Raw genomic sequence first — 57,671 nt, 5'->3', positions numbered from 1 at the left:
AGCCGTGGTGGAAGCCCGCGCTCGTCGCCGGCGCCTGGGGTCTCGGGTCGATGTTCCTGTTCAGCGCGATGTTCTCCGGGATGAGCGGCATCGCGAGCGCCTCGGCCTGGGAGTCCGGCTACGACGCGGGCCAGCAGGACGCGCTCGAGTCCGGCGACATGGGCGGCGACGGCGCCGGCGACTTCGACGGCGGCGGCGACGGCGGCGGCGGCGGCGACGGCGGGGGCGGGGGCGACTGGGGCGGAGACGGCGGCGGCGACTGGGGCGGCGGCGGTTTCGACGGCGGCGGCTTCGACGGTGGTGGCTTCGACGGCGGCGGCTTCGACTTCTGACCCCCCTCGTGAGTGGGAAACAGTGTTCTAACCCTGTTTCCCACTCACGAGCGGTTCAGGCGGGCTGGCAGCGGGGGCACCAGTAGAGGTTGCGGCCCACCAGTTCCGAGTGCGCCACCGGCGTCCCGCACACCAGGCACGGTTCGCCGGCGCGGCGGTAGACGTAGACCTCCCCGCCGTGGCGGTCCACCCGGGCCGCGCGGCCCATCGCCTCCGGCAGGTGCTCCGGGCGGACGGTGTCGATGCGGCCGACGCGGACGCCGTCGCGCATCAGGGTCACCAGGTCGGCCCAGATGTCGTCCCACAGCGCACGATCGAGGGACCGGCCCGGCGTCATCGGCGCGACGCCGTGGCGGAACAGCACCTCGGCGCGGTAGACGTTCCCGACGCCCGCGAGCACCGCCTGGTCCATCAGCAGCGCCGCGATCGACGTCCTGGACCGCGAAATGCGCGCCCACGCCAGCTCCGGTTTCGCGTCGCGGCGCAGCGGATCGGGGCCGAGGCGGGCCTTGATCGCGTCGGCCTGCTCCGGGGCCAGCAGCTCGCAGCGCGTGGGCCCGCGCAGGTCCGTCCAATGTGTCCGGCCGGCCAGCCGCAGCCGGACCTGGCCGACCGGCTCGGGCGCGGGCAGCGGGGCTTCGCCGAAGGTGCCGTAGAGGCCCAGGTGGATGTGCACGACGCCGTGCGGCCCGTAGTCGTGGAAGAGGTGCTTGCCGTGCGCTTCGGCGCCGACGAACACCTGACCGTCCAAACGGGACGCTTCGGCGGCGAACCGGCCCTGCGGGCTGGCCACGGCGACCGGGGCGCCGGCGTACCGGCGTTTGTGCAGCCGCGCGAGCCGGTGGAGCGTGTGCCCCTCGGGCATCAGGCCTCCGGCATCGCCGGCGGGGTCCCGGTGCGCTCGTAGTCGAGCAGCTGCTGGACGCGGCGGGCGTGCCGCTCCTCCGGCGAGACCTCGGTCGCCAGGAACGCCTCGACGATCTCGACGGCTTCCTCGGCGGTGTGCATCCGGGCGCCGACGCCGATCAGCTGGGCGTGGTTGTGCTCCCGGCACAGCTTCGCGGTCTCGACGCTCCAGGCCAGGCCGGCGCGGGCGCCGGGGACCTTGTTGGCGGCGATCTGCTCGCCGTTGCCCGAACCGCCGACGACGATGCCGCGGCTGCCCTCGTCGGCCACCACGCGAAGCGCCGTCTCGACGCAGAACGCCGGGTAGTCGTCGGCCGCGTCGTAGACGTGCGGACCGATGTCGGTGACCTCGTGGCCCTGCTTCTCCAGGTGAGCCACCAGGTGGTTCTTCAGCTCGAAACCGGCATGGTCGGATCCCAAGTAGACACGCACGGCTGCGAGTCTGCCACCAGGGCCGATATCGGGCATGCTCCGGGGGTGGGGATCTGGCAGCAGACCGGCAGCGACGTGCGCCTCGAGTGGGGCGCCGAGGGCGTCGCGGCGCTGGGCCGGGAGTGCGCGGTGCTGGTGGTGGTGGACGTGCTGTCCTTCGGCACGACCACGGACCTCGTGGTCACCCGCGGCGGCCGCATGCTGCCGGTCCGGTGGCGCGACGAGCGCGGGGTCGCCCGCGCGCGGGCGGCCGGGGCGGTCATCGCGGGCGAGGGCGGATGGACCCTGCGGCCCTCTTCTGTGACGGAAATCCCTCCGGGGACGCTGCTCGCGCTCCCCTCGCCCAACGGCGCGACCCTGTGCGACGCCGCCGCGGCGACCGGCGCGCACGTGCTCGCGGGCTGCCTGCGCAACGCTTCTGCCGTCGCCGCGAAGGCACGCGAATTCGGAGGCCCGATCGGCCTGATCGCGGCCGGGGAACGCTGGGGCGTGAACATTTTCGGCCAGAGCGAAACGTCCGGCCCGCTGCGGCCGTGCGTGGAGGACCAGATGGGCGCCGGGGCGATCGCCGCCGCCCTGGCCGGGCACGGGCTTTCGCTGTCCGCCGAAGCCGCGCTCGCGGCGCGGTCCGTCGACGTCACGGCCCTGGCAAGCTGCGTCTCGGGGCGCGAACTGATCGAAGCCGGCCACGGCGGCGACGTCGCATTGGCCGCCCAATCCGACGTGAGCGACGCCGCTCCCGTCCTGACCGGAGGAGTACTGGCATGACCGGCCGCTGGATCGAGGTCGCCGACGGTGTCCACGCCCGCCGTTACGCGGAGCTGGACCTGACCGTCGGCCTGGTCGTGGGCACCGAGCGCTGCCTGGTCGTCGACACCCGCGGCGACCTCGAGCAGGGCGCCGAGCTGGCCGCGGCGGTCCGCGAGATCACGCCGCTGCCCTGGGCCGTCGTCTACACGCACGCGCACTTCGACCACGCCTGGGGCACCGAGGCGTTCCTGCCGTGCGAGGTCTGGGCGCACGAGGGCTGCGCCGCCGAGCTCACCGCCGATCCCGACGCCCGCCGCGCCTCCTGGGAGGCCTACTACCGCAAGGAGGGCAAGCCGGACATCGCGGACGCGATCTCCCGCACGACCATCACCGCTCCGGACCACACGTTCACCGGCCGCGTCGAGGTGGACCTCGGCGGCCGGACCGCGGTCCTGCTGCACCCCGGCCCGGCGCACACCGGCCACGACGTGGTGGTGCACGTCCCGGACGCGGCGGTCGTCTTCGCCGGCGACGTCGTCGAGAACGCCGAGGCGGGGTTCAGCGCGTTCTCGTTCAGCTCCGAAACCGACCTGACCGCCTGGCCGGACGCGTTCGACGCGATCCTCGCGCTGGAGCCGCGCGTCGTCGTGCCCGGCCACGGTGACCCGGTCGACGCGGCCTTCCTGCGCCACCACCGGGACGGCCTGCACGAGCTGATCTCGCTCAAGGCGGGCGTGGGCCGCGGCGAGACGACCGAGGTGGCCGCCGTCGCCGCGTCCCGCTACCCCAGCGACGTCACCCTGGCCGCCCTGGGCACTCCCTAGTCGAAGTTCAGCTCGCCCGACCGGGTGCGCTTGAGCTCGAAGAAGTCCGGGTAGCTCGCCAGCGCCACCGCGCCGTCGAACACCTTCAGGGCGTCTTCGCCACGCGGGATCGAGGTCAGGACCGGGCCGAAGAACGCCACGCCGTCGATGTGGATCGTCGGGGTGCCGACGTCCATGCCGACCGGGTCCATGCCCTCGTGGTGGCTCTTCTTGAGGGCCTCGTCGTATTCGGTCGAGTCCGCGGCGTCGAACAGCTCGGCCGGCGCGCCGATGGCCGCCAGGGCTTCCTTGATGACGGCGTCGCGGTCCTTGTTGCCCTGGTTGTGGTAGCGGGTGCCGAACTCGGTGTAGTAGTCGCGCAGCACCTCTTCGCCCTTGAGCTGCGACAGCGCGACGGCCACGCGGACCGGGCCCCAGCCCTTCGACAGCAGCTCCTTGTACTGCTCGGGCAGCTCGTCACGGCCCTCGTTGAGCACCGACAGGCTCATGATCCGGAAGTGCAGGTCGAGGTTGCGGTGCTTCTCCACCTCCAGGATCCAGCGGGAGGTGATCCACGCGAACGGGCAGATCGGGTCGAAGTAGAAATCGACCTTCGTGGGCTGCTCGGCAGCGGTCATCTGGGCACTCCTCCAGGCACGTCGCGATGTGGGCGGACCCCCACGTAGCGGGCCAACACCTCCGGACGCGGCCTTGTTCCCTTATCGCCGGGCACCCCGTCCCCATGATTGGATGCGAGGAGTTGAAAACCGATACCAACGACCAGAGGTGCCTGTGCCCGCCCCCAACCTGACCCGTGACCAAGCCAAGCTGCGCGCGGATCTGCTCGACGTCACCGGATACGACATCGAGCTCGACCTCACCGACGGCCACGGCGGTCCCGGGGAGAAGACCTTCGCGTCGACGACGACCGTCCGGTTCTCCAGCGCCCGGGCCGGCGAATCCACGTGGGTCGACATCATCGCCGACCGCGTGCACTCGGCCACCTTGAACGGCGCGGACGTGGACGTCAGCGCCTACGTCGAGGACAAGGGCATCGCGCTCGCCGGGCTCGCCGAGTCGAACGAGCTCACCGTGACCGCCGACTGCCGGTACATGAACACCGGCGAAGGCGTGCACCGGTTCGTCGACCCGGTCGACGACGGCGTGTACCTGTACACGCAGTTCGAGACGGCCGACGCCAAGCGCATGTTCGCCTGCTTCGACCAGCCCGACCTCAAGTCGGTCTACCGGCTCACGGTGATCGCGCCGAAGGACTGGAAGGTCGTCTCCAACGCCATCGTGGAGTCCGCCGAGGAGACGCCGGAAGGCGCCGTCCGCACCGTGTTCAAGGAGTCCGAGCGGATCTCCACCTACCTGGTCGCGCTGGTCGCCGGCCCGTTCGCCGAGTGGCGCGACGAGTACACCGACGACCACAAGACCATCCCGCTCGGCGTCTACTGCCGCGCGTCGCTGGCCGAGCACATGGACGCCGACCGGCTGTTCACCGAGACCAAGCAGGGCTTCGCCTTCTACCACGAGAAGTTCGGCACGCCCTACCCGTTCTCCAAGTACGACCAGCTGTTCGTGCCGGAGTTCAACGCGGGCGCGATGGAGAACGCCGGCGCGGTGACGTTCCTGGAGGACTACGTCTTCCGCAGCCGCGTCACCCGCTACGCCTACGAGCGGCGCGCCGAGACGCTGCTGCACGAGATGGCGCACATGTGGTTCGGCGACCTGGTCACCATGCGCTGGTGGGACGACCTGTGGCTGAACGAGTCGTTCGCGACGTTCGCGAGCGTGCTGGCCCAGGCCGAGGCGACCGAGTACAAGAACGCGTGGACCAGCTTCGCGAACATCGAGAAGTCGTGGGCCTACCGCCAGGACCAGCTGCCGTCGACGCACCCGATCGCGGCCGACATCGTGGACCTGCACGCGGTCGAGGTGAACTTCGACGGCATCACCTACGCCAAGGGCGCGAGCGTCCTCAAGCAGCTCGTCGCCTACGTCGGGCTGGACCACTTCCTCGACGGCCTGAAGGTGTACTTCGGCAAGCACGCCTGGGGCAACGCGACCCTGGCGGACCTGCTGGGCGCGCTGGAGGAGGCGTCCGGCCGCGACCTGTCGTGGTGGAGCGCGCAGTGGCTGGAGACCACCGGGCTGAACTCGCTCAGCCCGCGCTACGAGGTCGGCGCGGACGGCAACTTCACGTCGTTCGCCGTCGTGCAGTCCGGCGCGAAGCCGGGCGCCGGTGAGCTGCGCACCCACCGCGTCGCGGTCGGTGTCTACGACGAGGACGGCGGCAAGATCGTCCGGAAGCACCGCGTCGAGCTCGACGTCGACGGCGAGCGCACCGAGGTCCCGGACCTGGTCGGGCAGCCCGCGGGCAAACTCGTGCTGGTCAACGACGACGACCTGACGTACTGCACGATGCGCCTCGACCCGGCGTCCCTGACCACGCTGATCGACCGCATCGCCGACATCACCGAGCCCCTCCCGCGCACGCTGTGCTGGTCGGCGGCGTGGGAGATGACCCGCGAGGCAGAGTTGAAGGCCCGCGACTTCGTGACGCTGGTGCAGCGCGGCATCCACACGGAGAGCGAGGTCGGCGTGGTCCAGCGGCTGCTGCTGCAGGCCCAGACGGCGCTCAACTCCTACGCCGAGCAGGAGTGGGCGGCGGCCACCGGCTGGCCGGCGTTCACCGCGCGCCTGCTGGAGCTGGTCCGGACGGCCGAGCCGGGCTCGGACCACCAGCTGGCGTTCGTGAACAGCCTGGCGGGGTCGGTCCTGGACGCCGACACGCTGTCGGTGCTGTCCGGCTGGCTCGACGGTTCGGCCCCGCTCCCGGGCCTGACGGTGGACACCGACCTGCGCTGGCGCCTGCTGCACGCGCTGGTGGCCCACGGCAAGGCGGCCGCCCCGGAGATCGACGCAGAGCTGGAACGCGACAACACGGCCACGGGCCGCCGCCAGGCAGAGCGCGCCCGCGCCCTGCGCCCGACGGCCGAGGCCAAGGCCGACGCCTGGGAGCGCGCGGTGTACGACGACGACCTCCCGAACGCGGTGAGCGACTCGCTGATCTCGGGCTTCTCCCACCCGGGCCAGAAGGCGCTCCTGGGCGCGTACGTGCCGAAGTACTTCGAGGTGATCGACGAGGTGTGGCAGCGCCGCTCGAGCGAGCGGGCCCAGCCGATAGCGATCGGCCTGTACCCATCATGGGCGGTGGCCCCGGAGACGGTAACGGCCTCGGACGAGTGGCTGTCGGGCGAGCACCCCCAGGCCCTGCGCCGTCTGGTGTCGGAGGGCCGCGCGGGCATCGTGCGCGCGTTGGCGGCCCGGGACTTCGACGCCCAGGCCTGACGTACGCCCGCTGGCGGGCCGTGCACCAGCACGGCCCGCCAGCGGCAAGGCCAGGCAGACGACACGGCCGGCCCGTCCCAGCCACCCACCCACCCGAACCCGAACCGGCCACACCCCCCTGCCGACCCGATACGCAGCCGCATCAGCGGCCGCCAGGCTGTGTCAAGGCACGCTTTCCCGCCTTGACACAGCCTGGCGGCCGTTGAACAATCCGGCGTTCGGGTCGGCGGGGAGACCCCGGCAGGGCCAATCCGGCAGCGCCCAATCCGGCAGAGCGCTGTTAACCTGATCCTGCGGGTGCAGCGTCGGAACGCCCGCTGGCTGAACTATCCATGGCGCACTCTCCAAAGGAGTCGCCATGATCACATTCGCCGGAATGAGCCTCCCGGTGACCAGCCTCGACCGATCCATCCCCTTCTACACCGCACTCGGCTTCACCCTCGAAATCCGCACGGACCGATTCGCGCTCCTGCGCTTGGCGACCGGCACGCTCGGACTCCTGGAGCTGGGCACCGTCGTGGAGCAAGAGGACGAGCGAGTCCGCCGCCTGCGAACGTTCGTCCAGGTCGAGCTCCTGGCCGACGACCTCGACCAGCTGTACGCGGAGTTCGTCGAACGCGGCATCCAGGTACCGAATCCCCCGCGCGACCGCGGCTTCGAGCGGCAACTCCAGCTGCGCGACCCGGACGGTTTCACGGTCGAGTTCGCCGACCACAGTCCCCGCTGACCCCGAACGAACGCGAAACGGCCCCGCACCCGAGGGTGCGGGGCCGTTCACCGAAGTCTCAGCGAGGCGCCGGACCAGCCTGGTCCGAAAGCATCCGCAGCGCGTTCACCAAACCGTTCACCAGCCCGCGAACGAGATCGCCCTCCTTGAAGGACGCGACCATACTGGCCACCGCCAGCTTGGCCCCCCGGTCCGGCAGCCGCACATACGCCGCCGTCCCCGTGACGATCTCGATCAACCGCTCACCGGGCGAAACCGCGATCAGCACCGCGTTCGCCGGATCCGCCGTCGTCGCGTGCAGCTTCTCCGCCGTCACCCGGCTGTCCGGCCCCAGCTCGCCGAGGTACAGGCTGAAGTCCAAGCCCGTCTCCCGCGAAGCGAAGGTCAGCGCCTCGTCGAGGCGGGCCAGCTGGCGCGTGTTGAACGGCCCGGACGGCGCCGCCGGCTCGTACATCTTGGCCGCGGACACCCGCCCGGTGGCCGTCAGAGCCTCGCCGTAACCCAGTTCGGACTCGTCGACGCGCTTCGTCAGCTCACCAGTTGCCACGAGCGCCTCCCGCCGCGGTCGGGGCGCCCTCGGGCGCGCTGTTCTCGGTGCCGGCGTGCCGGTGTGCCGTGCCGACCCCGTCGGGGTTGGCGCTCCACCACATGGCCGGGTACTCCCAGGCCTGGCCGGACCGGTGCCGCGGGGCACCGCCGGACCTGCGCCGGAGCGTCAGCAGCCCGGCGAGGCCGTAGATGGCCAGCGGGATCACGGCGAAGACCACGATCGTCTCGACAACGTTCACGCCGGTGAGCGTATCGGATGACCTCCGCGCCCACCGCGCGCGGCGCATTCGACCGTTCGTCGTAAGCCGACTGCCGTCCGCCGCTTGGCGCGCGGGGACTGGAACGTTGGGGCGAAGACCGTCGGGCCGAAAGGTTGCAACTCAACGTACAGGCGGCCGCACCCGCCGCTGTCGTCTTGTCCGGACCTTGAAATCCTCGTAGCTTTTTCACCTGTACGGGCCTTGCGCCCCGCTCTCCAGCCCCAGCAGGTAACGCACCGGTCCCAGGAGGCCCCGCCATGAACAGCGTTCAGACGCCCGCACAGGCGATCACCGAGACCGTCTCGTCACTGAGTGACACCGAATTCGTGCCCGGAACGCGTGTGACGGCGGGCACAAGGGTTACCCGCGGTACACGTGTCACTCGCGGTACACGGGTGACCGCGGGAACGCGCGTCACCATGGGCACCCGGGTGACGGCGGGGACGAGGGTGACCCGCGGGACCCGCGTCACCCGAGGCACCCGCGTCACGATGGGCACGCGGGTGACGGCCGGGACCCGAGTCACCTGCGGCACCCGGGTCACGCGAGGCACCCGCGTCACCCGCGGCACGCGCGTCACCATGGGGACCCGCGTCACCTGCCAGAGCGACTACGCGCTCGCTGCCTGACCCGTACTCCAGGGCCGCACGCACTACCTGAGCACTTCGCGCAAGCACCCGGCTCGCCCCGGCCGCCGCAAGGCAGCCGGGGCGCCGGCTTGTCCGGGGCTCCGCCCCCCGAAGACGCTAAGCGGCGGAGCCGAGATACGGCCGCCAGAGCGGGTCGGCCTCCTTGGAGTGCGCGAGCAGCCGCCAGTGCGGGCCGTGCGGGGCACGCGGGACCACGCGCAGCCGCCAGCCGATCTCCGAGAGCAGCCGGTCCGCCTTGCGGTGGTTGCACTTGGCGCAGCAGGCGACGCAGTTGGTCCAGGCGTGGGGGCCGCCCCGGCTGCGCGGGACGACGTGGTCGATCGTCTCGGCCCGCCCTCCGCAGTAGGCGCAGCGGTACCGGTCGCGGTGCATGAGCCCGGCGCGCGTGAGCGGCACCTGCGCCCGGTAGGGTACCCGCACGTACGTGCTGAGGCGGATCACCGAGGGCACCGGCAGCGACACCTTCGCCGAGTGCAGCTCGATCCCGCCGGGGTCACCGTGGACCACTTCGGCCTTGCCGCACATCACGAGCACGACGGCGCGCCGCAGCGGCAGCGCCGTCAGCGGCTCGAAAGTGGCGTTGAGCAGGAGCACCCGGCGCCGGCCCCAGGCCGGGGCGGCCGGATCCCGGCCTCTACTACGCTGTCCGGGCGGGCGGGTAACTCCCCCTGGGCGGGTCCCCGGCCCGGCCGGGACGGTTCCGCCGGATGCGGAACCCCCCGGATAGGCGCGCAGAACCACCTCTGGCGTCTCGTCGGCCGTGGCTTGGCCGGAGACGCCGCGGGGGCTGGGTTGTCGGTCTGGCACTCGACCACCTCCAGGGGCGTAGGCATAGTCGACCACAGAACAGGCCCCCAGCGCACGTGTGTTACAAGACGTGTCACATCCGCGCGACCCGACATCCACTCGGCGTTGGGGTGCCCGACCCGATCGGAAGGATGAACGAACCCCCGTGCTCTCCCTGCTCCCCTCCGCCGACCCGCCGTGCATCGGAGACCCGAGCACGTTCTGCGCCCAGGTGTACGAAGTCACGAACAACAAGTGGTTGGCGGGCTCGGCGAACTGGCTGATCACCAAGCCGATCAAGATCCTGATGATCCTGGTGATCGCGTTCCTGGTCCGGATGCTCGTGAGAAGGCTGATCAACCGGGTCACCACGCTGCCGAAGACCGGCGGCAAGCTGCCGTCGCTGCTGCGTCCTCTGCGCGAACGCGCCCCGGAGGTGCTCGGCTCCGCCGTCATCGAACGCCGCCGCCAGCGCGCGAAGACCATCGGCTCGGTGCTGAAGTCGATGGCGACGTTCCTGATCTACGGCCTGGCGTTCATCCTCGTGCTGGGTGAACTCGGCATCAACCTGGGGCCGATCATCGCGTCGGCGGGCATCATCGGCGTCGCGATCGGGTTCGGCGCGCAGAACCTGGTCAAGGACTTCCTGTCCGGCATCTTCATGATGGTCGAGGACCAGTACGGCGTCGGCGACGTCGTGGACGTCGGCGAGGCGTCCGGCACGGTCGAGTCCGTGGGCTTGCGGATCACGACGTTGCGTGACGTCAAGGGCACGGTCTGGTACGTCCGCAACGGCGAGGTCCTCCGCGTCGGCAACTCGAGCCAGGGCTTCGCGGTGGCGGTCGTCGACGTCCCGCTCGGCTACACGGCCGACGTCGAGCGCGCGACGACGGTGCTCGCGGACGCGGCCTCCGCGGCCACCGAGGGCGACGCGCTGAAGGACAACGTCCTCGAGCCGCCGGAGATGCTGGGTGTGGAAAGCGTCACACCGGAAGGCCTCCAGCTGCGCCTGACGGTGAAGGTCCGGCCGGGCAAGCAGTGGGCGGTGCAGCGGGCCTTGCGCGCCCAGCTCCTGGCGGCGCTGGAGGAGGCCGGCTTCGACCCGCCCCTCGGCCGGCTGTTCCCGCCCGCCGTCCCGGCGGCCCCGCCGGCCGAGAAGAAGGTCCGTCAGGCCGAGTAGGCCCGCGCAGCCCGGCGAGCCGGGCGGCCAGGTCCCGATCGAGATCCGGGTCGTGCGCCAGGTGCTCGCGCAGGTCGGCCGCCACCTCGTCCCGGCCGGGGTGGTCGCTGCGCTCGACGTGCTCGAGCGTGGCGGCCACCCCGGCGGGGAACAGCAGGAAGGACGCTCAGGCCGCTCGCGGTGTGGAAGCTCGTGTACTTGGCCTCGCTGAACTGCCAGACGTCGCCGGCTTCGCCGCACTCGTGCAGTGGCCGAGGTCGGTCGTCACGATCGGAGACCGTAGCCGGGCGCGGTTACGCTGGGAAACGGATTTGCGACCATCCGGCATCACCGGACCGGGCGTCGGGAACCCGGGAACGAAGGGCAAAATGGAAGGCGTGGCTGCAGTGAGCGAACCGGCGAACCTCTACGAAGCGATCGGCGGCGAGCCGGCGTTCCGCCGGATCGTCGGGCGGTTCTACGAGGAGGTCGCGCGCGACGAGGTCCTGCGCCCCCTCTACCCCGAGGAGGACCTCGGCCCCGCCGAGGAGCGCTTCCGGCTGTTCCTGATCCAGTACTGGGGCGGCCCGCACACCTACTCCGACCAGCGCGGGCACCCGCGGCTGCGGATGCGGCACGCGCCGTTCAAGATCGGGCCGATCGAGCGGGACGCCTGGCTGCGCTGCATCCGGATCGCCGTCGACGAGGAGAACCTGGACGAGCCGTACCGCGGGCAGCTCTGGGCCTACCTGGAGATGGCTGCGCACAGCATGATGAACAGCTTCGTATGAGAGAGCCAGCCTGGTGGCGCGATGCCGTCTTCTACCAGGTCTACGTGCGCTCGTTCGCCGACTCGGACGGTGACGGCGTCGGGGACCTGGAAGGCATCCACTCCCGGCTCGGCTACCTGGAGCTGCTGGGCGTCGACGCACTGTGGCTGACGCCGTTCTACCGCTCCCCGATGGCCGACCACGGCTACGACATCGCCGACCCGCGCGACGTCGACCCGATGTTCGGCACCCTCGGCGACTTCGACGTGCTGCTCACCGAGGCGCACAAGCGGAACATCAAGGTCACCGTGGACGTGGTCCCGAACCACACCAGCAACCAGCACGCCTGGTTCAAGTCGGCGATGGCCGCCGCGCCGGGCAGCCCGGAGCGCGACCGCTACATCTTCCGCGACGGAGTCGGCCCGACGGGCGAGGACCCGCCGAACAACTGGGTCAGCGCCTTCGGCGGCCCGGCCTGGACCCGGGTACCGGACGGGCAGTGGTACCTGCACCTGTTCGCGCCGCAGCAGCCGGACCTCAACTGGGCCAACCCCGAGGTCGCCGCCGACCTCGAACGCACCCTGCGGTTCTGGCTCGAACGCGGCGTCGACGGCTTCCGCATCGACGTCGCGCACGGCATGGCCAAACCGCCCGGCCTGCCGGACATGGACCCGCGCGCGAACGGGATCGGGCCGAACCACTACTACGACCCGCGCTGGGACCACGACGGCGTCCACGAGATCCACCAGATGATCCGCAAGGTGCTCGACGAGTTCCCGGACGCGATGGCGGTCGGCGAGATCTGGGTGACCGACGAGGAGCGGCTGTCGCGCTACCTGCGGCCCGGCGAGCTGCACCTGGCGTTCAACTTCCGGCTCGTGCTCACGCACTTCGACGCCGACGCCATGCGCACGGCCATCGAGCGTTCGCTGGCGGTCCCGGCCCGCACGGGCGCCCCGGCGACCTGGACGCTGGGCAACCACGACGTCTGGCGCCAGGTCAGCCGCTACGGCGGCGGTGACACCGGCGTGCGGCGCGCGCGGGCGATGGCCTTGGTCGAGCTGGCCCTGCCGGGCGCGATCTACCTATACAACGGCGAAGAGCTGGGGCTGGCGAACGTTTCGCTGTCGCCGTCGGAGATGGCCGATCCGCGGGCCAAGACCAGCGGGGCGGAGTTCGGCCGGGACGTTTCGCGGGTCCCGCTGCCGTGGGAGGGCGACCTGCCGCCGTTCGGTTTCTCGCGCAACCCGCGCACGTGGCTGCCGATGCCGGCTTCGTGGGCGGGGTTGACGGTGGAGAAGCAGATCGAGGACGCGGACTCGACGCTTTCGCTGTACCGGCAGGCGATCGAGCTCCGGAAGACGCATCCGGCGTTCGCCGGCGACGAGCTGGAGTGGTACGGCGCCCCGGCCGGCTGTTTCGCGTTCCGGCGGCGCGGGGGTGGGCTGGTGTGCGCGCTGAACACCTCGGCGTCGCCGATCGCGCTGCCGCCCGGTGAGGTGCTGTTGTCGAGCAGCCCGCTGGTCGAGGGGAAGCTGCCCGCGGACTCGGCCGCCTGGCTGGTTTGAGGCCGCTTCCACACCCCACGCCGGATGTGGACAACTTCGGCTGAACGCCTCTTCGGGCGGCTCTTTCGTCGGTAGCCGCCGATACGCTGGAAGCGGGGGCAGCCCCCAGGGAGGGCGGGCCGTGCCCGGCTCGGGATTTCAGCCGGACTGGTCGCCCGAACCGGAACCGTCGTCGAAGGCGCCGCTGGCCAGCCAGGCCACCAGCGCCGCGGCCTGGAGGTAGGGCGCCGCCTGGGCAGCCGCCCGGCCCGCCGCACGCGTGCGGCCCCACCTCTCAGGTCTTTCGGCGCGCTCCGGCGCCCGCTCGCCCGCCGGACGGTCCGTCCGCCACGGCGTTTCCTCGTCGGCGCGCACGTCGTCGAGGAAGTCCGCGGTCGGGTCTTCGTCCGGGCTCATGACTCCAGACTGCCACCGATGGGCGGCACCGGTGGCCGTCGTAAGGAATCCGTCAGAACAGCAGCGGCAGCAGCGCGTGCCGGCGCCGCACGATCGCGCCGTACCGCGCGTCCAGGCGCAGCCACGAGTCCGTCGCCGACACACGGACGACGTCCCCTTCCACGTCCGAGTCCACGAAACCCATGCCGGACATCGCGAACAGGCACCGCATCTGCACCTTGACCTCGACCGAGCCGCCGGTCACCGTCAGCACCGCCTGGTCCATCAGCGACGCCGGCGGCGTGCCGTGCGGGCCGGCGTTGTCCCTGGCCAGCGTCACGCCGCGGTCCGCCAGCTCGGACACCACCCGCGCGGGCAGCTCGTCGACCAGCGGCCAGCGGCCGGACGGCGGCAGTTCGCCGTGCCAGAGCAGGTCGCGGGCCGGGCCCGGGTCCATCCGGGGCGCGCCCGCCACGGTCAGCGCCGCGAGCAGCTCGTTGCCCGACACCGTGACGTCGCCGGGGGTGACGTCACCGGCCACCGCCCGGGTGGCCAGGCACTCGAACGGCGTCGACGTCCAGGCCTCGACCACGCCGTCGCCGCGCTGCCGCAGCCGGACGGCCGTCTGGCCGTCCAGCCGGACCGCGCGGGCGACGAACGCGCCGAGGGTCTCCCGGTCGGCCGCGTCCGGCACGAACAACTCAGGCATCCGCGAACCCCTGCTTCAGAAACTCCGATTCGGCCGGGGTGAGCCTACGCGGCCGCAGCTCGACCGTGTCGTACGGCGCCAGCACCGTCTCCGCCGTCACCGCCACCGGGTCGTCCGGGGACGGCCCGCCGCGCACGCGGTAGGCCAGCGTGAAGCTCGCCGCGCGCAGTTGCGTGAGGTCGATCTCGACCCGCAGCTGCTGCCCGGACACCACGATCGGCGCCTTGTAGGCCACCTCGAGGCGCACCACGACGATGCCCTTGGGCAGCTGGTCGAGCCCGGCCTCGACGGCCGCTTCGAACAGCAGCGGGATTCGGGCCTCTTCGAGCAGCGTCACCAGCTTCGCGTGGTTGATGTGGCCGTAGACGTCCATGTCCGTCCAGCGCGGGCGGACGTGCGAAACATAGGTCACCGGACCGTGCTCCGGATCTGGCGGGCCGCCACCGACAACGTCGCCAGGTCGAGCCGGCCGGACTTGGTGATCTCGTCGAGCGCGACGCGGGCCCGCTGCAGCCGGGACGCGTTCGTCTTTTCCCACTGGGCGATCTTGGCGTCCCCGGACGATCCGGGATCGCTGTGCCGCAGCGCGTCCAGGGTGATGGCCCGCAGCGAGCCGTAGACGTCGTCGCGCAGCGAAAGCCGGGCGAGGGCGTGCCAGCGGTTGCCGCGTTCGAGCTTGCTGATCTCGGTGAGCATCTGGTCGATGTCCAGGTGCGCCGAGAGCGCGTAGTACAGCTCCGCCGTCTCCGCCGGGCTGTGCGTGGCGTCCACGCCGATCTGCTGCTCGGCGAGCTCGGCCACCTCGGTGACGTCGAGCAGGCCGTAGGTGTGCAGCAGCAGCGAGACCCGGCGGGCCAGCTCGGCCGGCACGCCGGCGCCGATCAGCTCGTCGGCGTGCGCCTGCACCGACTCGGCTTCGCGGCCGCGGAGCAGGTCGCCGATCTTCGGGACCAGTTCGTTCAGCACCCGGCCGAAGCGCTTGATCTCCGACAGCGGCGCCAGCGGCTGCGGCCGGTTGGTGAGGAACCAGCGCGCGGCCCGGTCGAGCAGCCGCCGCGTCTCCAGCACCATCGCGTCGGCGACGTCGGTGTGCACGACGTTGTCGAGCGCGTCGATCTCCTTCCACAGCGCGGGGAGGTCGAACACGCGTGTCACCACGGCGTACGCGCGCACCGCGTCCGTGGCGGTCGCGTTCATCTCCTCCATCAGCCGGTAGACGAACGAGATGCCGCCGCCGTCGACGACTTCGTTGGCGATCATCGTGGTGATGATCTGGCGGCGCAGCGGGTGCTCCCCGATCGCGTCGGCGAACCGTTCGCGCAGCGGCTTCGGGAAGTACTCGGGCAGCCGCCCGGCGAACACCTGCGAGTCGGGCAGGTCGCTGGCCAGCAGCTCGTCCTTGAGCTCCAGCTTGACGTGGGCCAGCAGGGTCGCCAGCTCCGGCGAGGTCAGGCCCTTGCCCGCCTTCTCCAGCTCGCGGAACTCCGAATTGCTCGGCAGCGCTTCGAGCTTGCGGTCGAAGGCGCCCGCCGACACCAGCGCCTGGACCTGCCGCGCGTGCACCGAGAGCATCGGTGCGGCGTGCGCCCGGCTGACGCCGAGCACGGCGTTTTGCCGGTAGTTGTCCTTGAGCACCAGCGCCCCGACCTCGTCGGTCATCTCGCCCAGGAGCTCGTTGCGCTGTTCGCGCTCCAGCTTGCCGGTCTGGACCAGGTGGTCGAGCAGGATCTTGATGTTGACCTCGTGGTCGGAGCAGTCGACGCCGGCCGAGTTGTCGAGCGCGTCGGTGTTGATCTTGCCGCCGTTGCGCGCGAACTCGATCCGGCCCAGCTGGGTGAGGCCGAGGTTGCCGCCCTCGCCGAACACCTTGACGCGCAGCTGCTTGCCGTCGACGCGGATGGCGTCGTTGGCCTTGTCGCCGGCCGCCGCGTGGCTTTCGGTCTCCGCCTTGACGTAGGTGCCGATGCCGCCGTTCCACAGCAGCTCGACCGGCGCCAGCAGGATCGCCTGGATGAGGTCCATCGGCGCCAGCGCGGTGACGCTGTCCTCGAGGCCGAGCGCGGCACGGACCTGCGGGCTGATCGGGATCGACTTCGCCGTGCGCGGGTAGATCCCGCCGCCTTCGCTGATCAGCGAACGGTCGTAGTCGTCCCAGGAGCTGCGCGGCAGGTCGAACAGTCGGCGGCGCTCGGCGAACGACGTCGCCGCGTCCGGGTCCGGGTCCAGGAACACGTGCATGTGGTTGAACGCCGCGACCAGGCGGATGTGCTCGGACAGCAGCATGCCGTTGCCGAAGACGTCGCCCATCATGTCGCCGATGCCGACGACGGTGAAGTCCTCGGTCTGGGTGTCCTTGCCCAGCTCGCGGAAGTGCCGCTTGACGCTTTCCCAGGCCCCCTTCGCCGTGATGCCCATGGCCTTGTGGTCGTAGCCGACCGAGCCGCCGGAGGCGAACGCGTCGCCGAGCCAGAAGCCGTACTGCGCCGAGACCTCGTTCGCGATGTCGGAGAACTTCGCCGTGCCCTTGTCGGCCGCGACGACCAGGTAGGAGTCGTCGGCGTCGTGCCGGACCACGCCGGGCGCGGGCACGGTCTTGCCCTCGATCCGGTTGTCGGTCAGGTCGAGCAGGCCGGAGATGAACATGCGGTAGCAGGCGATGCCCTCGTTGAGCTGGGCGTCGCGATCGATGCTCGCGTCACCGCTCGGCGCCGGCGGGCGCTTGACGACGAAGCCGCCCTTCGCGCCGACCGGCACGATCACCGCGTTCTTCACCGCCTGCGCCTTGACCAGGCCGAGGATCTCGGTGCGGAAGTCCTCCCGCCGGTCCGACCAGCGCAGGCCACCGCGCGCGACCTCGCCGAAGCGCAGGTGCACGCCCTCGACGCGCGGCGAGTACACGAAGATCTCGAACTTGGGCCGCGGCTCGGGCAGGTCGGGCACGCCGGCCGGGTCGAGCTTGATGGCCAGGAACGTCCGCGGCCGCCCGTCGGTGCCCATGACGTGGTAGTTCGTCCGCAGGGTGGCGAGGATGACGGCCATCAGCCGGCGCAGGATCCGGTCCTCGTCGAGGCTGGTGACCTCGTCGATCATCGCGTTCAGCTCGCCGGCCAGCGCCTCCGTGGCGGCCTCGCGGTCGGCGTCGGCGAGCTTCGGGTCGAACCGGGCCTCGAACAGCCGCAGCAGCTTGGTGGCGACCGGGGTGTGGTTCAGCAGCGTGTTCTGGATGTAGTCCTGGGAGAACGCGCTGCCGGCCTGACGCAGGTAGCGTGAGTACGCGCGCAGCACGGCGGCCTGGCGCCAGGTGAGCCCGGCGCGCAGGACGAGCCCGTTGAGGCCGTCGACCTCGGCGTCACCGCGCCAGGCGGCCTCGAAGGCGTCCTGGAACCGGCCGCGCAGCTCCTCGACGGCGTGCTCGTCGGACTCGTCGAGCATCTTCTGGTCGACGCGCAGGCCGAAGTCGTAGATCCAGCACGCGCCGCCGTCCTCGCGGTGCAGCTCGTACGGCCGTTCGTCGACCACCTCGACGCCCATGGCCTGCAGCACCGGCAGCACCTTCGACAGCGTGACGCCTTCGCCGCGCAGGTAGAGCTTGAAGCGCCGCTCCCCCGGGCCGGCGTCGGCGGGCCGGTAGAACGACAGCGCGAGGTCGCCTTCGTCGGTGAGCGAGTCCAGCGAGCGAAGGTCGCTGAGGGCTTCTTCGGCGGTGAAGTCCTCCTTGTAGCCCTCGGGGAACACCATCGCGAAGCGCTGGCCCTGCTCGGTGGCCGACTCCTCGCCGACGATCCCGACGGCGACGCCGCCGTCGGCGCGCTCGCGGCGTTCGTCGAGAACCGCCTCGACCATCCGGTCGTCCCAGGTGCGGACGGCGTCGTTCAGCCGGTCCTGGATCTTGAGCGTGTCCGGGTCGAGGCGGCGGGCCGGGTCGGTGTGCACGACGAAGTGGACCTGCGCCAGGACGGTCTCGCCGATCCGCGCGCTGTACTCGAGCTGGGTGCCTTCGAGCTCTTCGAGCAGGACTTCCTGCATCGCCAGCCGCGAGCGCGTCGTGTAGCGGTCGCGCGGGAGGTAGACCAGGCAGGAGTAGAAGCGGCCGTATGGGTCACGGCGCAGGAACAGCCGCAGCCGGCGGCGGTCGGCGAGGGTGATCGCGCCGGTCGTCGTCGAGTACAGCGAGTCGGTGTCGGCGGAGAAGAGGTCGGCGCGCGGCCAGTTCTGCAGGATTTCGAGCATCCGCTGGCCGGAGAACGACTCGATCGGGAAGCCGGCGCGGTGGATGACCTCGCGGACCCGCTTGCAGACGACCGGGATGTCGAGGACGTTCTCGTGCAGCGCGGTGGTGGTGAACATGCCGAGGAAGCGGTGTTCGCCGGTGACGTTGCCCTCGGCGTCGAAGGTCTTGACGCCGACGTAGTACGGGTAGACCGGCCGGTGCACGGTCGAGGGCGCGCTGGCCTGGGTCAGCACCAGCAGCGACGGCGCGAGGGCGGACGTGGCGGTGTCCGGGCCGGCGGTGAGGCCGCGGGCGGCGAGGCTGTCCTGGCGCAGCACGCCGAGGCCGGAGGCGAGGACGGCGCGCAGGGCCGGCGCGGTGTGCTCTTCGGTGTCCGGGTGCGGGTTGTCGATCAGTTCGTAGCGGCGGTAGCCGAGGAAGGTGAAGTGGCCGTCGGCCAGCCAGCGCAGCAGGCGGGCGCCCTCGGCGACCTCCTCCTCCGGCAGCCGCGGCGGGTCCGTCTCGAGTTCGCTCGCGAGCTGGCAGGCCGTCTGGGCCATCTTCTCGGCGTCCTCGACGACCTCGCGGACGTCACCCAGCACGCTGGAGAGCCGGTTGTCGAGCTCGCGGGCGCGGTTGCGGTCGGTGACGAAGTCGATCTCGATGTACATCCACGACTCGGCGGCCGAGTTCGCGGGCGGCTCGGCCGGGTCGGCATCGGTGTGGACCTCGAGGAGCTCGCCGGTGAGGTCCCGGCTGACCACCACGATCGGGTGAACGATCCGCTGCACCTGGACACCGTCGCGCGCGAACTCCGCGGCGATCGAGTCGACGAGGTACGGCATGTCATCGGTGACGACCTGCACGACGGTGGCTTCCCGCGCCCAGCCGTCTTCGGCGACGGTGGGGTTCAGCAGCCGCACGGCGGGGCGGCCGGGCATCCGCGACTTGGCCAGCTGCAGGTGCGACCGGACGGCACCGACCAGGTTGACGGGCTCGTCGCCGACGATCTCTTCGGGCGGGATGTGCCGGTAGTAGAGCCGGATGAGCTCACCGATCTCCGGCGCCAGCCCGGCGGCGGCGTCGATCAGGTCGTCCCTGATCTGCTCCGGGCTGGCCGGGGAGCGCTGGCCGAATTCGGGTTCGGCGTCGGCTCCGGTTCCGGGTAGGGACGAGACTCCGGTCGAGCTCATTTGAGGCAACTCTCCAGTTTGCGTGAGGTGGCACCGCGCCGGTTCGGCGTTGAGCCGGCGCACCCCACACTAATGCGCCGCGATCCCGGATCACATGAAGACCCGGGGGTTCCCGGGGGCCCGAAAACCCTTCCGGGGCAGCGAAATCGCGTGATCGGTCAAGCTACTGACGGGTTGTCTCCGAGGCCGCTGCGCGGCGCTGACCAGCCGTGCTCGGGGAGCGTTACCGGACGTGGAGGCCAACGTGATCGGTTCAGTTGATCGGGCGCGTTGCCGTTGGGCGAACGCTGTCGGCCGGTCGGCGACGCCGGGGTGCGACGGATCCCACGGAGTTGGCCGGGCGGCAGGTCGGCGACGAATCGGGGTGTCTCGGCGACCGGACCCCGGTGCGGGTGAACTGTCCGCAGGGTCAACGGCGACGGCGAAACTGTCGGTGGTGGCCGGTAGTGTGGAAAACGGGGGGCGCCCCCGGCGGCTGGGGTTTCGCACCGGCCGCCCGCCGTCAGCGGGTCGGCGCGCGCCGATCAGTCGAGCGCGGGAACCCGGCCACCTTGGCGCCCGAGCCGAACCACCATCCACCGCCGCGAGGGGCGGCCGCCGACGTCAGTCGCGGGAACCGTGGCCGCGGGTTCCGGCACCTCGGCGCCGTGGCAGTTGCGAGAGCCGACCGCCCACGTCAGTCACGGGAACCGCGGCCACGGGTGGTCCAGCACCTCGGCGCCGTGGCCATTGCCAGAGCCGACCGCCCACGTCAGCCACGGGAACCGCGGCCGCGGGTTCCGGCACCCGGGCGCCCGAGCCGAACCACCATCCACCGCCGCGAGAGGCAGCCGCCGGCGTCAGTCGCGGGAACCGTGGCCGCGGGTGTCCGGCACCTCGGCGCCGTGGCCGTTGCGGCCGTGGCCGTTGCGGCGGCTCGTGTCCTGCGAACCCAGCTGCTTGACCAGCGCGGCCGCGCTGGCCGTGCCCGCCTGGTGCTCGGCCAGTGCGCGGGCGAGCAGATCCGCGAGCCCGGCGTCCGGGGGCGGCTCGTCCTCAGCGATCGCGCGGGCGTAGCTCTCCGGGAACGGGGCCGTCGCCGGCGTCCAGTGGCCGAAGTCCTCCATCGGCTCCAGGGACGGTGGCATCCGCAGCCGCGGCAGCCAGGGCTCGGCTTCGTCGCGGTAGTCCGGCACCGAGGGCGGTTCGTCCTCCGGTCGCGGCGGCGGCGCCAGCTCGGCGGGGCGCGCCGGTTCCTCCGTGCGGGGGCTGTCGGCGTCTTCGGCCCGGCGGCGGCCGCCCGCACCCCCGGCGGCGGAGATGCCCAGCCGGTCGAGCACCGACCGCGCGGCGACCGACCCGTGTTCGGCATCGTGCCGCGTGGACGGCTGCGGTTCGCGCGGCCGTTCGTACGATTCCCGCTCGGCGGCGGGCGCGGGCGCGAGCGGCAGGGCCGGCGTGACCCGCGTGGGCGCCGACTCCCGCTCGGCGGCGGTCTCCCGCAGCCGCGCCTCGGCCAGGGCGGCCCAGGAAAACTTGGTCTTGCCGCTGTCGGCACTCGGCGCCGGCTGTGTCTCGGCCACGTCGGACCGGTAGCCGGGCTCGTCGGCCTGCCGCTCGGCGGGCTCGGCCCGGTGATCGGGTTCCCGCACCGACGGCGACTCGGCGGACTCGATCCGGTACTCCGGTTCTCGCGCCCCACGCAACTCAGCAGGCTCGGCCCGGAACTCCGGTTCTCGCGCCCCACGCAACTCAGCAGGCTCAGCCCGGAGCTCTGGCTCCCGCGACCCGGCCCGGAACTCCGGCTCCCGAACCGCACGCCCCTCGGCGGACTCAATCCGGTGCTCCGCCTCGCGCGCTCCACGCACCTCAGCAGCCCCAGCCCGAAAGTCCGGCTCTCGGGCCCCACGCACCTCAGCGGACTCGGCCCGATATCCCGGCTCCCGCGGCTCGGCCCCAACCCGAAAGTCCGGCTCCCGCGCCCCGCGCACCTCAGCGGACTCGGCCCGATATCCCGCCTCGCGCGAGTCAGCGGCCCCAGCCCGAAACTCCGGCGCCCCACGAACCTCAGCAGCCCCGGCCCGGAACTCCGGCTCCCGCGACCCGGCACCCTCGGACCGCACCTCCACCGCAGGCCGCAGCTCAGCCGGCCGCGGCTCGGCGACCCCACGGCCCGGTCTCGCCTCAGCAGCCTCCCGGCCCTCCGGCCGCCGCTCCACCACCGCCGGTTCGGGCCGGACCCGGGCCGCCGGCGGCGGGGCGTCGTCGCGGATCGCCGGCATCAACGTCGTCTCGGTCACGTCCGCCGGCACTCGCGGCCGTTCGAACGACCACGCCGGCTGCCGCGGCGCTTCCTCCCCGCGGCCGAACGACCACGCCGGGGCCGGCTCGGGCTGCGGGACCGGCACCGAAACCGCCGCGGGCGCCGCCGGGACCGGCCGTGACGGCACCGCCTTCAGCACCTCGTCCAGATCGACCGACGCCGGTTCCCCGGTCCCGAACTCGCCGGCCAGCACGCTGCACGCCTGCCGCTTCGCGCGGGCGTGCAACTGCTCCGCCGCGCGTGAGCGGTACAGGCACGCGATGGCCTCCTCCGCCTGGCCGAACCGCTCTTCCAGCTGGGCCAGCTCCAGCCACAGCCGCGCGGTGACCGACGGCAGCCCGTGCCGGCCGGTGCTCGCCACCGCTTCGCGGACCAGCTCGGTCGCCGCCTCGCCCGCGCCCGCCGGCAGGTGGACCCGGGTGGCGACGGCCAGCCGGAGCCACCCCATCGGCGCCACACCCGCCGCCCGGACCGGCTCGGCCAGTACCGGCTCGGCGATCTCGTACGCCATTTCCGTGTCACCGCGGTCCAGCAGCGTGCTCACCAGCAGCAGCACCAGCCGGATGCGGACCAGGCCGCCGTCGTCGGCCGGGTTGTCCAGCTTCTCCAGGAACCCCAGTCCCGTCCGGGCCGCGTCGGCCGCCGCCGTCAGGTCGCCGTGGCGGCGCCGGTGGGCCGCCGTGCCGACGCGCAGCAGCGCCCGCACCAGCAGCTGGGTGTCCGCACCCAGCGAGTCGTCGCCGACGACGAGCTTGTCCGCCTCGACGAGCACCCGGTCCAGCTCCGACTTGCGCCCCAGCTGGCCCAGGCAGCCCACCAGGTGGCACAGCGCGGCCGCGCGGTGCACCGGCGACACCACCGGATCGGTCAGCACCGGCCGCAGCGCGGCGAGTCCGGTCAGCGGCACGCCGAGGCTGCGGGCGCACACCGCGAGATCGATGCGCAGCCGCGCGGCAATGTCGCCGTAGCCGGCGTGTTCGGCCGCGCGCAGAGCCGCGACCGCGCGACCGACTGTGCCCGGCCGGTCACCGAGCCGGACGCGCGAAGACACGACCAGGCTCTCGGCCCGGATCCACTGCTCGTCGGCACCGGCCGCCTCGGACAACGCGGCTGCGCGCTCACCCAGGACCAACGCGAGCTCGGGCGCCCGCAGGTGCAGGGCGTCCGCCCGCTCGATCAACCGGCCGACTGCGGAAAGGGTTCCCCCGGCATTGGCGGAGCGCCCGCCCTCCATTCGGCCCGCCGACGCACGTCCTCCCGCGGAGGCGGCGGTCGACGGAGCCGGGCCCGTCCAATGCGGTTTGCTGGCTTCCACGGGGAAACCCGCCCCCTCAGTCGCGGGTCAGCTTGCGATGGGTGACACGGTGCGGGCGGGCAGCCTCGGCGCCCATCCGCTCCACCTTGTTCTTCTCGTACCCTTCGAAGTTGCCCTCGAACCAGAACCACTTGGCCGGATCTTCGTCCGTGCCCTCCCAGGCCAGGATGTGCGTCGCGACCCGGTCGAGGAACCACCGGTCGTGCGAAATCACCACGGCGCAGCCGGGGAACTGCTCCAGCGCGTTCTCCAGCGAGCCCAGCGTCTCGACGTCCAGGTCGTTGGTCGGCTCGTCGAGCAGGATCAGGTTCCCGCCCTGCTTGAGCGTCAGCGCCAGGTTGAGCCGGTTGCGCTCACCACCGGAGAGCACACCCGCCGGCTTCTGCTGGTCCGGGCCCTTGAAGCCGAACGCGCTGACGTACGCGCGCGACGGCATTTCGGTCTGCCCGACGTGGATGTAGTCGAGCTTGTCCGAGACGACTTCCCAGACCGTCTTGTCCGGGTCGATCCCGGCCCGCGACTGGTCCACATAGGACAGTTTGACCGTCTCGCCGATCTTGACCACGCCGTCGTCGGCCTTCTCGAGCCCGACGATGGTCTTGAACAGCGTGGTCTTGCCGACGCCGTTCGGGCCGATCACGCCGACGATGCCGTTGCGGGGCAGATCGAACGACAGGCCGTCGATGAGGACCCGGTCGTCGAAGCCCTTCTTGAGCTTCTCGACCTCGACCACGACGTTGCCCAGCCGCGGGCCCGGCGGGATCTGGATCTCCTCGAAGTCGAGCTTGCGGTGCTTGTCCGCCTCCGCCGCCATCTCCTCGTAGCGGTCGAGGCGCGAGCGGGACTTCGTCTGGCGCGCCTTGGCGTTGGACCGCACCCACTCGAGCTCGGACTTCAGCCGCTTGGCGAGCTTCGCGTCCTTCTTGCCCTGGACCTCGAGGCGCTCGCGCTTCTTCTCCAGGTACGTCGAGTAGTTGCCCTCGTAGCCGACGACGCGGCCGCGGTCCAGCTCCATGATCCACTGGGCCACGTTGTCGAGGAAGTACCGGTCGTGGGTGACGGCGAGGACAGCGCCGGCGTAGCGGGCCAGGAACTGCTCCAGCCACAGGACACTCTCGGCGTCCAGGTGGTTGGTGGGCTCGTCGAGCAGCAGCAGGTCGGGCGCCGACAGCAGGAGCTTGCACAGCGCGACCCGGCGGCGCTCACCACCGGAGAGGTGGGTGACGCCCTCGTCCGGCGGCGGGCAGCGCAGCGCGTCCATGGCCTGCTCGACGGTCGAGTCGAGCTCCCAGGCGTCGGCGTGGTCCAGCTCCTCCTGGAGCTTGCCCATCTCCTCGAGCAGCTCTTCGCTGTAGTCGGTCTCCATCAGCTTGAGGACCTCGTTGTAGCGGTCCAGCTTGACCTTGACCTCGCCGAGGCCCTCCTCGACGTTCTGCCGGACCGTCTTCTCCTCGTTGAGCTCCGGCTCCTGCATGAGGATGCCGACCGAGGCGCCGGGCTGGAGGAACGCTTCGCCGTTGCTGGCCTGCTCGATCCCCGCCATGATCTTGAGAACGGTGGACTTACCGGCACCGTTCGGCCCGACCACGCCGATCTTGGCGCCGGGGTAGAACGCGGTGCTGACGTCGTCGAGGATGACCTTGTCCCCGACGGTCTTGCGCACCTTCTTCATGGTGTAGATGAACTCGGCCATACCCACGATCGTAGAGCGCACGTGATCGCGGCCTGACGCCGGTCACCACCGGACTACCGAAAGTCAGCCCGGGATCACCGGAAGCGCAGTTTTCGGCGTCCCGGCGAGCCCTCAACCTCAACTGGAACCCGAGGGTCGGTTGCCCTCGGCGAGGTTCTTCAGCATCGCGTTGTAGGCGTTCAGCTCTTCGTCGCCGGTGGCCGCTTCGCGCCGGTCACGCCGCTTCGCCTCGCGCTCGTCCTGACGTGACCACTGCACGAGCAGCGCGACCAGGACCAGCAGCACCGGGACCTCGCCGGCGGCCCAGGCGATACCGCCGCCGAGCCGCTGGTCGGTGAGCAGGTCGGGGACCCACGGCAGGTGCAGCTGGCTGTAGAACGCCTGCCCGATGACCGTCTGCTTGCTCATCAGGATCACGCCGAAGAACGCGTGGAACGGCATCGCGGCGAACATCATCCCGAGCCGGCCGAGGTACGGGATCCGCCGCGGCGACGGGTCCACGCCGATCACCGGCCAGTAGAAGACGTACCCGGCGAGCAGGAAGTGGCCGTTCATCGCCAGGTGCGCCCAGTGGTAGTTCAGCGCGGTGTCGAACAGGCCGGAGAAGTACAGCGCGTAGAACGACCCGACGAACAGCAGCAGCGCGACGACGGGGTGGGTCAGGAACCGCGACACCGGGGAGTGCACGAAGGCGACGAGCCACTCGCGCGGTCCGGGCGGGGCGTCCTTGCCCGCGGCCGGCAGCGCGCGCAGCGCCAGCGTCACCGGCCCGCCGAGGACGAACAGCACCGGCGCCACCATCGACAGCAGCATGTGGTTGCCCATGTGGACGCTGAACATCGCGGGCGCGTACCGGCCGATCCCGGACGACGTCGCGATCAGCAGCACCACGCAGCCGGCGATCCAGACGACCGTGCGGCCCACCGGCCAGCTGTCGCCCCGCTGCAGCAGCCGCCGCACCCCGGCGAGGTACAGGCCGCCGAGCACCAGCGCCAGGGTGCCGTAGACCAGGTCGAAGCGGGTGTCGAAGAGCAGCCGCAACGCCGTCGGCGCGCCGTCGAGGTCGTAGCCGATCAGCAGCTCGGTGGTCGACGGCTGGGTGATCGCGTCCGCCGGTGGCGGCGTCCTGGCCAGCCCGGAGGCGATGCCGATGGTGACGAACATGATCAGGATCTCGACCGCGGCCAGCCGCAGCAGCTGGGCGCCGCCCTTGCCGTCCACGAGGTTCGCGACGCCCTTTTCGCGCTGCTGGTGACCGAACACCCCGAGCAGCAGCAGCGCGACCGTCTTGGCCACGACGAGCAGGCCGTAGTCGGTGGTGAACAGGTCGTTCAGGCCGATCCGGACCAGCGCGTTGACCGCGCCGGAGAGCGCCATCACGATCCAGCAGACCAGCGCCAGCCGCGAGAACCGCTGCGCGGCCAGGCTCAGGTGGGTCCCGCGGCGGTAGCCCAGGGCCAGCAGCGCGACCAGCCCGCCGACCCAGAGCGCGGCGGCGACCAGGTGGAACAGGAGGCTGTTGGTGGCGACGTCGTGCGAGCCGCCGCTGGCCGAGTGCCCGGTGACCGCGACCGGGACCAGCCCGACGACGGCCATGAAGAACAGCACCGCCGTCCAGCCCCAGGACAGCGCGAGCCGGCAGCCGAGCGCGACGAGGATCGCGATCAGCGCCGTCCACAGCCACGCTTTCGGCTGTTCGATGGCGCCGACGAGGTCGAGCAGCGTCTGCGGGTCCAGGACGTCGCCGAACGGCTTCCCGGCCGTGTCGGCGGCGGTGAAGGCGACCGAAAGCAGGGCCGCGCCGAACCACACCCAGGCGGCGACGCCTGCCGCACGCAGTGCCCCGTAGCCGTCGGGCCCGAGCGTCCCGGACTTCTGCGGCGGCACCAGGAAGGCGGCCAGCAGCAGCGACCCGACGCAGATCACCGACGCGGCTTCGGACAGCACGCGCATGACGGTGATGCCGTACTTGGTGACCAGCCCCGGATCGGGCAGCCCGGCGATGGCGTAGCCGGCTCCGCCGGTGAGCGCGATCAGGCCGATCGCGACCACGGCGGCCAGCAGCACCCCGACCGAGAGCAGGGGCAGCACGCTCGCCCGGCGCTGCGTGGGGACCTCGGGTTTCGTCACGGGCTCGCTGGACACGCCCCTGAGGGTATGCCCCGCCCCCGTCAGGCCCGCGTGACGGGCAGGATGGCGCCGTGAAGCTGATCCTGCTGCGGCACGCCGAGTCGCTCGGCAACGTCGACGAACTCGCCTACACGCGGATCCCCGACCACGCGCTGCCGCTGACGGACAAGGGACGGCAGGAGGCCGCGGCGGTGGCGCCGGAGATCCGGCGGTTACTCGACGGCGAGCGGCCCGCGGTGTACGTCAGCCCGTACCTGCGCACGCGGGAGACGTTGCGGCTGCTGGACATCCGGGCTTCGTGCGAGCGGCTGGTCCAGGAGCCGCGGCTGCGCGAGCAGGACTGGGGCAACCTGCAGGACCCGGCCGACCAGGAGGTCCAGAAGGCGCGGCGCAACGAGTTCGGGCACTTCTTCTACCGGCTGCCCTTCGGCGAGTCGGGCGCGGACGTCGACGACCGCGTCGCGGCGTTCCTGTCGGACCTGCGGCAGCGCGACGAAACTCACCCGGACACCGTGCTGATCGTCTCGCACGGGCTCACGCTGCGGCTGCTGTGCCGCCGGCTCTTCGGCTGGAGCATCGAGCTGTTCGAGTCCCTGTCCAACCCGGCGACCTGCGAACACCGCGTCCTCACCGAATCCGCCGGCAAGTGGACGCTGGACCGCCCGTTCGCCCAGTGGCGCGAGTCACCCGACGGGGAAACGCAGCTCTAACGGCGCGGTCAGCACGACGCGGGTGCCGTGGCCGGGCGCGGAGTCGATGCGCGCGGCGCCGTCGATCTCGGCCAGCCGCGCGTGGATCGAGTTCTCGATGCCGAACCCGGCGCGGCGGGCGCCGAGGTCGAAGCCCGTCCCGTGGTCGCGTACGGAGACCGTGACGGTGCCTTCGCGGGCTTCGAGGCACACCACGGCCTTCGCGGTTCTCGCGTGCTTCAACGTGTTTCGCAGCGCTTCGCGCGTTGCGTCGTGAAGCGCGTTGACGACGGCTTCGGGGACGTCGGTGGGCTTCGCGAGCACGACGAGGTCGACGCGCAGGCCCTCGGCCGTCATCTCGACGGCCAGGGCGCCGAGGCGGTGTTCGAGCCCGCCCGGCTCGGCGGGCGCGTCGCCGTCGAGGCTGAGCCGCAGGCGCAGGGCGTGCGCCCGGGCCGTGCGGCGGACCTGGTCGAGGCTGCCCCGGGGATCGAGGGTGTCCCCGGGCGCCGGCAGCGCGAGGGACTCCATCACCTGCAGGACGGTGTCGTGGACGTCCCGGCGGTGCCGTTCCCGCTCGGCGGCCCGGCCGCGCTGCTCGCCGAGGCCGAGGGCGAACCGCATCGCGCCGGCGACGAGCAGCACGATGGCCAGCGCCGTGACGGCCGCCGCGACCAGGGCGAGCAGGATCCACGTCGCGGGCGCCGAGGTGCCCGACACCGCGGCCATGCCGTACCGCAGGAGCAGCGCACCGGCGATCGCGACCGCCCCGGCCGGCGCCCCGCGCAGCAGGGTCCAGACCATGACGGTGCCCATGATGTTGGGCCAGGCCAAGGTCAGCAGCTCGGGTGACCGGGCCGCGAACGCGGCCGCGGCGAGGCTGGTGATGAGCGTGTACGCGGTGTCGGCGGCCAGCACCGGCCGGATGCCGGTGGCCCGGCGGAAGACCCAGCCCACTTCGAGCAGGTTCGGTACGAGGTAGAGCACGACCGCGAGCCAGAGCACCGGTGCGCTCAGCGGGCCGCCGGACCACACCGCCTGCAGGAACAGCGCTAGCCGGAACGCGACCGGCACCAGCACGAGCCGCGGCACGGCGTCCTGCACGAGCGTATGTCCCGTCCCGCCGAACCGCCCGCTCCGGCCGGCGAGCGCCCCCGCGCCGCCGAGCAGCACAACCCTCACGACGTCCTCCCCGGACCAAGGCCCCTACCTTGATCAGCCGACCTGAAATTGAAACGTCGCCGTATTCATTTCAGTTTACCGACGGGGTTCAGCTTGCCTCGCGCACCGGGAGACTGTCAACGCCCGGGCCGTGGCGGAAACCCGGTTCGCGACACGGATTTCGTGCCCGGAACGGCTACCGGCCGATCATCGCGTCCGCTTCCTCCCGCCGTCGCGACCGCCGGGCGGCCACGGCGGCGGGCAGGATCAGCGCGGCGACGAGCGCGGCGAAGCCGAACGCGACGTCGTAGCCGGCCACCTGGGCGATGCCGCCGACGATCGGCGGGCCGCCGAGGAACCCGGTGTAGGCGATGGCCGTGACGAAGCCGATCTCGCGCTCGCCGCCGGTGCCGTCGCCGCGTTTGCCCGCGTCCCCGGCGAGGCTGAGGGCGAGGGGGAACGACGCCGCGAGACCGGCGCCGGCGATCGCGAAGCCAAGGTAGCCCACGGCAGCGAGCGGGATCGCGGCCGCGGCGAGCAGGCCGGCCGCGGCCAGTGCGGCGCCCGCGGCGAGACAGCGGGTCGGGCCGAACCGGCGTTGCGCCCACGGTCCTCCCAGCCGGGCCAGCGCCATGACCAGCTGGAACCCGGCGAACGCCAGCGCCGCGGCGCCCTGGCCGACGCCGCGTTCGACGGTCATCAGCAGCGCGGACCAGTCCGAGGAAGCGCCCTCGGCGATGGCCGAGCACAGCGCGACCGCGGCGAGCAGCCACAGCACCGGACGGCGGATCGGCGGGCGGCTCGGCGTGACCACGGGTTCCTCGGTGTGTTCCGGGCGGATCCCCGGCACCGCGCGGACGATGAGCAGCAGGACCGCGACGGCGACGACGGCGGCCACGGTGAGGTGGCGCGCCGGGGACCAGCCGTGGCCGGCGGCGAGGCCCGCGGCCAGCGAACCGGCGAGCGCGCCGAAGCTGAACCCCGCGTGGAAGACCGACATGACGGGCCTGCCGAGCCGGCGTTCCACCGCCACCCCGGCGACGTTCATGGCGACGTCGAGCATCCCGACGCTCGCGCCGATCACCAGCAGGGCCCCGGCCAGCAGCGGGACAGTCGGCGCGAAGCCGATCAGCACCAGCGAGACGGCCGCCATCGCGGTGCTGCCCGCGACGACCGCCCGGGCGCCCGCCCGCTCGATCAGCCGCCCGGACACCGAAGCGGCGGCGAGCATCCCGGCGCTCGCGCCGAGCAGCGCCAGGCCGAACACGCCCGGCGAGGCGTGTACCTGCGCGGACAGCGCGGGGGTGCGCGAGGCCCAGGAACCCAGCGCGAGGCCGTTGAGCGCGAACACGGTGAAGACGGCGGTCCGGTCCTGCATGGTTTCCAGCGTGACTGAAGCGCTTCAGAATGTCCACGGCTAGACTGCGCGGATGACCCGGCGCCGCCGTCCCACGCTCGACGACGTCGCCGCCGCTGCCGGGGTCTCGCGAGCCACTGTCTCGAACGCCTACAACCGGCCCGACCAGCTGTCCGCGCGGCTGCGGGACGAGGTGCTGCGGGTGGCGGCGGAGCTGGGCTACGCCGGTCCGGACCCGACCGCGCGCAGCCTCGCGACCAGCCGGACGGGCGCGATCGCCGTCCTGCTCGACACGTCGCTGTCGACGGCGTTTTCCGACCCGGCGTTGTCGCTGACGCTCGACGCGCTGGCGCGGGTGGTCGATCCCCGGGGGCACGCGCTGCTGCTCCTGCCGGGCGGCGCGCAGGGCGGGCCGCCCGCCGAGCGGGTGCTGGCCGCGCAGGCCGACATCGCGGTCGCGTATTCGCTGGCCGACGGCGCCCCGGCGCTGGATTCGGTGCGGACGCGGGGGCTGCCGCTCGTGGTGATCGACCAGCCGCTGGTGCCGGGCGCGGCGCGGATCGGCTGCCAGGACCGGCTCGGCGCGGCGCTGGCCGCCCGCCACCTGCGGGAACTGGGGCACCGGCGGTTCGGGATCTTCGCCGCGCACAGCCACGTGCGGCCGGGTGGAGGCGCGCTGACCGCTGGGGAGGCGGCCGGTGCCGCGTTCCGCGACACGCGGGAGCGGCTGGCCGGGTACCTCGGCGAGCTGGAAGCGTGCGAGGTCGTTTTGCACGAGGCTGCCGGGCTGAGTGCGGAGAGCGCGTTGGACGGCGCGTTTGCGCTGCTCGGGGCGACACCGCGGCCGAGCGCGGTGCTGTGCATGTCCGACCAGCTCGCGCTGGCGGTGCTCGCGGCGGCGCGGCAGCTCGGGATCGCCGTGCCGGGTGAGCTTTCGGTGGCCGGGTTCGACGACAGTCCGCCGGCGTCCTGGTCGTCGCCGCCGTTGACCACGGTTCGGCAGGATCTCGTGGCCAAGGGGCGGATTGCCGGGGAGCTGGTGCTTTCGTTGCTGGACTCGGGGTCGGTCTCGGCTCCGGCTTCGGTCGCGGCTCCGGCTTCGGCTTCGGTCGCGGCTTCGGCTTCGGTCGCGGCTTCGTCTGAGGTGCCGGTTTCGCTGGTGGTTCGCGGCAGCACGGGTCCCGTGTAACACCGTCCCCCCTTTTCCGCAAGCCCCTGATCGCGGACCTGTGGACAACCATTCCCGCACCGGCCGGTTGTCCACAGAATCGAAATTGCGGGCTGACAGATCCCCCACCGCCCGCCAATCTGGAATCACACGTTCACCGCGGCCCGCGAGCCGCGATTCCGGAGGGGAAATCCACCATGTCTGCTCGTCGTCTTCGTTCCCGCCTGCCGCACATCGTGGTCCTGGCCATGATCGGCCTGCTGACCAGCGTCGGAGCCGCTCACGCCGACACCGATCCCGGTTGCCGCAAGGGCGAGTTCTGCGTCTGGCCGTCCGACGGCTACGGCGGGAAAATCCAGCGTTTCGACCTGCGCTCGGCCAATACCGAGGAATGCCTCCCGCTACCGGAAGGATTCGACGGGTCGTCGTTCGCGAATCTGATGACCCGTGACGTCACCGTGTACCAGGACGAGGAATGCTCGACGGAGGGAGATTTCGTCACCTATCCGGGTGGGGGCACTTACGTGCCGGACGCCCCCTTCCTGGTCCGCGGCATCCAGATCTGGGAGTGATCCCATGACCCGGGCCCGCCCGCCGTCCGCTCCAGGGGGAGAGCCGGCTCGCGGCGACGGCCGGGCCCGACCGGGGCCGCTTCCCCGCAGCGGCCCCACCCCGTGGGCGCGCCTCAGCGGCGGGGCGCGCCCACGGGCCCCCACGGCGGCGTTTCACGGCCCCTGTGCAACGCCCCACGCGACGGGTGGCCACCGAGGGGTTCGAGGTCCGCAACCACTTACCGCAGCGGCCCCACCCGCGGGCGCCCCTTAAGCGGAGGGCGCGCGGAGGCGGCCGCCGAGGGGCGCGGGCCTGGGGCTACCTCCCCGCAACAGCCCCACCGTGGGCGCGCCCCAGCGGCGGGGCGCGCCCACGGGCGCCCAAGGCAGCGTTTCGCGGTCCCTGAGCAACGCCCCGCCCGCGGCGTGGCCGCCGAGGGGGGCTGAGGTTCGCGACCGCTTCCCGCAACGACCCACCTGCGGGCGTGCCCACGGGCTTGCCGGGCGGCATTCCGCAGTCCCTGAGCGGCGCCCTGCGCGCGGGGTGGCCGGCGAGCGGGCCCATGGGGCTCAGCAGCCCGCGTATGGCCTCGAAAGACGCCACAGGAGGCTGCAGTGGGTGTTCGCGGACGGGGGCGACCGGAGGAGGGAGGTTCCCGGAATTCGCGCAGGCCCGGCTACGCCCGTTGCGGCGGGCAAGCAGCGGCGCAGGGCGCTGCCTGCCCGGCCGCGGGTCGGGCGAGCAGGGTTCTGGCTGGACCGAGCAAGAGCCTTCTGACCGTCAGATTACAGGTTCCGGCCGCGGGGAGAACCCCGCTCGGTCACGCTCAGCACTTCCCCGGACACAGGAGGAGGACCTGCCCACTTTCGCGAATTACGTCGAACGAGACCTGAAACGATTCGCCGGTGTCGAACGATCGAGTGGATGGCGACGACTAAGCTGCCAGTGCCGGGTCACCGGCAGCGGCCGTCGGCGCGGGCCCTCGTAGCTCAGCTGGATAGAGCAAGAGCCTTCTAATCTCTAGGTCGCAGGTTCGAGTCCTGCCGGGGGCGCCACCAGGGAAGACGCCGTGCGCAGCAGCGCACGGCGCCACCCCGGGCCAGTGATTGGCCCCACATTCACCCCGCAGCCGTGCTCCCACTGTGGACGGTCTGTTCTCTCGCCGCATCCGTGCAAAGGACTCCGGAAGGCGCACCGCGTAAGCACCCAGGTGGCCCAACGGTTCTAGAACGAGTTCTTCCCGAGACAACCTTGTTATCCACCCGATCGAGCGCGCCAGAACCACACGATCGAGTGAACCCCACAGCAGAGGAGCCCAAGATGAACCCCGACCTTCCAGGCGGCCGCCACCGCCGCCGAAGACAGAACACGCTAGCCCGCGCAACGCTCGACGAAGCCCGCCGAGCAGGCCTGGTCCAGCGCCACCTGACGAAGCTCAGATACCTGGCCGACCGCGCCCGCCTCGCCCCGGAACCAGCACCCCGACCCCCAGAGGAGCCACCAGAGCCCCACCCCTCCACATCGGACGCGGCTTGACAGCAGAAGCCCATGCGCGGCTTCGGGGCAGGACGCCCACGCCTACCCCACCACCGGACACGCACGAACCGGGATCCGGCATCCGCTCAAGCCCAACTACAGCGCATCCACCGGAACCTGGAGTCCGGGCTAGCCGGCCACCTTCTCAGCGCATCCCCCGGCTTCCGGAGTTCCGGCGAGCCCGCCACCTCTCACGCATCCACCGAGTTCCGGAGCTCGGGTGAGCCTGCGAGCCACCCGGCCCGGGCGCCGGCCCCCCGAGGCCAGGCACCGAGGAGCCGGCAGGCCACGCACGAACCGGGATCCGGCATCCGCGCCAAGCCACACTGTGCAGCGCATCCACCGGATTCCGGAGCTCGGGTGAGCCTGCGAGCCGCCCGGCCCGGGCACCGGCCCCGGCCCGCATGCCCCAGCGGGCCGGGGCCCGGCGAGCCCCCGAGGCCAGGCATCGAGGGATCGGCCAAGAGGACCGAACCACTGGAGTTCGGCGGCCTTGCCCCAGGCCGGTCGAGGACCGGACCATTGAAGCCGGCGGTCCTGTCCCGATGCCCGGCCGGAGCAACGGTCCGGTGCCTCGGCCGGGCAGGCGAAGCCCACCACAGCACCCGCCGAGCGAACTCCGCGCAACCGCGCTGAATTCGGCCGCCTACCCGCCCCGCAGGCCCGCTCGCGTCCGCAGCACCGGCCGGCTCCCGCCCGTGCCGCCCATCGGCGCCCATCCGTGGCCCGGCCAGCTCGCGTCGGTGCCGCCGGTCGGAGCAACGGCCCGGGTGCGAAGCCGGCCGCAGCCAGCTTCGCCGGCCCTCGGCGCGGTGCAACCCGCCGGGACACCGCTCCGGGCAATGAGATCCGGTCAAGCAGCCCGCAACCCGCCACCCGCAACCGTCCCCGCCGCTCGTGCGGCGAGCAATCCCTCGCCATGCAGCCAGCGGATCGTGTCCGCCAACGTCTCGCTCAACGTCCTGCTCGGCCGGCCACTCGCCTCCACCCGGGCGTCACACGCGCACGTATAGATCGCCCCGTACTCCGCCGGGATGTGCCATGGCCACGCACGCTGTACCCACCCCGTCAAAACCCCCAACGGCAACATCGCCCGGGCCGGGAAGTACACCGCCGGCAATGCCCGGCCCGTCACCTCCCGCAGCGTCGCCACGAACTCGCGCGTACTCACGTACCTCCCCGGCGGGAAATGGCGGTTTCCCGCCGGGCCCGTTCCCGTGATCAACGCCGCGTGGAGGGCCGCCGTGTCGCGGATGTCGCCCATCGGGAGGCCTCCGGTCGGCCATACCGGCATCAACCCTCGCAACGTGTTGCGGAGCCTTGTCACCTGGTCGCCCAGCTTCGGGTCGTGGGGGCCCAGCAACGCCGGTGGGTACGTGATCGTCACCGGGGCACCCGCCGCCTGGTGGGCGCGGGCCACCGTCTCCGCCTCCGCCTTGGCTGCCAGGTACCTCTCGCGGGGGCGGCCCACCGGGGACTCCGGGACCAACCGGCCCGCGGACGGCAGCAGCGCTCCGAAGCTCGACACGTACACGATCCGGCCCGTTCCCGCCCTGCGGGCCGCCTCCAAGACCCGCACCGTGCCGGCCACGTTCGTGCGGGACAGCTCCCCATGACTCCTGCTGTCGAACGAATACACCGAGGCCGCGTGGAGAAGCGCGTCCGCTCCTCGCAGCAGGCGGTTCACTCCGAACCGGTCCAGCACGTTGCCCGTGACCACGTCCACCGCCGCCGGGTCCACGCCGAGCGGCTGCAGCGCACGCTCCACTGTGGACTCGTTGCGGACGAGGAGGCGGACCCGGTGGCCCGCCTTCACCAGCGCCGCCGTCGAGTGGGCTCCCACGTAGCCCGTTCCGCCCGTGATGCTGACCAACATCGGACCTCCGGATGACGAACGGGGCCGCCGCCCGCGGGTGCGGGTGGCGGCCCCGGCTCGATCGGACCTAGATGTACAGCGTGTTCGGCTCGAGACCGCACAGCACGCGGCCGTACAGCTCGAAGTTCGTGTTCGGGTGCATCAGCGCGTGCTGGTTGACCGTCAGGATGTCACGGTTGATGCGCTGGATCGGGATTCCCTTGTAGATGGACGTTCCGCCGCTCGCGTTGGCGAGGATGCCGATCGCCTCCTTCGACAGCTGGATCACGCTGCCGACGTCGGCGCGGGTGCGGGCGCGCTCCTCGAGCTTCCACTCCGTGCCCTCTTCGCACTTGCGGTCCACCAGGTTGCCCGCACGCCACGCGTGGAACGCCGCCTGGTCCGTCTTCAGCGCCGCTTCGGCCACCTGGAAGTGGGTGATCGGGGCGTCGCGCTGGCTGTCGTAGTTGGTGTACGTGATCTTGCGGTCCGGGAGGCGGTCGAGGAACACGTCCATCGCTCCGCGGGCCATGCCGACGATCGCGCCCGTCGAGGACGCCGCCGCCACCGGCATCAGGGGGGCTCGGTAAATCGGGGAGTTCGCGTTGCGCTTGGACGCGCTCTGGCCGGACAGCACCACCGGGAGCGGCAGCACCCGCTCCTGCGGGACGAACAGGTCCTTCGCGAACGTGCTGATGCTGCCGGTGCCGCGCAGGCCCGACGTGTCCCAGTCGTCCATCACCAGCAGGTCCGACAACGGCACCAGAGCCATCACCGGGTACGGCTCGCCGTCCGGCGGGACCAGGATCGCGATGATCTCCTGCCACTGCGCGTGGTGGGCGCCGCTGATGAACCCCCACTTGCCGTTGACCGTGATGCCGCCGTCGACCGGGGTCGCCATCGCCGACGGGCTCAGCGTGCCGCAGATGCGGGTGTCCGGGGTGGCGAACACCTCTTCCTGGACCTCGTCCGGGAACTGGCACGCCATCCAGGTCGGGATCCAGTACACCGAAGCCACCCAGGCCGTGGAGGGGCAGCCGCGGCCCAGCTCGGTCGCGACCTCCGTCAGCGTGGTCGTGTCGGCCTCGTAGCCGCCGAAGTGCTTGGGGCGCCGCAACTTGAAGACGCCGGCGTCGGCCAGTGCCTCGATGGTCTCTTCGGGCAGCCGGCGGTTTTCCTCGGCCCACAGCGACTGCTTGCGCAGGGACGGGATCAGCTCCGACACCTTGCGCACGATTTCCTCGCGCGTGGGGATCGTCGTGGCCAAGATATCCTCCAAGGGGAACGGACGAAAAGCGCGAGGTGTCCACGGGCATTCCGGGTTCGAGACTGCCCCCGGCGGGCCGCGTCGCGCATCTCCTGGTTTGCGGCCGGCTCCCGCCGCTCCCCCGGGGACGCAACCACCGCATTCCCAAGGATGTCAGCCCGCGAACACCGGTGTGATGCTCGGAGCCGAGCGAGTTCGCCGAAGGGGTGACAGGCATGCCAGCTGACGACACCGGTGCGCACATGGCGGGGCAGACCCGGCCGCTGACCGGGGCCGAATACATCGAAAGCCTGCGCGACGACCGGGAAATCTACCTCTACGGTGACCGGGTCAAGGACGTGACCCAGCACCCCGCGTTCCACAACCCGGTGCGGATGACGGCCCGGCTCTACGACGCGCTGCACGACCCGCAGTACCGGGACGTCCTCACCACCGCCACCGACGCCGGCGGCCCCGGCGGGTACACGCACCGCTTCTACACCACGCCGCACAGCGTCGACGACCTCGTCGCCGACCAGCAGGCCATCGCCCAGTGGGCGCGGCTGAGCTACGGCTGGATGGGCCGCTCGCCCGACTACAAGGCGTCGTTCCTCGGAACCCTCGGCGCGAACGCCGACTTCTACAACCCCTTCGCCACCAACGCGAAGCGCTGGTACAAGGAGTCGCAGGAAAAGGTCCTGTACTGGAACCACGCGATCGTGCACCCGCCGGTCGACCGCGACCGGCCGCCGGACGAGGTCGCCGACGTCTTCGTGCACGTCGAACGGGAAACCGACAACGGCGTGATCGTGTCCGGGGCCAAGGTCGTGGCGACCGGGTCGGCGCTGACCCACTACAACTTCATCGCCCACTACGGGCTGCCGATCAAGGACCGCAAGTTCGCCATCGTCGCCACCGTGCCGATGAACGCCCGCGGGATGAAGCTGATCTGCCGCCAGTCCTACACGGCCGCGTCCGCGCTGACCGGCAGCCCGTTCGACTACCCGCTCTCCTCGCGGCTCGACGAGAACGACACCATCCTCGTCCTCGACAAGGTCCTCATCCCGTGGGAAAACGTCTTCATCTACGGGGACGTCGCCAAGGTCGGCATGTTCACCGGGCACTCCGGCTTCATCGAGCGGTTCACCTTCCACGGCTGCACCCGGCTCGCGGTCAAGTTCGAGTTCCTCGCCGGCCTGCTGGCCAAGGCGCTCGAACTCACCGGCGTCAGCGACTTCCGCGGCGTGCAGACGCGCCTCGGCGAAGTCCTCGCGTGGCGCAACCTGTTCTGGGGCCTGTCCGACGCGGCCGCCCGCAACCCGGTGAAGTGGCGGAACGGGGCCGTGCTGCCGAACCCGCGTTACGGCCTGGCCTACCGGTGGTTCTCGCAGCTCGGCTACGCGCGGCTGCGTGAGATCGCGCTGCAGGACGTCGCCAGCGGCCTCATCTACCTGAACTCGAGCGCGAAGGACTTCCAGAACCCGGAGATCCGGCCGTACCTGGACAAGTACCTGCGCGGCTCGCACGGCGTCGCGTCGGTCGAGCGGGTCAAGGTGATGAAGCTCCTGTGGGACGCGATCGGCACCGAATTCGGTGGCCGGCACGACCTGTACGAGCGCAACTACGCGGGCAACCACGAAAACACCCGGATGGAACTGCTGTTCGGCCAGATGGCCGACGGTCAGCTGGACTCGTACAAGGCTCTCGTCGACCAGTGCATGAGCGAGTACGACCTCGACGGCTGGCAGGTGCCGGACCTGGCCTCGTTCGAGGAGCTCGGGGCCGCGGGCCGCGACCTGCTGAGCTGACCACGCGCCACCGCCGGTGCGAACCACCTGTATCCGGGCATTCGATGCCCGGCCAGTCACGGAAGGAAGACCACGATGAGTGTTTCGGAACCGGCGCCCGGCGGCGGCGCCCCCTTGTCGACGAACCAGCACTTCCTGTGCATGTTCGACAAAGGGCCGGACCAGGGGGTGTTCGGGCCACGGCACATCGTGGCCTCCGGCTGGCGGATCACCGGCGCGGTCGACACCGCCGCGCTGCGGGCCGCGCTGGCCGACCTCGTCGTCCGCCACGAGTCGTTGCGCACCAGCATCGTCCGCGACGTCGAGCCGCCCTACCAGCTGGTGCACCCGCCTTCGACGCCGGTCCTCACCGAGCACGAGCTGACCGGCACCGGCGACGCCGAGCGCGAGACCGCCGCGCACGAGTTCCTCAACCGGATCGAGGCCGGCCGGTGCCCGAGCACCGAGCAGCCGCTGATCCGGGCCGCGCTCGGCCGGTTCGACGACCAGGACTCCGTCCTCGTCCTGTACGCCCACCACACGGTGAGCGACAGCTGGTCGCTGCAGATCGTCATCCGCGACCTGGCTCAGCTGTACGCGGCCCGCCGCGGCGTCGCCGAGGCCGAGCTGCCCGAGATGGCGCAGTACCGGGAATACGCCGAGTGGCAGCAGGAGTACCTGACCAGCGCGCCCGTCGCCAAGGCCCGTGCGTACTGGCGCGAGAAGCTGGCCGGCGCGCAGTTCGCGTCGCTGCCGACCGACCGGACCCGCACCGAAGCCACCGGCGTGTACTCGGTGCACCGGTTCCTCATCGACCGCGAGATCACCTCGGCCACGCAGGCGGTCGCGAAGCAGCTGCGCAGCTCGCCGTTCATGGTGCTGCTCGCCGCGTTCAACCTGCTGACCCGCGAAATCACCGGCGCGGACGACCTGACCGTGCCGACCATCACCTCGGGCCGCAGCAACCCCACGTTCGCCGAGACCGTCGGGCCGTTCTTCAACTTCATGCCGCTGCGCACGGACCTCTCGACCTGCCGCACCTTCCGGGACCTGGTCACGAAGACCCGCGGCACCTGCCTGGAGATGTACTCGCACGAGGTCCCGTTCGGCGAGATCGTCGCCGAGGCGCCCACCGTCGTCGCCCCGTTCGGTGACTTCACCCAGGCGGTGCAGGCGTTCCAGTGCTTCCAGTTCCCGGTCGGGGCCGAGGGCGCCCCGGTGGGTGACATCGAGATCGCCGAGCTGCGCCGCCGGCTGCTGTCCGACCCGGACACCTCCGACATCCCCGACGGTGTCGTGTGGGCCCTGGACATCGACCCGGAAGGCGACATCGTCGGCAGCGTCCGGTTCAACAGCAACGACTTCGACGCCGCGACGCTGGAGGGCCTGGTCACCCGGTACATCGAGCTGCTGCGGGTCGCGGTCGCCGACATGGACGCCCCGTTCGGCACGCCGCTCGCCGCGTAACCACCCCGGCAAGCAGAAATCCCGTCCGGCGGATCGCCGGACGGGATTTCTCTTGCTGCGGGAAGGTCAGCCGGCCTGGAGGGCCTCCGGCGTCACCGGCGGGTAGGCGAGGCACGCCTCGTTGTACCGGTCGAGCCGGGCCTGCGCGCGCTCGGTCGCCGTGCGCAGCCGCTCGGCCGGGTCCGCCCCGGAGAGCAGGACGTCGTGGATCGCCGAGGTCAGCTCTTCGTTGATCCCGTTGATGTCCCCGAGCAGCGCCCCGGTCGCGGCCGGCGTCCGGTCCGACGCCATGACCTGCTCCGCGGCAACGCGGAAGCCGGGTTCCTGGTCCGCCCAGCCGTCGGCCAGGACCTGCTCCCACGCCGGCTGCATCACCGGCAGCGAGCCGGCGTGCAGCCGCCGCACCGCGTGGTCCGGGTTGAGCAGGTGCTGGGTGAAGGCGAGCGCGCCGTCTTCCTTCTCCTTCGGCAGGCCCGCCTTGAGGAACATCGACTGGCCGCCGAGGCTCCGGCCGGCGTAGGGCGCCTCTTCGTTGCGCGGCAACGCACCCGTGGCGAGCTCGAAGCCGGCCTCGGCGGCCAGGCCCGTCAGGAACGGCCCGGTCGCCGACGACGTGATCACGAACGCGGTCCGCTGCTGCGTGAACGCCTCCATGGCGCCCCAGAAGTCCCGCGGCTCCCCGGTGTACAGGTAGTGGCCGTCCTGGTGCAGGCGCTGCCACCACCGCGCGTAGGCGACGATCTCGGGCGAATCCAGGGTCACCCGGGTCGACCGGCCGGTCCGCCCGTTGCCGCTGTTGCTCAGCAGCCCGCCCTGCGCGGCGAGCTCCATCTGGATCAGCCAGCCGTGATTCGGCCAGGCGATCCCGTGGGCCGGGCCGTCCGGGAGGGCCTTGACCGCGGCACACGCGTCGGTGAGCTCCTGCCAGGTCGACGGCAGCCGCTCGACCCCGGCGCGCTGCAGCAGACCCTTGTTGGCGAACAGGATGGCGGTCGACACCATCGTCGGCATGGACACCAGTTCGCCGCCGCGGCTGTAGTAGTCCCGCACGACGGGCACGATGTCGTCGACGACCACCGGCTCGCCGAGGATCTTCGTGCGGTCGCCGATCGCCTGCGCGATCGGCACGAACAACGCCGAACCGTCGGCGGCGCGCGTGTCGAGCGCCACCTGGCCCGCCGGGAAGTAGTACTCGGCGATGTCCGGCGGGTTCCCCTCCGTCACCGCTTCGGCGACGGCGGCCGGAAGGTCGCGGTAGCCGATCTCGCGGATCCGGATCCGGTAGCCCGGGTGCGCCCGTTCGAACGTCTCCGCCGCCACCTTGACCGGCGCGTTGAAGTCCGGGATCGGGTGCTCGGTGAGCCAGACGTCGAGCGTCGTCGTTCCGGCCGGGGCAGCGTCCGACACGGCATCCTCCATGGGGTTTCAGTGCGTACTGGTCTGGGCCGCGACGAACTCGGCGACGCGGCGGGGGCGCAGGTCGGTCCAGTGCTCCCGGACGTAGTCCAGGCACTCCTCGCGGCGGGCCGGCCCGTGCACGACCGTCCAGCCGGCCGGCACCTCGGCGAAGCCCGGCCACAGGGAGTGCTGGTCCTCCTCGTTGCGCAGGACGGTGTAGTGGGCGTCCGGTTCTTCGAACGGGTTGCTCATCAGCTCTTCTCCTCCCGGCTCAAGCCGCGGCCGCGGCCGCTTCGCCCTCGATGTGCTTGGCCAGCCCGGCCACGGTCGGCACGTCGAAGAGCACGTTGATCAGCAGGTCGACGTCGAGGTCGGCACGGATTCGGCTGAGCAGCCGCATCGCCTGCAGCGACTGGCCGCCGAGGTCGAAGAAGCTGTCGTGGATGCCGACCTCGCCCACCTCCAGCACCGAACCGAAGATCGCGCACAGCTTCTCCTGCAGCGGCGTCTCCGGCGGCTGGTAGGCGGAGCTGCTGTCGAAGTCGGGCTCCGGCATCGCCTTGCGGTCGAGCTTCCCGTTGGCGGTCAGCGGAAGCGACGGCAGCTGGACGAACGCGGCCGGGACCATGTAGTCCGGCAGCGTCTCCCGCACGTGCTCGCGCAGGGCCGGGATGTCCAGGTCGCCGGACTCCGGGACGACGTAGGCGACCAGGCGCTTCTCCCCCGACTCCAGTTCGCGCACCACCACGACGACCTGGGCGAGCCCGGGGAAGCCGGTCAGCGCCGCCTCCACCTCGGCCAGCTCGATCCGGAAGCCGAGGATCTTCACCTGGCTGCTGGCGCGGCCGATGAACTCGATCAGGCCGTCGTCGTCGCGGCGGGCCAGGTCCCCGGTCCGGTACATCCGGGCGCCGGGCTCCCCGAACGGGTCCGCGACGAACTGCTCCGCGGTCAGATCGGTGCGGCCGAAGTAGCCCCGCGCCACCCCGCGGCCGGCGATGTAGATCTCGCCTTCGATGCCCGGCGGCACCGGGGAAAGCCGGTCGTCGAGGATGTGGATCTTGACGTCGTCGAAGCCCTCGCCCACCGGCACCAGCTTGCCGGGCCGGTAGGTCGCCGACAGCGGGTTGTGCGCGGAGAACAAGGACGTTTCCGTGACGCCATACATCGCCCGGATCACGATGTCCGGGCAGACGTCGAACACCTTGCGCACCGCGCCGGGCGCGATCACGTCCCCGCCGGTCAGGATCTCCTGCACGCCGGTGAACATCTCCGGCGACTCCTCGGCGAGCACCCGGAAGAGCCCGGCGGTGAGGTGGATCCCGGTGATCGCCTTTTCGGTGATCAGCCGGCGCAGCGTCGCCGGCTCCAGCAGCCCGGCCGGGGCGAGGACGACCTCGCCGCCGTGCAGCAGCGGCATCCAGATCTCGTAGGTCGACACGTTGAACGCGTACGGCGCCACCATCAGCACCCGCGCGTGCCGCTCGACCGTCCACTGGGGATTGAAGATCAGCCGCACGACGTCCCGCTGCGTCACCGCGACACCCTTGGGGTGGCCGGTGGAGCCCGACGTGTGGATCACGTAGGCCAGCTGGTCGGGGTGGATCGGCACGGCGGGGTCGGTCGCGGGCTGCTCGAGGGTGGCCGGGTCGTCGTCGACGACCACGGTGGGCACCCCGGTGGGCAGCCCGCCCGCGCGCTGGGCGGTGTCGGCGAGCAGCACCGCCACCTCGGCGTGGTCGACGACCCACTGCCGGCGCTCGGCCGGGTAGTCCTCGTGCACCGGGACGTAGCAGGCGCCCGACTTGACGGTGGCGAGGATCGCCACGACCAGGTCGATCGACCGCTCCAGCAGCACGGCCACGCGGTCGTCCTGGCGCACGCCGAGGCCGATCAGCCGGTGGGCGAGGCGGTTGGCCCGCTCGTCCAGCTCCCGGTAGGTCAGCCGGACGTCCTCGGTGGACACCGCCACCGCGTCCGGCGTCCGCGCGACCTGCTCCGCGAACCGCTCGGAGATCACAAAGGTTTCCATGTCCGCGCTTCCCATCCCTAGCCGGCCAGCGTGTCCGGCGCCTGCGGTGCGTCCGAGTCGCGGAACGCGCGCAGGGCCAGCGGCCCGTCGAAGATGTCGCGCATCCCGGAGACGCCGGACAGCATCCGCGCGAAGTCGATCTTGCGCGGGCGCTGGCGCTTCGGGTCGATGCTCTGCTGCGCCGCCTCCCAGTAGTCCTCCTTGGACTTGGTGCGGTCGTAGAAGAACCGGACGAACTCCAGCAGCGAGTTGAGGAACTCGCGGTAGTTGCGCTCGTAGCGCTCGTACAGCGCCTTTTCCTCGTTCGGGTTGTGCAGCGCGAGGTTGGCCGTCTCGAACAGGCCGAGCGAGCCGCGCAGCGTCAGCCCGACGCCGGTGGACAGCAGCGGGTCGATGAACGCGGCCGCGTCGCCGACCAGGGCCCAGCCGGGGCCGTAGAACTTCTTGCAGGTGTAGGACCAGTCCTTGATCGTGCGGAAGCCGCTGACCCGGGTGGCCGGCGCGGTCAGCGAGGTGATCTCGTCGGCCGCCGCGAGCTCGCTGGCGTGCAGCTCCTCCAGCGTCTTGCCCGACTTCTTGAACGCCTCGATGGGCGTCACGTACCCGACGCTCACCGTCCCGTCCGAAAGCGGGATGAACCAGAACCAGCCGTTGGGGCGGTTCTCGGTGAGCGTGTCGCCCCACCGCGTGCCGCTGTAGCGGTTGCAGCCCTGGAAGTACGCCCACACCGCGAGGTTGCGCAGGTCGTTGTGGTACTCGATGAGGTCGAGCTTGCGCGCCAGCAGGTGCTGCTGGCCCGAGGCGTCGACGACGAGCTTCGAGTTCACGGTGGTCGGTTCCGCGTCGCTCTTGCGGAGGTAGCGCACGCCGACGGCGCGGTCGCCCTCGAAGAGCACGTCCTGCACCGAGGCTTCCTCGATGACCAGGGCGCCGAGCTCGCGGGCCCGCGCCAGCAGGACCGAGTCGAAGTCCGCCCGGCGGACCTGGAAGGTGTACTCGTACTCCGAAGCCTCGGTGAACCGGAAGTCCCAGGCACCCTGGTTGCGGCCCCACAGCAGGGTGCCGCCGTACTTGCGGACGTAGCCCATCCGGTCCAGCTTGTCGCGCAGGCCGAGCGCCTCGATCGTCGGCATCGAGCCGGTGATCAGGGACTCGCCGATGTGGTAGCGGGGGAACTTCTCCTTCTCCAGCACGAGCACCTTGTGGCCCTGCTGGGCCAGCAGCCCGGCCGTGGCCGAACCGCCGGGACCGCCCCCGATGACGACGACGTCGAAGTCTTCCTTGCCAGTCATGGTCGAACTTCCTCCGTAAGGTAGCTTCGGGTGCTCAGTCGCCGTTCCGGTGGCGCTGGGTTTCGACGGCTTCGTACAGGGACTTGATGTTCGAGCTGCCGAACGTGCTCGCGCCCGCCCGCTCGATGATCTCCAGGAAGATCGTGTTCCGCGGGTGCACCGACTTCGCGAAGATCTGGTACAGCTGGCCGTCGTGGTCCTCGTCGAGCAGGATGTTCAGCGCGCGCAGCTCGTCGACGGTGTGCCGGTCCGGCTGCACGCGCTCGGCCAGCAGCGTGTAGTAGGCGTCCGGAGTGGACAGCAGCTCGACGCCGCGCGCCCCCAGCTGCCCGACCGTGTCGAGGATGTCGTCGGTGCGCAGCGCCATGTGCTGCACGCCGGGGCCGCCGTGGTCCTTGAGGAACTCGTCGACGTGCCCGGATTCCATCGCGGCGTCGGACTCGATCAGGGTCAGCGTGACCGCGCGGGACTTGCTCTGCACGACCTTGATGAACATCGCCTGGTCGCCGGTCTCGATGCGCTCGGCGAGGGTGAGCTCGAAGTCCAGCGCCTGCCGGTAGAACTCGACGGTCTCGTCGAGCCGGCCCGGCTCCACGACGACCGCGAAGTGGTCGACGACGAGCAGGCCGGTGCCGCTGCCGGTGGCCGGGACCGGGGACAGGTCGTACACCTCGTCGACGCCGGAGCCCGCGGGCCGCTGCACGAACGTGTGCGTCACGTCGCCGAACCCGATGATCGACGCGGTCACCACGCCGTCGCGCTCGGACGGCGGCGCGACCGGGCGCGCCCCGCCGCGGACCGCCTCGTCGAACGCCGCCGCCGCGTCCGGCACCCGCAGGCCGATGTTGGCCACGCCGTCGCCGTGGCGCTCGACGTAGGCGGCCACCGGGTGGTCCTCCGCGACCGGCTGGGTCAGCACGAGGTCGATGCCGCCCTGGCCGACCACGACCGTGCGGACCGGCCCCGGCTCGTCCTTCGAAGTCGCGCGGACTGCGCAGCCGTACCCGTCCACGAGCCACTTGATGGTTCTTTCGATGTCCTCGACGTAGAACTCGACATGATCAATGGTCACGTTTTCGGATGCTCGCGCTCGCGACATCGTCACCCAACCTCCAAAGGAGCCGCCACCGACGGGAAAAACCGGGAACCGTCAGCCATCGACAGTGACAGGCGGCCCCGCGCGGGAGCATCTCTCCGATTGCCGGGACCCCTGCGCACGCGGGGAGACGCAGCCCGGCCGGTCCGCCGGAATGCTGGGCAGGACATGCTGCCCGACGGGAGAATTCCGTGAGCGAACTGAACTGGACACCGCCCGAGGTCGCTGAGTTCTACGACGGCTCGAGCCCGATGGCCGACAAGTACTACTTCGGCTACCAGCACCTGGGTTACTGGTACGACGAAAGCGACGACGCCACGCTGGAGGACGCGACCAAGCGCCTGACCCGCAAGATCGTCGACACCATCGGCCTGCGCCGCGGCGAGCACCTGCTGGACGCCGGCTGCGGGCTCGGCGCGCCGGCGATCCACATCGCGGAGGAGTACGGCGCCCGCGTCACCGGCATCACGATCAGCCCGGTCGAGGCGTCCCGCGCCGGGGTGCGGGCCGAGGAGAGCGGTGTCGCGGACCTCGTCGGGTTCGAGGTCGCCGACTACCACTCGCTGCCGCACGCCGAGAACCACTTCGACGCCGTGGTCGCGATCGAGTCGCTCTTCAACGCCTTCGACCTGGACAAGGCCCTGCTGGAGTTCCACCGGGTGCTGCGGCCCGGCGGCCGCGTCGCCTTCTCGGAGATGATCAAGACGACCGAGGCCTCCCGGGCGAAGCGGCCGTTCCCCCAGGCTCGCGAGCCGATGACGGCCGAGGACTGGACCAAGGCGTTCGAGACCGCGGGGTTCGTGGTGGAGGAGCAGGTCCGGTGCGGCCGCCGCGTGTACGTCAACAGCGGCAAGCGCTACCTCAACCGGCACGACGAGGTCAGCGGCCTGCTCGCCGGCGAGTTCGGCGAGGAGATCACCGCGGACATCCGGAAGGGCATGCAGACCGCCTTCCACCTGGGCCCGGAAGACGTGGACTACCTGATCCTCTGCGCCAGGAAGCCCTGACGAACTTCGGCGTGCTCCACGGACGGCCGGGTGGCGGACGCCACCCGGCCGTTACGGCTGCCCGCCGAACGGCAAGACGACAAGAATTCACGCCGGATCTTCGTTTTTCGTAGAAAAACCGGCTTCACGAAGAGCATTTCGGAGGACGTCCGGACAACGTCGCAAATGCGACGCTGAGGACGAACATGCGGGGAAGGAACACCACGACATGACAGCCGCCAGGAGCCTGCCGACCGAAGGCCACCCGTCCCCGCCCGAGCCGGGCCTGACGGCCGAGGAGGTCGTCGCCCGCGCGGCCCGCATCGCGGACCGCATCGCCGGACGGCAGCAGGAGACCGAAGAGCGCGGGTACTACGGGCTCGACACCCACAACGAACTTCTCGAAGCCGGCTTCTACCGCCTCCTGGTGCCGAAGCGCTACGGCGGCTACGAATTCGGCCTCGACACCTACGTCCGGGTGGTGACCGAACTCGCCCGCGGCTGCGCGTCGACGGCGTGGATGTACACCTTCGGCCACTCGCACGCCCACACCGCCGCCACGCTCTTCGGCGAAACGGCGCAGGACGAACTGTTCGCCGGCGGCGACTTCATCTCCCCGGCCACCATCGGGCCGGTCGGGATCGCCCAGCCGGCCGAGGACGGCGGCTGGATCGTCGACGGCGTCCACCGCTACAGCTCGGGTTCGCCGTACGCCACGCACTTCATCGGCCACACCCTCTTCTTCCACGCGGAAGGCGAGCCGCCCGCGCCGCTGCTCTTCGCGGTGCCCCGCGAGCAGTGGGAGCGGCTCGACGACTGGGAAGGGCAGCTGGGCCTGAAGGGCAGCGGCTCCCACAGCGTCAAGCTCGACAACGTGCTCGTGCCGGCCCACCGCGCGCTGCCCGGCACGCACATGGGCATGAAGTCGGTGGTGGACGGCACGCCCGGCCTCGAGCTGCACGGCAACCCGCTGTACGGCGGCGGGGTGCTCAGCATGATCCAGTTCCAGGTCGGTGCGCTGGCGGTCGGCATGGCCACCGGCGCCCTCGACGAATACGCCCGCCTGATGCGGGAACGCACGACGATCTACCCGCCGATCGTCCCGCGCAGCGAGGACCCGGACTTCCAGCTCCACTACGGCGAAGCGGCCGGCCGGATCGCCGCCGCGCGGGCCGCGCTCTCGGACGCGGTGCGCCAGTGGCACGAGACCGCGGAGCGCGGGTCCGCCGCGTTCACCCGCGACGTCGACGTGCGGCTTTCGCTGATCAGCCACGAAGCCGTCCGGCTGTCCTGGAGTGCGGTGTCGGAGAACCTCTTCCCGACCGCCGGCTCCAGCGCCGTGCGGGCGGGCGAGCGGATCGAGCGGATCTGGCGCGACATCTCGACCCTGCACAGCCACGCCGGCGTCAGCCTGTTCCTGGCCAAGGTGGCCCGGCGCGAACTCGCCGCGCTGGACACCGGCGCCGCGCACTGACGCACCGCGCAGGCAGGTCACTTCGATCGTCCCGTCGACGCCGAGACCCTTCACGTTTTCAGGTCCCAACGCCGAAGCCCCCGGAGGCCGCGATGAACACAGAACGCCCCTTCACCTTGGACCCCACGGGCCGGGACATCCACGCCGAAGCCGACCACCTGCGCGGGCTGGGCCCCGCCACCCGGGTGCAGCTCCCGGGTGGCGTCCTGGCCTGGTCGATCAACAGCTACGAGGTCAGCAAGAAGGTGCTGGGCGACCCGAACGTCAGCAAGAGCGCCCGCCGGCACTGGCCGGCGTTCTCCAACGGCGAGGTCGCCCCCGACTGGGAGATGATCAGCTGGGTGGCGATGGACAACATCTCCACCACCTTCGGCAAGGACCACCGCCGGCTGCGCCGGCTGACCAGCAAGGCGTTCAACGCCCGCCGGCCGGAGGAGGTGCGGCCCCGGGCGCAGGCGATGATCGACGACCTGCTCGACCGGATCGAGGCCGCCGAGGCCGCGGGCGAGGTGGTCGACCTGAAGACGTCGTTCGCCTACCCGCTGCCCGGCATGCTGGTGGCCGAGCTGATCGGCATGTCGGACGAGGCCCGGGTGGCCGCGGCTAAGATGATCGACCTGATGGTCGCCACCAACGTGACCCCGGAGCAGGCCCAGGACACGCTGCTGGGCTGGCGCACGGCGATCGCGAACCTCATCGCGCAGAAGCGCGAGAACCCCGGCCCGGACATCACGAGCGACCTGATCGCGGCACGCGACGAGGACGGCTCGCGGATGACCGAGCAGGAGATGACCGACACGGTCTTCGCGATCCTCGGCGCCGGCTCCGAGACCACGATCAACTTCATCGACAACGCGGTCACCGCGCTGCTCACCCACCCCGAGCAGCTCGAACTGGTCAAGACCGGCCGCGTCTCGTGGGACGAGGTCATCGAAGAGGTGCTGCGGCTGCAGTCGCCGCTGGCGAGCCTGCCCCTGCGGTTCGCGGTGGAGGACATCGAGCTGGAGGGGGTGACCATCCCGAAGGGCGACCCGATCCTGGTCAACTACGCCGCGATCGGCCGGGACCCCGCCCTGCACGGCGAGTCGGCCGCCACCTTCGACATCACGCGCGAGTCGAAGGAGCACCTGTCGTTCGGGCACGGGCCGCACTACTGCCTCGGCGCCGGCATCGCCCGGATGCTGGCCAAGGCGAGCCTCTCGGCGCTGTTCGAGCGCTTCCCGGACCTGTCGCTCGCGGTCGATCCGGCGGAGCTCGTCCCCTACCCCAGCTTCATCATGAACGGGCACCGGCACCTGCCCGTCCGGCTTTCGCAGGCACTCCCGGAGCTCCCCGCGGCGGCGTGACCTGACGAAAGGCGGCCGGTGGCCGGGGTGCGCGCGTACCCCGGCCACCGGCCATTTTCGTGGGCTTTCCTCCCGGCTGCGGACTTCGCGCCGCGGCCTGTCGCGCCGCCGGGGAGGTCGTTAGCTTGGGTGGTATGGCCTCCCCTGTCGACGACCTGCTGGCGGCGCTGCCCGCCGGGCGGGTGTACACCGACCCGGACCTGCTGACCGCCCACAGCCGCGACGAAGCCGACCTGTGCGACGCCGGCACCCCGCTCGCCCTGGTGCGCCCGCAGGACACCGCGGAGGTCGCCGCGGCCGTCCGGGTGGCCGCCGCGCACGGGATCCCGGTCGTCCCGCAGGGGGCGCGGACCGGGCTCGCGGGCGGCGCCAACGCCGTCGACGGCGCCCTGGTCGTGTCGCTCACCGGGCTGAACCGGATCCTCGACATCGACCCCGGCGAGCGGATCGCCGTCGTGCAGCCGGGCGTGGTGAACGCCGAGCTGCGCCGGGCCGTCGCCAAGGAGGGCCTGTACTACCCGCCGGACCCCGGCTCCTGGGAGTCCTCGACCATCGGCGGGAACGTCTCGACCGACGCCGGCGGGATGTGCTGCGTCAAGTACGGCGTCACCAGCGAATACGTGCTGGGCCTGGAGGTCGTGCTCGCCGACGGCGAGGTGCTGCGCTGCGGCCGCCGCACGGTCAAGGGCGTCGCGGGCTACGACCTGACGCGGCTGTTCGTCGGCGCGGAGGGCACCCTCGGCATCATCACCGAGATCACCGTCCGGCTGCGGCCCGCGGCCGAGCCGGCGCTCACGCTCGTGGCGGTGTACCCGGACCTGCCGGCCGCCGGCCGGGCGGTGTCCGCGGTGACCGCCGGGGGCCACGTGCCGAGCATGCTCGAGCTGCTGGACCGCACGCACCTGCGCGCGATCGAGGCGCACCGGCCGATGGGCCTGGACACCGGGGCCGCGGCGATGCTGCTGATCGCGGCCGACACCGGCGACCGCGCCGCGGCGGACCTCGAGCGGATCGCCGCGTGCTGCCGGGAAGCCGGGGCGAGCGAGCTGTACGTCGCCGGGGACGCGGCCGAGGCCGAGGCGCTGACCGCCGCCCGCCGGCTCGCCCACCCGGCGATGGAGCAGCTGGCCCGGGAGGCGTTCCCCGGCGGCCGGGGCGGCCTCGTGGTCGACGACGTCGCCGTGCCGCGGTCGCGGATCGTCGACCTCGTCACCGGCGTCGAGGAGATCGCCGCCCGGCACGACGTGCTCGTGGGCATGGTCGGGCACGCCGGCGACGGGAACCTGCACCCGGTCATCGTGGTCGACCGGGCCGATCCGTCCAGTGTGGACCGTGGCCGGGTGGTGTTCGACGAGATCATGCGGCTCGGCCTGTCGCTCGGCGGCACCTGCACCGGCGAGCACGGCGTCGGCCTGCTCAAGCGGGACTGGCTCGCGCACGAGCTCGGCGCCACCGGCGTCCGGGTCCACCGGGCGCTCAAGGCCGCGCTCGACCCGGCCGGGATCCTCAACCCGGGCAAGGTGATCGCGCCGCGCTGAGGGCAACCGAGGAGACGGCGGCGGCCGGTTCCGCTTGGGAGGATCCAGGGAGCGGATCTTCGGCGGGACGGAGGCGGCGATGGCGTTCGACGGCGGCCCGGTGGCGGTGATCGCCGGCACCCCGTACGACTCCGGCCTCGGGGCCGCGTTGCTGCGGGCGCAAGGCGTGCCTGCGGCCGCGTACGCCATGGCGGAGTCGCCCGACGAGCAGGACGCGTTGCAGTACAAGGATCCCGGCGCGCTGTCGGCGGCGTTCCACGACCGGCTCGGCGGGCTGCGGGAACAGGGGACCTCGCTGGCGATGCTGTTCTGCAACTCGCTGGCCGCCGTGGTGGACCACGACGACACCGCGATCCCCGTGGTCTCGCCGGTCACCGTCTACCGGGAACACCTGCCGGTCCTGCGCTCTTCGCTGGCCGTCACCGGGAACGCGAACGCGGCCCTCGGCGTCGAGCGGACCGTCCGGCTGGCCAACCCGGACCACCGGGTGCTGGGGGTTTCGGATCCCGCGCTCGTCCGCGGGATCGAGGCCGGCGACCCGGAGGCGGCCTTCGCGGCCTCGCACCTGCCGGCCACCCTCCGCCTCGCCGAGCGCCTCGGTCTGGACACGGTCGTCCTGGCCTGCACGCACTTCACGGCCGTCCTGCCGTTCGTGACCGCCGCCTGCGCCCTGCCCGTCATCGACGTCGGCACCCGGCTGGTCGAGCTGACCCGGCGGGCCGCCGGATTGGGGAACCATGACTGACCTGTCCCGCGCCGAGCTGCACGTGTCGGTCTCCGACCCGGTGGCGACGTCGATGAACTTCCTCAACGAGGTCGCCGGCCGCTACCCGGACGCGATCTCGCTCGCCGCCGGCCGGCCGTACGACGGCTTCTACTCGACCGCCGACATCGCCCGCTACCAGCAGTCCTACGTGGACCATCTGCGGGCCGGCGGGCTCGACGAGGCCGCCGTGCGCCGCCTGCTGCTGCAGTACGGGCGCACCAACGGCCAGCTCGGCGCGCTGATCGCCCGGATGCTGGAGGTCGACGAAGGCATCGTCGTGCCGCCGGAGGCGGTGATGGTCACCTCGGGCTGCCAGGAGGCCATGGTCGTCGCGCTGCGGTCGCTGTGCGCGGGGCCGGACGACGTCGTCCTCGTGACCGATCCCTGTTACGTCGGGCTGACCGGCGCGGCGCGGATCCTCGGCGTCGAGGTGGTGCCCGTGCCCGAGGGGCCCGGCGGTCTCGACCCGCAGACCGTCGCCGCCGTCGCCCGGCGCGTCCGCGCGGCGGGCAAGCGGCCGCGGGCGCTCTACCTGGTGCCGAACTTCTCCAACCCGTCCGGGGTTTCGCTGCCCGTGCCGACCCGCCGGCTGCTGCTCGACACGGCCGCCGAGCAGGACCTGCTGCTGCTCGAAGACGACCCGTACGGGCTGTTCGGGCTGGACGACGAGCCGCGCCCGACGCTGAAGTCCCTCGACACCGACGGCCGCGTGCTCTACCTCGGCTCGTTCGCGAAGTCGGTCTTCCCCGGCGCACGGGTCGGATTCCTCGTCGCCGACCAGGGCGTGGTCGACGCGCAGGGCCGGCGCACCCTGCTGGCCGAGGAGATGTCGGCCGTGAAGAGCATGCTGACGGTGAACACCTCGCCGATCGCGCAGGCGGTCATCGGCGGCGTGCTCGTCGAGTCGGGCGGCAGCCTGCGCGCGGCCAACCGGGACAAGATCGCGTTCTACCGGAACAACCTCCGGACCCTGCTGGCCGCGCTGGAGGAGCACTTCCCGCTCCCGGACCGCGCCGGCCGCGGGATCAGCTGGAACGTGCCCAGCGGCGGCTTCTTCGCCGTCGTCGACGTGCCGTTCCCCGCCGACGAGAAACTCCTGGAGCTGTCCGCGGAGCAGTTCGGCGTGCTGTGGACGCCGATGAGCTTCTTCTACGCCGACGGCGGCCACCACGCCCTCCGCCTGTCCTGCAGCTACCTGGAGGCGGCCGAGATCGCGGAGGGCGTGCGGCGGCTGTCCCGGCTGGTCGCCGAACACGCCTGAGGCGGGTGCGCCCCTACTTGACGACGCGGTAGAGCATCCGGAAGGTCTCCGGGCCCTCCTTCGTGTGCACCAGCTCGAGCTCCTGCTGGGCGCCGATGTGGTCGAACAGCCGGATGCCCGAGCCGAGCAGCACCGGCACGACGTGCAGCCAGAGCTCGTCGACCAGGCCGGCCTTGAGGCACTGCTGGATGACGTCGGCACCACCCATCACGCCCACCGACCGGCCGCCGGCGACCTCGGTGGCCTTGGCCATCGCGGTTTCGATGTCCCCGGAAACGAAGACGAACCGCGACCACTCACCGGATTTCACCTTTTCCGGTACGTCGTGCGACAGAATCACGTACGGCACCGGAACGGGCGGGTTCCCGCTCCACGCCCCGGACACCTCGTACGTGCGCCGCCCGGCGAAAATCGCCCCGAACTCGTTCTTTTCGAACAGTTCCCGAGCTTCGGCGGTGTATTCGTCATCCGCCCCGATGCTCGTGAAAGCCCACCGGTGCAGGCGTTCCACGTCATCGTCCGGCGTGGCGATGAACCCGTCCAACGACACCGTGATGTCGACGATGACCTTTCCCAAGATCCCGCTCCCTTTCGCGCGCAGTAATCGAAACGATCGGGGCGAGCATACCGTCTCCGGCAGGCGGCCCTGGTTCGATCGGGCACCTTCGGAGGTTCGGAAGGAATCGCCGGCGGCGCAACTCCGAGCGTGCTTTTTTTCGGCGGATCAGCGCCCCTCGATCCGCTCGGCGAGCTCGTCGCGGTACTCCCGGGCGGCCTGGAACTCCGGTTCGTCGCCGGTAGCCCGCTTCAACGCGCCTTCCAGGATCTTCAGCCCCTGGCGTTCGTCGCCGCGCGCATCCGCCTGCCTCGCGGCGTTTTCCATGGCCTTCGCGAGCTTGGTCCGCGCCTCGGGTGCCTTGGCGGCTTGGTGGATCCGGATCCAGTTGCCGCCCGGATCGACGAGGGTGAACCCGGTGTACCGGTCGTTGCGCAGCCGCGGCCGGGTCATCCGCGGGATGCCGGAGACGAGCAGTTTTCCGTGTACGGAACGCATCCCCGCCGCGAAGCTTTCGAACAGTTCGCCGGTGTCCGCCACGACGACCAGGCACGTGCTGTACGACTGCGCCGGGTCGTAGCCGTCCATTCCGAAGAAGTGCAGGTTGATGTCTTCCCGTCGCACCGCGACGTGCGGGTTCGGCCGCGTCTGCCGGTAGGTGATCCCGAAGCCGAGCATCTCGTAGAACGACGCGATCTCGTCGATGGACGGACAGGGCAGGAGCGGAATGGTCAGTTCGTTCGCCATTGCCCGAAGCTAAGCCCGGATCCGCCGAAACGACACGGAGGTATTTGCTCATGCGAACAGCAGGACACCGCCACCGGCTGATCACCATGCCGCGCTGCGGTCAGGCAGCGTTCGACCGGCGCTCCGCGGCCAGCGCCGTCAAATCGGCCGCCACCTCGGCCAGCGACGGCTGCCGGGCGATCTCCGCCGCGATCCCCGCCGCCGCCTGGCGGTACTGCGGCCGGCCCAGCAGCTCCGCGCAGTGGTCCGCGACCGTGGCCGGGTCCGCCTCGCCGGGCGGCAGCTGCAGGCCCGCGCCCGCCGTCACCACCGCGGCCGCGTTGTCCAGCTGGTCGTCGAACGCCGGGAGGACCAGCTGCGGCCGGCCCGCGCCCAGGGCCGTCAACGACGTGCCCTGGCCGCCGTGGTGGATGGCGAGGTCGCAGGCTCTCAGCACGTGCGACAGCGGCAGGCGGCCGACGTGCGTGGCCACCGCCGGCAGCGGGGGCCAGCCCGCCGCGACCTCGTCCTCCACCGCCACCACGACGTCCGCCTCGAGGCGGGCCAGTGCGTGCAGCATGGGGATGACCACGCCCGACACGCCGTCGATCCCGAGGCGGGGCAGCACCGTGCCCAGCGTGAGGCAGATCCTCGGCCGGCTGCGCGGCTGCCACACCCACGCCGGGACGCGGGCCTGGCCGTCGTAGGGCACGTTGCGCATCCGGCGCTGGGTGAGCGCGTGCGACCGGCGCATGCTGGGCGGCCACGGGTTCAGCACGGTCACCGGCGGCGGCACCGACGGCAGGCCGAGGCCCGCCAGCTGCGGCCCGAGCTCGTCCCCGGCCGCCGCCCGGTACTCGCGCAGCAGCGGGATCCCCCACTGCAGCTCCACCGAGGGCACGCCGAACACCGACGCCGCCACCGGGCCCGCCGCCTCCGCGCGTTCGCTGAGCACCAGCTCCGGCCGCCAGGATTCCACGATGGACAGCAGGCCGGGCAGGTTCCGCGCCGCGTTGCGGCCGAACACGCGTCCGTTGCCGTAGCGCCGCTCCGCCAGCCGGCCGGGCTCGCCCTCGGCCGCGAACCCGGTGAAGTCGGCCGCCGGTCCACACGAGACGGACGGCAGGCCGGCCCGCAGCACCTCGGGGACGAAATCGTCGGCGACCGCCACGAGCACCTCGTGGCCGAGCCCGCGAAAAGCCCACGCGAGGGGCACGAGCGGGTAGAAATGGCCGCACAGGGCCGCGGACGTGAACAGGACCCGCATGCGTTTCTCCCCCGTTTCCAGGACCGGTTCGCCCTGCTGCGGACGTTAGAACCGGGCCACCGGCAAGCTCGTCTCCGCCGCTGCGGTGTCGGCGCAACGGCGGAGATGCGGGCCGTCCGGCACAGCGCGATGGTCGGTGGCGCGCAGCCCGGCACCGCATCGAAGCCGGTCACACTGCGCAATCTTGAAGGTGCCGCGACCGGGGTCCTTCCGCGAAGATGGTTCGCGCTCCGTCGCACGTGCGGCATCCGACGCGGACAATCGGCAGAGCAAGACGAGAGGACTGAAAAGTGACTGGCGCACAAGGTCCGCCTCTGGCAGGGCGGCGGGAATGGATCGGGCTGGCGATACTCGCCCTGCCCACCATGCTGACGATGCTCGACAACGGCGTGTTGTTCCTGGCGGTTCCCCACCTGAGCGAAAGCCTGGGTGCGAGCAGCCTCGAACAGCTGTGGATCACCGACATCTACGGCTTCCTCATCGCCGGCTTCCTCGTCACCATGGGCACGCTGGGTGACCGGATCGGCCGGCGCCGCCTGCTCCTCATCGGAGCGGCGGCCTTCGGCCTGCTGTCGATCGTCGCGGCGTACTCGAAGAGCCCGGAAATGCTCATCGTCGCCCGGGCGCTGATGGGCGTGGCGGGGGCGACGATCATGCCGTCGACCCTCGCGTTGATCATGAACATGTTCCCGCACCCCAAGCAGATGGGTGCGGCGATCGGGATCTGGTCCACGGCGATGATGGCCGGCGTGGCCCTCGGCCCGGTGATCGGTGGCGCGCTGCTGAACTCCTTCTGGTGGGGCTCGGTGTTCCTGATCGGCGTGCCGGTCATGGTGCTGCTGCTGGCGGCGGGCCCGTTCCTGCTGCCGGAGTCGAAGAACCCGCACGCGGGCCGCGTGGACCTGTTCAGCGTCGCGCTGTCGCTGGCCGCGATCCTGCCGTTCATCTACGGCCTCAAGGAACTGGCCCGCTCCGGCGCCGGTGCCGTCCAGATCATCGCGGTGGTCGTCGGCGTCGTGTTCGGCATCGTGTTCGTGCTGCGGCAGCGCAGCCTGGACCACCCGCTGCTGGACATCCGGCTGTTCGCCATCCCCGCGGTGAGCGGCTCGCTGATCCTCAGCGTGCTGGTGGCCTCGGTCCAGGGCGGCGCGGCCTTCCTGCTGACCCAGCACATGCAGCTGGTCGACGACCTGTCGCCGCTCGCGGCCGGGTTGTGGATGCTGGTGCCGTCGTTCGCGCTGATCATCGGCATCCAGGTGGTCACGGGCCTGTCGGCGAAGGTGCGCCCGGCCTTCCTGCTGATCGGCGGAGCCCTCACCTCCGCCGTCGGCATGGTGGTCCTGACGCAGGTCAGCGTCGGCGGGATCGGCACCCTGATCACCGGCCTGAGCCTCGTGTTCCTCGGGGTGAGCCCGGTCGGCCCGCTGGTCAGCCAGCTGGTCATGCGGGCGGCCCCACCGGAGCGCGCCGGCTCGGCGGCCTCGCTGGCCTCCACCGGCGGCGAACTCGGGCTGGCCCTGGGCATCGCGGCACTGGGCAGCCTCGCAACGGCCGTCTACCAGTCCAAGGTGACGATCCCCGCGAACGTACCGGCGGACGTCGCCGGCCCGGCGAACGAAAGCATCGCCGGCGCGTTCATCGGGGCGGCGAAGCTGCCGGGCGACATCGCGAGCAGCCTGCTGACGACGGCTCGCGAAGCGTTCAACTCCTCGGTCTCGCTGGCCGCCACGGTCTGCGCGGTCGCGTTCGCCGCGCTGGCCGTGCTGACCTTCGCGACCCTGCGGGCCCTCGCGCCCCTGGGTGCACCCGGCGGCCCGCCGCCGGAGGAGGAAGCCCCGGCCCCGGTCGACCAGGAGGACGGCCCCGTGCCGACCACCGCGGTCTGACCAAGACCGAAGCAAGACGAGAGTGGCCCCGCCCCCAGCGGGGCCACTCTCGTTTTGCCGTACAACACCACCGCAGCCACACATCACCGGCGGCCAGAGCCCACAGCACCACCGGCAGCCACACGCACGACCCGACCCCAAAGGAACCCAGGCCCCCCGCAACCCCGATACGAAGCCAGAACACGGCCGGGGGCCGCCGGGGGAGGCACCCGCTAACCCCCAGTCCCGGGTCGCCCGCGCGCGGGGCCAAAAA

46 protein-coding genes and 1 tRNA gene (1 of these 47 cut by a window edge) are annotated in these 57,671 nt (G+C 71.5%); 22 read left to right on the top strand and 25 right to left on the bottom strand.

The features are described 5' to 3' along the window. A protein-coding gene (locus AB0J55_RS25735; protein ID WP_364253331.1) for a hypothetical protein crosses the window boundary here: on the top strand, positions 1–332 show its end. Its footprint begins 517 nt before the window's first position; only the last 332 of its 849 coding nucleotides appear in the window; its start codon lies off the left edge, out of view; it ends in the stop codon at positions 330–332. Positions 333–387: 55 nt separating this feature from the next. Here AB0J55_RS25735 and AB0J55_RS25730 read toward each other — a convergent pair whose 3' ends face one another. Next, entirely contained in the window at positions 388–1,197 is an 810-nt protein-coding gene (locus tag AB0J55_RS25730; RefSeq protein WP_364253328.1) for a DNA-formamidopyrimidine glycosylase family protein, read from the bottom strand. Then, positions 1,197–1,670 (bottom strand): ribose-5-phosphate isomerase, encoded by a 474-nt coding sequence (locus tag AB0J55_RS25725; RefSeq protein WP_364253325.1) that lies wholly within the window; start codon positions 1,668–1,670, stop codon positions 1,197–1,199. Before AB0J55_RS25725 ends, AB0J55_RS25730 begins: the two co-directional genes overlap by 1 nt. 45 nt (positions 1,671–1,715) lie before the next feature. Between AB0J55_RS25725 and AB0J55_RS25720 the strand changes: the two genes are divergently transcribed. Then, a complete protein-coding gene (locus AB0J55_RS25720; protein WP_364253322.1) occupies positions 1,716–2,438 on the top strand; it encodes a 2-phosphosulfolactate phosphatase in 723 nt (240 codons plus the stop codon). Continuing rightward, positions 2,435–3,244 carry an MBL fold metallo-hydrolase gene (locus AB0J55_RS25715; protein ID WP_364253319.1) on the top strand — a complete coding sequence of 270 codons (810 nt, stop codon included), beginning with the start codon at positions 2,435–2,437 and terminating at the stop codon, positions 3,242–3,244. The genes AB0J55_RS25720 and AB0J55_RS25715 overlap by 4 nt, the downstream gene beginning before the upstream one ends. Here AB0J55_RS25715 and AB0J55_RS25710 read toward each other — a convergent pair. Beyond that, complete coding sequence (locus tag AB0J55_RS25710; protein WP_364253316.1) at positions 3,241–3,861, bottom strand: DsbA family protein; 621 nt, start codon at positions 3,859–3,861, stop codon at positions 3,241–3,243. The two genes, AB0J55_RS25715 and AB0J55_RS25710, sit on opposite strands and share 4 nt — an antisense overlap. 154 nt (positions 3,862–4,015) lie before the next feature. Here AB0J55_RS25710 and pepN point away from each other — a divergent pair, with 154 nt between their 5' ends. Next, positions 4,016–6,580 (top strand): aminopeptidase N, encoded by a 2,565-nt coding sequence (gene pepN, locus AB0J55_RS25705; RefSeq protein WP_364253825.1) that lies wholly within the window; start codon positions 4,016–4,018, stop codon positions 6,578–6,580. A 358-nt stretch (positions 6,581–6,938) separates the two neighbouring features. After that, positions 6,939–7,307: a VOC family protein gene (locus tag AB0J55_RS25700; protein WP_364253313.1), complete on the top strand. Its 369-nt coding sequence runs from the start codon at positions 6,939–6,941 to the stop codon at positions 7,305–7,307. A gap of 58 nt (positions 7,308–7,365) precedes the next feature. Here AB0J55_RS25700 and AB0J55_RS25695 read toward each other — a convergent pair whose 3' ends face one another. Then, entirely contained in the window at positions 7,366–7,854 is a 489-nt protein-coding gene (locus AB0J55_RS25695; RefSeq protein WP_364253311.1) for a DUF5130 family protein, read from the bottom strand. Further along, positions 7,841–8,095 carry a hypothetical protein gene (locus tag AB0J55_RS25690; protein ID WP_364253308.1) on the bottom strand — a complete coding sequence of 85 codons (255 nt, stop codon included), beginning with the start codon at positions 8,093–8,095 and terminating at the stop codon, positions 7,841–7,843. The genes AB0J55_RS25695 and AB0J55_RS25690 overlap by 14 nt, the downstream gene beginning before the upstream one ends. A 278-nt stretch (positions 8,096–8,373) precedes the next feature. Between AB0J55_RS25690 and AB0J55_RS25685 the strand changes: the two genes are divergently transcribed. Then, positions 8,374–8,745 carry a hypothetical protein gene (locus AB0J55_RS25685; protein ID WP_364253305.1) on the top strand — a complete coding sequence of 124 codons (372 nt, stop codon included), beginning with the start codon at positions 8,374–8,376 and terminating at the stop codon, positions 8,743–8,745. 117 nt (positions 8,746–8,862) lie between these two features. On the opposite strand, the gene AB0J55_RS25680 is transcribed toward AB0J55_RS25685, so the two are convergent. Then, positions 8,863–9,360, bottom strand: coding sequence for an HNH endonuclease (locus tag AB0J55_RS25680; protein WP_364253302.1), 498 nt, complete (start codon positions 9,358–9,360; stop codon positions 8,863–8,865). A gap of 358 nt (positions 9,361–9,718) precedes the next feature. On the opposite strand from AB0J55_RS25680, the gene AB0J55_RS25675 reads away from it, so the two are divergent. From AB0J55_RS25675 to AB0J55_RS25665, 3 genes are all read left to right on the top strand, one after another. Then, positions 9,719–10,732 carry a mechanosensitive ion channel family protein gene (locus AB0J55_RS25675; protein ID WP_364253299.1) on the top strand — a complete coding sequence of 338 codons (1,014 nt, stop codon included), beginning with the start codon at positions 9,719–9,721 and terminating at the stop codon, positions 10,730–10,732. A 368-nt stretch (positions 10,733–11,100) separates the two neighbouring features. Beyond that, complete coding sequence (locus tag AB0J55_RS25670; RefSeq protein WP_364253296.1) at positions 11,101–11,502, top strand: globin; 402 nt, start codon at positions 11,101–11,103, stop codon at positions 11,500–11,502. Next, positions 11,499–13,049, top strand: coding sequence for a glycoside hydrolase family 13 protein (locus tag AB0J55_RS25665; RefSeq protein ID WP_364253294.1), 1,551 nt, complete (start codon positions 11,499–11,501; stop codon positions 13,047–13,049). Before AB0J55_RS25670 ends, AB0J55_RS25665 begins: the two co-directional genes overlap by 4 nt. 138 nt (positions 13,050–13,187) lie before the next feature. Here the strand turns inward: AB0J55_RS25665 and AB0J55_RS25660 are convergent, their stop codons facing one another. The 7 genes from AB0J55_RS25660 to AB0J55_RS25630 all read right to left on the bottom strand — a co-directional run bounded on the left by AB0J55_RS25660 (position 13,188) and on the right by AB0J55_RS25630 (position 26,991). Beyond that, positions 13,188–13,445 carry a hypothetical protein gene (locus tag AB0J55_RS25660; RefSeq protein WP_364253291.1) on the bottom strand — a complete coding sequence of 86 codons (258 nt, stop codon included), beginning with the start codon at positions 13,443–13,445 and terminating at the stop codon, positions 13,188–13,190. A gap of 52 nt (positions 13,446–13,497) precedes the next feature. Then, positions 13,498–14,133 carry a hypothetical protein gene (locus AB0J55_RS25655; protein ID WP_364253288.1) on the bottom strand — a complete coding sequence of 212 codons (636 nt, stop codon included), beginning with the start codon at positions 14,131–14,133 and terminating at the stop codon, positions 13,498–13,500. Further along, a complete protein-coding gene (locus AB0J55_RS25650) occupies positions 14,126–14,545 on the bottom strand; it encodes an acyl-CoA thioesterase (RefSeq protein ID WP_364253286.1) in 420 nt (139 codons plus the stop codon). The genes AB0J55_RS25655 and AB0J55_RS25650 overlap by 8 nt, the downstream gene beginning before the upstream one ends. Further along, a complete protein-coding gene (locus AB0J55_RS25645) occupies positions 14,542–19,536 on the bottom strand; it encodes an NAD-glutamate dehydrogenase (RefSeq protein ID WP_364253283.1) in 4,995 nt (1,664 codons plus the stop codon). Before AB0J55_RS25645 ends, AB0J55_RS25650 begins: the two co-directional genes overlap by 4 nt. A gap of 839 nt (positions 19,537–20,375) precedes the next feature. Then, complete coding sequence (locus tag AB0J55_RS25640; protein ID WP_364253280.1) at positions 20,376–23,072, bottom strand: hypothetical protein; 2,697 nt, start codon at positions 23,070–23,072, stop codon at positions 20,376–20,378. Positions 23,073–23,169: 97 nt separating this feature from the next. Continuing rightward, positions 23,170–24,846 carry an energy-dependent translational throttle protein EttA gene (ettA, locus tag AB0J55_RS25635; RefSeq protein WP_364253277.1) on the bottom strand — a complete coding sequence of 559 codons (1,677 nt, stop codon included), beginning with the start codon at positions 24,844–24,846 and terminating at the stop codon, positions 23,170–23,172. Between the two features lie 117 nt (positions 24,847–24,963). Further along, complete coding sequence (locus AB0J55_RS25630; protein ID WP_364253274.1) at positions 24,964–26,991, bottom strand: cytochrome c oxidase assembly protein; 2,028 nt, start codon at positions 26,989–26,991, stop codon at positions 24,964–24,966. Between the two features lie 56 nt (positions 26,992–27,047). On the opposite strand from AB0J55_RS25630, the gene AB0J55_RS25625 reads away from it, so the two are divergent. Next, entirely contained in the window at positions 27,048–27,686 is a 639-nt protein-coding gene (locus AB0J55_RS25625; RefSeq protein ID WP_364253271.1) for a phosphoglycerate mutase family protein, read from the top strand. On the opposite strand, the gene AB0J55_RS25620 is transcribed toward AB0J55_RS25625, so the two are convergent. After that, positions 27,660–28,838 carry an ATP-binding protein gene (locus AB0J55_RS25620; protein ID WP_364253822.1) on the bottom strand — a complete coding sequence of 393 codons (1,179 nt, stop codon included), beginning with the start codon at positions 28,836–28,838 and terminating at the stop codon, positions 27,660–27,662. The genes AB0J55_RS25625 and AB0J55_RS25620 overlap by 27 nt on opposite strands. Before the next feature lie 184 nt (positions 28,839–29,022). After that, positions 29,023–30,204 (bottom strand): MFS transporter, encoded by a 1,182-nt coding sequence (locus AB0J55_RS25615; RefSeq protein WP_364253269.1) that lies wholly within the window; start codon positions 30,202–30,204, stop codon positions 29,023–29,025. 52 nt (positions 30,205–30,256) lie between these two features. Between AB0J55_RS25615 and AB0J55_RS25610 the strand changes: the two genes are divergently transcribed. The 3 genes from AB0J55_RS25610 (at position 30,257) to AB0J55_RS25600 (ending at position 32,958) form a co-directional block, all read left to right on the top strand. Continuing rightward, a complete protein-coding gene (locus AB0J55_RS25610; RefSeq protein ID WP_364253266.1) occupies positions 30,257–31,372 on the top strand; it encodes a LacI family DNA-binding transcriptional regulator in 1,116 nt (371 codons plus the stop codon). A gap of 176 nt (positions 31,373–31,548) precedes the next feature. Further along, positions 31,549–31,923, top strand: a complete 375-nt coding sequence (locus AB0J55_RS25605) for a peptidase inhibitor family I36 protein (protein ID WP_364253263.1) — start codon at positions 31,549–31,551, stop codon at positions 31,921–31,923. Between the two features lie 958 nt (positions 31,924–32,881). Next, positions 32,882–32,958, top strand: a tRNA-Arg gene (locus AB0J55_RS25600). A gap of 1,334 nt (positions 32,959–34,292) precedes the next feature. On the opposite strand, the gene AB0J55_RS25595 is transcribed toward AB0J55_RS25600, so the two are convergent. Beyond that, complete coding sequence (locus AB0J55_RS25595) at positions 34,293–35,315, bottom strand: SDR family NAD(P)-dependent oxidoreductase (RefSeq protein WP_364253260.1); 1,023 nt, start codon at positions 35,313–35,315, stop codon at positions 34,293–34,295. A gap of 67 nt (positions 35,316–35,382) precedes the next feature. Next, on the bottom strand, positions 35,383–36,564 hold the full coding sequence (locus AB0J55_RS25590) for an acyl-CoA dehydrogenase family protein (protein ID WP_364253819.1): 1,182 nt from the start codon (positions 36,562–36,564) through the stop codon (positions 35,383–35,385). Between the two features lie 212 nt (positions 36,565–36,776). Between AB0J55_RS25590 and AB0J55_RS25585 the strand changes: the two genes are divergently transcribed. Continuing rightward, positions 36,777–38,348 carry a 4-hydroxyphenylacetate 3-hydroxylase N-terminal domain-containing protein gene (locus tag AB0J55_RS25585; RefSeq protein WP_364253257.1) on the top strand — a complete coding sequence of 524 codons (1,572 nt, stop codon included), beginning with the start codon at positions 36,777–36,779 and terminating at the stop codon, positions 38,346–38,348. 75 nt (positions 38,349–38,423) lie between these two features. Then, complete coding sequence (locus AB0J55_RS25580) at positions 38,424–39,794, top strand: condensation domain-containing protein (RefSeq protein ID WP_364253254.1); 1,371 nt, start codon at positions 38,424–38,426, stop codon at positions 39,792–39,794. A 66-nt stretch (positions 39,795–39,860) separates the two neighbouring features. Here AB0J55_RS25580 and AB0J55_RS25575 read toward each other — a convergent pair whose 3' ends face one another. The 5 genes from AB0J55_RS25575 to hppD are packed head-to-tail and all read right to left on the bottom strand — an operon-like array spanning position 39,861 to position 45,588. Beyond that, complete coding sequence (locus tag AB0J55_RS25575) at positions 39,861–41,201, bottom strand: extracellular solute-binding protein (RefSeq protein ID WP_364253251.1); 1,341 nt, start codon at positions 41,199–41,201, stop codon at positions 39,861–39,863. An 18-nt stretch (positions 41,202–41,219) separates the two neighbouring features. Next, positions 41,220–41,444 carry an MbtH family protein gene (locus tag AB0J55_RS25570; RefSeq protein ID WP_364253248.1) on the bottom strand — a complete coding sequence of 75 codons (225 nt, stop codon included), beginning with the start codon at positions 41,442–41,444 and terminating at the stop codon, positions 41,220–41,222. 19 nt (positions 41,445–41,463) lie between these two features. Continuing rightward, a complete protein-coding gene (locus tag AB0J55_RS25565; RefSeq protein WP_364253245.1) occupies positions 41,464–43,224 on the bottom strand; it encodes a non-ribosomal peptide synthetase in 1,761 nt (586 codons plus the stop codon). Between the two features lie 17 nt (positions 43,225–43,241). After that, complete coding sequence (locus tag AB0J55_RS25560) at positions 43,242–44,516, bottom strand: NAD(P)/FAD-dependent oxidoreductase (RefSeq protein WP_364253242.1); 1,275 nt, start codon at positions 44,514–44,516, stop codon at positions 43,242–43,244. A 34-nt stretch (positions 44,517–44,550) separates the two neighbouring features. Then, a complete protein-coding gene (gene hppD, locus AB0J55_RS25555; RefSeq protein WP_364253239.1) occupies positions 44,551–45,588 on the bottom strand; it encodes a 4-hydroxyphenylpyruvate dioxygenase in 1,038 nt (345 codons plus the stop codon). A gap of 215 nt (positions 45,589–45,803) precedes the next feature. Here hppD and AB0J55_RS25550 point away from each other — a divergent pair, with 215 nt between their 5' ends. From AB0J55_RS25550 to AB0J55_RS25525, 6 genes are all read left to right on the top strand, one after another. Further along, positions 45,804–46,619, top strand: a complete 816-nt coding sequence (locus AB0J55_RS25550) for a methyltransferase domain-containing protein (protein ID WP_364253236.1) — start codon at positions 45,804–45,806, stop codon at positions 46,617–46,619. Between the two features lie 208 nt (positions 46,620–46,827). Then, a complete protein-coding gene (locus AB0J55_RS25545; protein WP_364253233.1) occupies positions 46,828–48,072 on the top strand; it encodes an acyl-CoA dehydrogenase family protein in 1,245 nt (414 codons plus the stop codon). A gap of 92 nt (positions 48,073–48,164) precedes the next feature. Then, the gene (locus AB0J55_RS25540; protein WP_364253230.1) at positions 48,165–49,418 is read left to right on the top strand and encodes a cytochrome P450; all 1,254 of its coding nucleotides are present in this window, start codon (positions 48,165–48,167) and stop codon (positions 49,416–49,418) included. A gap of 134 nt (positions 49,419–49,552) precedes the next feature. After that, the gene (locus AB0J55_RS25535) at positions 49,553–50,956 is read left to right on the top strand and encodes an FAD-linked oxidase C-terminal domain-containing protein (RefSeq protein ID WP_364253227.1); all 1,404 of its coding nucleotides are present in this window, start codon (positions 49,553–49,555) and stop codon (positions 50,954–50,956) included. A 79-nt stretch (positions 50,957–51,035) separates the two neighbouring features. Beyond that, on the top strand, positions 51,036–51,701 hold the full coding sequence (locus AB0J55_RS25530; RefSeq protein WP_364253224.1) for an aspartate/glutamate racemase family protein: 666 nt from the start codon (positions 51,036–51,038) through the stop codon (positions 51,699–51,701). Then, on the top strand, positions 51,694–52,983 hold the full coding sequence (locus AB0J55_RS25525; RefSeq protein ID WP_364253221.1) for a PLP-dependent aminotransferase family protein: 1,290 nt from the start codon (positions 51,694–51,696) through the stop codon (positions 52,981–52,983). Before AB0J55_RS25530 ends, AB0J55_RS25525 begins: the two co-directional genes overlap by 8 nt. Positions 52,984–52,996: 13 nt before the next feature. Here AB0J55_RS25525 and AB0J55_RS25520 read toward each other — a convergent pair whose 3' ends face one another. The 3 genes from AB0J55_RS25520 to AB0J55_RS25510 all read right to left on the bottom strand — a co-directional run bounded on the left by AB0J55_RS25520 (position 52,997) and on the right by AB0J55_RS25510 (position 55,532). After that, positions 52,997–53,560 carry a dihydrofolate reductase family protein gene (locus AB0J55_RS25520; RefSeq protein WP_364253218.1) on the bottom strand — a complete coding sequence of 188 codons (564 nt, stop codon included), beginning with the start codon at positions 53,558–53,560 and terminating at the stop codon, positions 52,997–52,999. A gap of 147 nt (positions 53,561–53,707) precedes the next feature. After that, the gene (locus AB0J55_RS25515) at positions 53,708–54,286 is read right to left on the bottom strand and encodes a hypothetical protein (RefSeq protein ID WP_364253215.1); all 579 of its coding nucleotides are present in this window, start codon (positions 54,284–54,286) and stop codon (positions 53,708–53,710) included. Between the two features lie 100 nt (positions 54,287–54,386). Then, positions 54,387–55,532 carry a nucleotide disphospho-sugar-binding domain-containing protein gene (locus AB0J55_RS25510; RefSeq protein WP_364253212.1) on the bottom strand — a complete coding sequence of 382 codons (1,146 nt, stop codon included), beginning with the start codon at positions 55,530–55,532 and terminating at the stop codon, positions 54,387–54,389. A 365-nt stretch (positions 55,533–55,897) separates the two neighbouring features. On the opposite strand from AB0J55_RS25510, the gene AB0J55_RS25505 reads away from it, so the two are divergent. Continuing rightward, positions 55,898–57,418 (top strand): MFS transporter, encoded by a 1,521-nt coding sequence (locus AB0J55_RS25505; protein WP_364253209.1) that lies wholly within the window; start codon positions 55,898–55,900, stop codon positions 57,416–57,418. Positions 57,419–57,671 lie beyond the last annotated feature (253 nt).

The sequence above is a fragment of the Amycolatopsis sp. NPDC049688 genome, assembly GCF_040674975.1.
GTDB lineage: Bacteria > Actinomycetota > Actinomycetes > Mycobacteriales > Pseudonocardiaceae > Amycolatopsis.
This window is presented reverse-complemented; position numbering and strand designations above follow the sequence as displayed.

Coding starts and splice junctions, on each gene's coding strand:
- AB0J55_RS25655 (WP_364253288.1), bottom strand. CDS start 14,133: ATGCCTGAGTTGTTCGTGCCGGACGCGGCCGACCGGGAGACCCTCGGC.
- AB0J55_RS25595 (WP_364253260.1), bottom strand. CDS start 35,315: ATGTTGGTCAGCATCACGGGCGGAACGGGCTACGTGGGAGCCCACTCG.
- AB0J55_RS25605 (WP_364253263.1), top strand. CDS start 31,549: ATGTCTGCTCGTCGTCTTCGTTCCCGCCTGCCGCACATCGTGGTCCTG.
- AB0J55_RS25645 (WP_364253283.1), bottom strand. CDS start 19,536: ATGAGCTCGACCGGAGTCTCGTCCCTACCCGGAACCGGAGCCGACGCC.
- AB0J55_RS25510 (WP_364253212.1), bottom strand. CDS start 55,532: ATGCGGGTCCTGTTCACGTCCGCGGCCCTGTGCGGCCATTTCTACCCG.
- AB0J55_RS25715 (WP_364253319.1), top strand. CDS start 2,435: ATGACCGGCCGCTGGATCGAGGTCGCCGACGGTGTCCACGCCCGCCGT.
- AB0J55_RS25665 (WP_364253294.1), top strand. CDS start 11,499: ATGAGAGAGCCAGCCTGGTGGCGCGATGCCGTCTTCTACCAGGTCTAC.
- AB0J55_RS25525 (WP_364253221.1), top strand. CDS start 51,694: ATGACTGACCTGTCCCGCGCCGAGCTGCACGTGTCGGTCTCCGACCCG.
- AB0J55_RS25730 (WP_364253328.1), bottom strand. CDS start 1,197: ATGCCCGAGGGGCACACGCTCCACCGGCTCGCGCGGCTGCACAAACGC.
- ettA (WP_364253277.1), bottom strand. CDS start 24,846: ATGGCCGAGTTCATCTACACCATGAAGAAGGTGCGCAAGACCGTCGGG.
- AB0J55_RS25570 (WP_364253248.1), bottom strand. CDS start 41,444: ATGAGCAACCCGTTCGAAGAACCGGACGCCCACTACACCGTCCTGCGC.
- AB0J55_RS25505 (WP_364253209.1), top strand. CDS start 55,898: ATGCTGACGATGCTCGACAACGGCGTGTTGTTCCTGGCGGTTCCCCAC.
- AB0J55_RS25545 (WP_364253233.1), top strand. CDS start 46,828: ATGACAGCCGCCAGGAGCCTGCCGACCGAAGGCCACCCGTCCCCGCCC.
- AB0J55_RS25670 (WP_364253296.1), top strand. CDS start 11,101: ATGGAAGGCGTGGCTGCAGTGAGCGAACCGGCGAACCTCTACGAAGCG.
- AB0J55_RS25660 (WP_364253291.1), bottom strand. CDS start 13,445: ATGAGCCCGGACGAAGACCCGACCGCGGACTTCCTCGACGACGTGCGC.
- AB0J55_RS25530 (WP_364253224.1), top strand. CDS start 51,036: ATGGCGTTCGACGGCGGCCCGGTGGCGGTGATCGCCGGCACCCCGTAC.
- AB0J55_RS25560 (WP_364253242.1), bottom strand. CDS start 44,516: ATGACTGGCAAGGAAGACTTCGACGTCGTCGTCATCGGGGGCGGTCCC.
- AB0J55_RS25610 (WP_364253266.1), top strand. CDS start 30,257: ATGACCCGGCGCCGCCGTCCCACGCTCGACGACGTCGCCGCCGCTGCC.
- AB0J55_RS25640 (WP_364253280.1), bottom strand. CDS start 23,072: ATGGAGGGCGGGCGCTCCGCCAATGCCGGGGGAACCCTTTCCGCAGTC.
- AB0J55_RS25580 (WP_364253254.1), top strand. CDS start 38,424: ATGAGTGTTTCGGAACCGGCGCCCGGCGGCGGCGCCCCCTTGTCGACG.
- AB0J55_RS25585 (WP_364253257.1), top strand. CDS start 36,777: ATGCCAGCTGACGACACCGGTGCGCACATGGCGGGGCAGACCCGGCCG.
- AB0J55_RS25710 (WP_364253316.1), bottom strand. CDS start 3,861: ATGACCGCTGCCGAGCAGCCCACGAAGGTCGATTTCTACTTCGACCCG.
- AB0J55_RS25540 (WP_364253230.1), top strand. CDS start 48,165: ATGAACACAGAACGCCCCTTCACCTTGGACCCCACGGGCCGGGACATC.
- AB0J55_RS25565 (WP_364253245.1), bottom strand. CDS start 43,224: ATGGAAACCTTTGTGATCTCCGAGCGGTTCGCGGAGCAGGTCGCGCGG.
- AB0J55_RS25700 (WP_364253313.1), top strand. CDS start 6,939: ATGATCACATTCGCCGGAATGAGCCTCCCGGTGACCAGCCTCGACCGA.
- AB0J55_RS25615 (WP_364253269.1), bottom strand. CDS start 30,204: ATGCAGGACCGGACCGCCGTCTTCACCGTGTTCGCGCTCAACGGCCTC.
- AB0J55_RS25515 (WP_364253215.1), bottom strand. CDS start 54,286: ATGGCGAACGAACTGACCATTCCGCTCCTGCCCTGTCCGTCCATCGAC.
- AB0J55_RS25685 (WP_364253305.1), top strand. CDS start 8,374: ATGAACAGCGTTCAGACGCCCGCACAGGCGATCACCGAGACCGTCTCG.
- AB0J55_RS25535 (WP_364253227.1), top strand. CDS start 49,553: ATGGCCTCCCCTGTCGACGACCTGCTGGCGGCGCTGCCCGCCGGGCGG.